Origin of the sequence: Pseudomonas sp. IPO3774 (genome assembly GCF_013386835.1) — a bacterium.
Classification (GTDB): Bacteria; Pseudomonadota; Gammaproteobacteria; order Pseudomonadales; family Pseudomonadaceae; genus Aquipseudomonas.
The window spans coordinates 97,732-154,499 of sequence record NZ_JACAQY010000014.1; the positions used below are offsets into that span (position 1 = coordinate 97,732).

Sequence of the window (56,768 nt, forward strand, 5' to 3'; positions counted from 1 at the left end):
GCCATAAGGCAGCGCCACTTGCAGCGGGCCGTGGCCGTTGGGCAGGCCGGGAATGTTCACCAGGATCAGTTCGTCATCACGGCGCCGGGCGAGTTTTTCCGGGTTGAGGATCTCGGTGTGAGAGCGCATCAGGTTCAACAGGATCGGCAGAAGACTCAGGCGTTCGCCGTTGACGATGATCCCCAGCTCCAAGTCGAACCAGTCGCGCTCCGGCATCTCGTCGACGCTGGCGTACCAGTCGTCGACGGCGCTCAGGTCAAAACCGAAATCTTCGTCGATCTGTAGTTCCCAACCCTGGGCGCGCAGGTTCGGCGAGGCATTCAGGGTGAAGTTCAGCCACGCGCTGTCATTGACCATCTCGAACAGCTCGCCGGCGCTTTCCGGCAGGGCCTTGCTCTGGCGGGTGGCGATCTTGAAGCCCAGCAGGCGCAGCTGTTCGCGAAACTGCTGCTCCACCTCGGGGTGGCGCTTGATCCGCAGGCTCTGCTGTTCCTGGCGCACGATAATGTCGGCGTTCTTCTGGCCGCTGACGTAGTTGCCCAAATAGTTGAAGGACAACGCCGCGCGATGCTGGATATAACGCTGCATCTTGCCGTTGCGCGGTTCGAAGGCACTGAACTCGATACTCGCCAGCCACAGGCGCGGCACCGGTTGCACGTCTTCCATCACCACTTGCGGCAACACCACGCGGTTATCCAGCACCGCCTGGAGCTTCTCCAGCAACTCGGCATCCTGGGCCGCCGCCGGGTAGGCCAGGGTTTCCTGGACCTTGAGCAGCACGGCGGCGATGTGTTTGCAGTTGGTGTGCACGGGGCACGTGCAGCGGCTGTCCACCAGGATCAACGTGCCCTTGGCGGATTCGCGCAGCGAAATGGTCTGGCGGTAGACATTGCCACCCGAGCCTTCGCAGCTGGCAATGATGGTGCTGTCGCCGGACTCGACGATACGCACACGGTTTTCCAGGGCGTAGCGCCGGCCACGCTCGAGGCTTTGCTCTTTAAAGCGATTGGCCCACGAAGGGGCCAGGGGTTTGGTCAACGACGACGTCAGGGGCATGGTGCTGGATCAGTCCTGGACATCGGGCGGTGGAGCGCTGGGCGGCTTGGCGGTCAGCGAAGTGATCTTGATCAGCAGGGCGAGGTGGCCGCCGTCCAGGTAGTTGAGCTGGTTGTTCTTTGTGCGCACGTCTTGCTGGCTGAGGTGTTCGCTGGCGATGACGCTGCCGTTGGCGTCGAACTGGTTGACCCAGAAGTCTGCGTCGATATCGGTAAAGCGCCCAAGCTGCAGGTTCAGGGTACCTTCGATGGGGAACTGGCCGAACTGTTCCTGGCCATCGCTGATGGCCAGCTTCACCGGTTGCTCACCGAGATTCTGTTCCCAGGACTTGTGCAGCAATACGGTGTAGTCGCTGCTGGCTTGCAGCTTCTCGACAATATTGCCCAATCGTGGCGGGCTCATTTTGTCAGTCCCCAGGCGTGGTGCGCCGGCGTCCCAGTTTTCCGGCGCCGCACGGCTGTTGATCACCGGCTCGGCGTTCTGGCGCACCAGGATCATCTCCACCAGGTACGGGCTGTCGGCGAACGCCGAAGGGGCAACGACCACCAACAACAAGCTCAAAATGCGGAACAGGCGCATTGGGGCGTCCTTCAAGCAGATTTCGGGATGAGGCGCTCAAACAGCGCCTCCAGTGTATTAAAGCGTTCTTCGGCGCGTTCCATCGGCACCATGAATTTGAACAGCGTAGCCCCTTCGAACTTGTAGCGATTGGGCTGGCCCTGAATCAGCTTGATCAGCACCAGTGGGTCCACCGGCGTCTGCGCTTCGAATTCGATACGCCCACCTTGCGGCCCGGCGTCGACCTTCTTGATGCCCAGTTGCTCGGCCTGCAGTTTGAGCAGGGTCAGGCGCACCAGGTTCTTGGTCGGCTCCGGCAACAGGCCGAAGCGATCGATCATCTCCACTTGAAGGTCCTTGAGACCTTCTTCGTCGGTGGCCGAGGCGATGCGCTTGTACAGGATCAGTCGCGCGTGCACATCCGGCAGGTAGTCTTCGGGGATCAGCGCCGGCAGGCGCAGGTTGATCTCCGGGCCGCCACCCAGCGGTTGGTCGAGGTTCGGTTGTTCGCCCTTGCGGATGGACTTCACCGCGCGCTCGAGCATTTCCATATACAGGGTGAAGCCGACGGCCTGGATCTGCCCGCTCTGGCCGTCGCCCAGCAGTTCGCCGGCGCCGCGGATTTCCAGGTCGTTGGTGGCCAGCACAAAGCCGGCGCCGAGGTCCTGGGTGTTGGCGATCGCTTCCAGGCGCTTCTCGGCGTCGGAAGTGATCTGCTGGCGCGGCGGCGTCAGCAGATAGGCATACGCCTGGTGGTGGCTGCGCCCGACCCGGCCGCGCAACTGATGCAGCTGCGCCAGGCCGAACTTGTCGGCGCGCTCGATGATGATGGTGTTGGCGCTCGGCACGTCGATGCCGGTCTCGATGATGGTCGAGGCGATCAGCACGTTGAAGCGCTTGTGATAGAAGTCGCTCATCACCTGTTCGAGTTCGCGCTCGCGCATCTGCCCGTGGCCGATGGCGATCCGTGCTTCCGGCACCAGTTCGGCGAGGTCGGCGGCGCATTTCTCGATGGTTTTTACATCGTTGTGCAGGTAGTACACCTGGCCGCCGCGCAGCAACTCGCGCAGCAGGGCTTCCTTGACCGTGCTTTTGTTCTGCTCCATGACGAAGGTGCGCACCGACAACCGGCGCGCCGGCGGCGTGGCGATGATCGACAGGTCGCGCATGCCCGACACCGCCATGTTCAGCGTGCGCGGAATCGGCGTGGCGGTGAGCGTCAGGATGTCGACTTCACTGCGCAGGGCCTTGAGCTGTTCTTTCTGGCGAACCCCGAAGCGGTGCTCTTCGTCGATGATCACCAGCCCGAGGTTCTTGATCTTCACGTCATCCGACAGCAGCTTGTGAGTGCCGATGACAATGTCGATCTTGCCTTCCGCCAGGTCGGCGATGGCCGCATTCACTTCCTTGGCTGATTTGAAGCGGCTCATCACTTCCACGGTCACTGGCCAGTCGGCAAAGCGGTCGCGGAAGCTGTTGTAGTGCTGCTGGGCGAGCAGGGTGGTGGGGACGAGGATCGCCACTTGGCGGCCGCCGTGCACCGCAATAAACGCTGCGCGCATTGCCACTTCGGTCTTGCCGAAGCCCACGTCGCCGCACACCAGGCGGTCCATCGGCTTGGGCGCCAGCATGTCGGCGCGCACGGCGTCGATGGTGGTTTGCTGGTCCGGGGTTTCTTCGAAGGCGAAGCCGGCGCTGAAGGTGGCGTAGTCGGCTTTTGGGTCGGCAAACGCATAACCTTCGCGGGCGGCGCGGCGGGCATAGATGTCGAGCAACTCGGCGGCCACATCGCGTACCTGTTCGGCGGCCTTGCGCTTGGCTTTCTGCCAGGTCTCGGAGCCCAGGCGGTGCAATGGCGCGAGGGCGTCGTCGCTGCCGGTGTAGCGGGCGATCAGGTGCAGGTTGGCCACGGGCACGTAGAGCTTGGCGCCCTCGGCGTATTCCATGGTGAGGAATTCGGCCACCTGGTTGTCGATCTCCAGGGTCTGCAGGCCCAGGTAACGGCCCACGCCGTGGTCGATATGCACCACCGGCGCGCCTTCGCGCAGCTCGGTGAGGTTCTTGATCACCGCATCGTTGTTGGCATCGGCGCGCTTTTCCCGGCGGCGGCGCTGCATCACCCGCTGACCGAACAGCGGGCTCTCGGCAATCAGTGCCAGGGCCGGGTCGTCCAGCAGCAGCCCTTCGTCCAGCGGTGCGATGGTGATCGCCAGGCGATCCTTGCTCGCGACAAAGTCCGGCCAGCTGTCGACGGTTTTCGGCCGCAGCTTCAGGCGTTCCAACAGCTCCAGCAGCACCTCGCGGCGCCCGGCGGACTCGGCGGTAAACAGCACGCGGCCGGGGAAGTCACCGAGGAAATTCGACAGCGCTTCCAGCGGCTGGTTAGCCTTGGCTTCAATCGCCAGGTTCGGCAGCGCTTGCGCCGGAAAGCGCTCGCGGCCGGCGCCTGCATCCACGTCCTGCTGGCTGGCGACTACTCGCGGCCAGTTTTTCAGGCGAGCGAAACAGTCTTCCACCGGCAGGAACAGCTCGGCCGGTGGCAATAAAGGACGGGACGGGTCGACGCGGCGTTCTTCATAACGGTTGCGCACGTCATTCCAGAAATTCTCCGCCGCCTGTTCGATGCCTGGCAGCGAGAACACCTGGGTGTCCTGAGGCAGGTAATCGAAGAGCGTGGAGGTTTCGTCGAAGAACAGCGGCAGGTAGTACTCGATACCGGCGGGGGTAATCCCGCTGCTCAAGTCCTGGAAGATCGGGCAGCGACGGAAATCCACGTCGAAGCGCTCGCGGAAACGTGCCTTGAAGCGCGTGACCGCGTCTTTTTGCAGCGGGAACTCCCGGGCCGGCAGCAGCTTGATCGACTGCACCTTGTCGATGGAGCGCTGGTTTTCCGGATCGAAGGTGCGCAGGGTTTCGATTTCGTCGTCGAACAGGTCGATCCGGTAGGGCAGTTTGCTGCCCATCGGGAACAGGTCGATCAACGCGCCACGCACGGCGAACTCACCGTGCTCGTACACCGTGTCGACGCAGCGATAGCCGCTGGCCTCAAGCCGGGTGCGCATTTGCTCCACATCGAGCTTCTGGCCGATATCCAGCACCAGGCTGCTGCCCAGCAGGAACTTGGTCGGTGCCAGGCGGTGCAGGGCCGTGGTGATCGGCACCACCAGCACGCCGTGGGCCAGTTCCGGCAAGCGGTACAGGCTGGCGATGCGCTGGGAAATGATGTCCTGGTGCGGCGAGAACAGATCGTAGGGCAGGGTTTCCCAGTCCGGGAAATGCAGTACCGGCAAATCGGGGGCGAAGAAACTCAGCTCCTGTTCCAGCCGCTCGGCACTTTGGCTGTCGGCGGTGAGCAGCAGGGTAAAGCGCTTGGCAGCGCTGGCAGCCTCGGCGATGGCCAGGCTCAGGGCGGCACCGGGCAGATTGCCCCAGTGCTGTTTACCTGCCGCGGCAGGGAGAAGCGGTAGACGCAGAACGGGCACGGAAGGTTGAGCTCCAAGCGTTGCGACAAAGTCGGTAATTGTAACGGCCCGGAGTGCCGCCTGTCAGTTGCTGACTGAGCCTATTACGGTTTGTAGGAAATGTAGTGGCTAAGACAAACAAAGGTGCCTTTTGACTCATTATGTAGTGCCGAAATCGGTGTATGTTTCGGAGGGTTACGGACACTTTGTCACATTGGTCCAACAGGGGGTGCGCTGGAAGCCGCGTATTTACTGGGCTGCAGAGGGGCGATATTTTTTTGCAAGGGGTTTTGTTGCGGGCCGCGCATTGCTCCGAGGGCGGTCGGGCGGCATAATGTAGCCCCTTTTTTCTGCCCCTACATGTGGAAGGTTCCCGTGACTCAGAAGCCCGACCAGTGTCTTGGTGAATGGATCGACCGTGAAGCACTCGCTGAAGCGATGATTCCGCTTATCGGTCAGCTATACCGCAATAACAACGTGGTGAGCTCGATCTATGGCCGCAGCCTGATCAACCAATCAGTCATCGCGATTCTCAAGGCTCATCGCTTTGCTCGCCATCGTTCTGCCGACGATAGCGAACTCTCCGTCCACGAAACATTCCCTCTGCTTAAAGCCATGAGCGAGCTCAAGCTCGGCGCGGCTTCGGTAGACCTGGGCAAGCTGGCCTATAAATTCCGCAAGGAAGGCGCTGGCCGCACCGCCGAGCAGTTCGTACGTGAAGAAATGGCCGACGTGGTTGGCCAGCAAAACGCCGCAGCCCGCAAAGGCACCGACGTTGTGCTGTACGGTTTCGGTCGTATCGGCCGCCTGCTGGCGCGCATCCTGATCGAAAAAACCGGTGGCGGCGACGGCCTGCGCCTGCGTGCCATCGTGGTGCGTAAAGGTGCTGAAAACGACCTGACCAAGCGCGCCAGCCTGCTGCGTCGTGACTCGGTCCACGGTCCGTTCAACGGCACCATAGTCATCGACGAAGAAAACAACACCATCACCGCCAACGGTAACCTGATCCAGGTGATCTACGCGAAGAACCCGTCTGAGGTGGATTACACCCAGTACGGCATCAAGGACGCACTGCTGGTGGACAACACCGGTGTGTGGCGTGATGCCGAGGGCCTGGGCCAGCACCTGGCGTGCCCGGGTATCGACCGCGTTGTCCTGACTGCGCCTGGCAAGGGCAAGCTGAAGAACATCGTGCACGGCATCAACCACGGTGAAATCACCGCTGACGACAAGATCGTGTCCGCCGCTTCCTGCACCACCAACGCCATCGTGCCGGTGCTGAAGGCTGTGAATGACAAGTTCGGCATCGTTAACGGTCACGTTGAAACGGTTCACTCGTACACCAACGACCAGAACCTGATCGACAACTTCCACAAGGGCGATCGCCGTGGCCGTAGCGCCGCGCTGAACATGGTGATCACCGAGACCGGTGCTGCCACCGCTGCTGCCAAGGCCCTGCCTGAGCTGGCCGGCAAGCTGACCGGTAACGCGATCCGTGTTCCGACGCCGAACGTGTCGATGGCCATTCTCAACCTGAACCTTGAGAAAGCCGCCACCCGTGAAGAGATGAACGAGTACCTGCGCTACATGGCGCTGCACTCCGATCTGCACAAGCAAATCGACTTCGTCAATTCGCAGGAAGTGGTTTCCACCGACTTCGTGGGCTCGCGCCACGCCGGTGTGGTGGACGCTGAAGCGACCATCACTCAAGACAACCGCGTTGTTCTGTACGTCTGGTACGACAACGAATTCGGTTACAGCTGCCAGGTGGTTCGCGTGATGGAAGACATGGCCGGGGTTAACCCGCCAGCATTCCCGCGCTAAGCATCAGCGGTAAATGAAAAAGCCCCGACTGGTTCGGGGCTTTTTTATGTCTGTTGTTTTTGTGTTGCTTGTACCGGCCTCATCGCAGGCAAGCCAGCTCCCACATTTTGATTTGTGAATACATTTCAAATGTGGGAGCGGGCTTGCTCGCGAAAGCGACCTATCAAGCGCCGCCGACTACAGAGGCCTGCGCGGTACGCAGTTCATGCCGGTTGCCCTTGAACAGAATCAGCGTGGCGATCAAGCCCAGCACCGCCGCGCCGCTGAGCCAGATGCCCGGTGCTGCCTTGTTGTCCAGCACGTGGATCAGGTAGGTACACGCCGCTGGTGTGAAACCACCAAAGGTCGCCGTTGCCAGGCTATAGGCCAGGGAGAAGCCGGTGGTGCGCACTTCTACCGGCATGATCTCGGTCAGCGCTACAACCATCGCGCCGTTGTACGAGCCATACAGGAACGACAGCCAGAGCAGCACGATCAGCAGATGGCTGAAGCTCGGATTGGCCACCAGCCAGGACAGCGCTGGATAAGCGGTGAGGATCGCCAGAATAGTCGCCCCCAGCAGCAGGGGTTTACGCCCGATCTTGTCGGACACCGCGCCCATCACCGGCAGCCAGATGAAGTTCGAGATGCCCACGCACACAGTGACCAGCAGCGCGTCGAAGTCCGACAGGTGCAGTTCGGCCTTGCCGAAGGTCGGGGTGTAGGCGGTGATCAGGTAGAACGACACGGTGGTCATCACCACCAGCGCCATGCCGGCGATGACGATGCCGAAGTTCTGGCCGATCGAGCGGACGATTTCCTGCAGGGTAGGGCGGTGTTTGCGCGCCTGGAATTCCGGGGTTTCTTCCAGGGAGCGACGAATCACGAAGATCACCGGCACGATCAGGCAGCCGATCAGGAACGGCACGCGCCAGCCCCAGTCACCCATTTCTTCCGGGCTGAGCCAGTGGTTCAGGCCTACGCCCAGCAGGCCGGCGAATACCACGGCGGCTTGCTGGCTGGCGGACTGCCAGCTGACGAAGAAGCCTTTACGGCCCGCAGTGGCGATTTCCGCCAGGTACACCGACACGCCGCCCAGTTCGACACCGGCGGAGAAGCCTTGCAGCAGGCGGCCGAACAGCACCAGCAACGGCGCCGCGACGCCCAGGGTGGCATACCCGGGAACGCAGGCAATCAGGATGGTACCGGCGGCCATCATCGCCAGGGTGATCACCAGGCCCTTTTTACGGCCGTGACGGTCGATATAGGCACCGAGGAAAATCGCGCCCAGCGGACGCATCAGGAACCCGGCACCAAAGGTCGCCAGGGACAGCATCAGGGACGCGAACGCGCTGTCGGTGGGGAAAAATGTCTTGGCAATGGCCGTGGCGTAGAAGCCGTAGACCATGAAGTCGAACATCTCAAGGAAGTTACCGCTGACAACGCGAAAGATCGCCTTGCCCTTGCCCGTTGTAGTGGACATGTCATGCACTCATTTTGGCTATCTTATTAGTAATCCCTGGTCGCAACCGTCCTTGCTGTTGAAGCTCTGGCACGAGGCTGGCGCTGAACAGTTTTGTAACGATATGTGTATAAGCCACCACAGGCAACAAAAAACCGATAGCAAGCTGGCAAATTGCCGCAGGCCTCCCGGTGATGAAAATCCAATGCGGGAGCGGGCTTGTTCGCGAATGCGGTGTGTCAGTCAGCTTATGAGCCACTGACACACCGCATTCGCGAGCAAGCCCGCTCCCACAGGGTTTTTGCGATCAGTTGAGGAGGGTGTTACGCAGGCTGTCGGACAAGCCTTTTGGTGCCAGCCAGATTCCCAGGTAAGCCTTGGCCAGCTCGTCATTGCGACTGCTGAACACCACCGTGCCGTTGATTTCCAGGTTCAGGCCGCGCTGAGGCTGGAAGTCCAGCGCATAACGGTCGCCGCTGCGGATGTTGCGGAAGCTTTTGTGCAATTGATCCAGTTCAGGCTTCAGGCGGGCGAGGGTGGCGGGTGTTTGCTGACGTTCGAGGGTGGCAGTGGCGGCCTTGATCACATCGTTGCGGTCGATATCGCGAAAGTAATACAGCTCCAGGCGCAGGTCTTTTTGCTGATCCAGGGCTTGTTTGGCGCTCAGGTCAGCCTGGGCGAACAATGCCGCCGCATAGACGTCTGCCCACAGGTAGGTCAGGACGGCCTGGTTTTTCAGCACCAGTTGATGAGATTGCGCCGGAAAATCGGCTTGTTTGAGGCGATCAGCCTCATTCGCCAGAACCGGGACCGAAAACATCAGCAATAAACAAATGACGACATGCTTCATAATGGCCAGTCCTGAAAAGGTGCTTGCCTACAGGTTAATTCAATAACGAGCGCCGTGTAGTAAAGGCAAAACTGGCCTACGACGCGACCAAGGGTTAATGTGCGCGACGTTGAGCGTTCTATAGACTGTGCCCCGGCTCACACACTTGAGCCACATTGATCCTTCATGACCGCTGGCCGCGGCATGATTTAGCCAGGCGTCCAACCGTGCGCCCTGGCCTGTTCTGAGGAGTACGCATGGCTGTCTACAACTACGACGTGGTGGTACTGGGTTCCGGCCCAGCTGGAGAAGGTGCGGCGATGAACGCCGCCAAAGCAGGGCGCAAGGTGGCGATGGTCGATAGCCGTCGCCAGGTCGGCGGTAACTGCACCCACCTGGGTACCATCCCGTCCAAGGCCTTGCGTCACTCGGTGCGCCAGATCATGCAGTTCAACACCAACCCGATGTTCCGGGCCATTGGTGAGCCGCGCTGGTTCTCGTTCCCGGACGTGCTCAAGAGCGCTGAAAAAGTCATTTCCAAACAGGTTGCTTCGCGTACCGGCTTCTATGCCCGTAACCGCGTCGACCTGTTCTTCGGCACCGGCAGCTTCGCCGACGAGCAAACCGTCGAAGTGGTCTGCGCCAACGGCGTGGTCGAGAAGCTGGTAGCCAAGCACATCATCATCGCCACCGGCTCGCGTCCGTATCGCCCGGCGGATATCGATTTCCACCACCCGCGTATCTACGATAGCGACACCATCCTCAGCCTGGGCCACACCCCGCGCAAACTGATCATCTACGGCGCCGGCGTGATCGGCTGTGAATACGCCTCGATCTTCAGCGGCCTGGGTGTATTGGTCGAGCTGGTGGATAACCGCGACCAGTTGCTGAGCTTCCTCGACTCGGAAATTTCCCAGGCGTTGAGTTACCACTTCAGCAACAACAACATCACCGTGCGCCACAACGAAGAGTACGAGCGGGTCGAAGGCCTGGACAACGGTGTGATCCTGCACCTGAAATCCGGCAAGAAGATCAAGGCCGACGCCTTGCTGTGGTGCAACGGCCGTACCGGCAACACCGACAAGCTGGGCATGGAAAACATCGGTGTGAAGGTCAACAGCCGTGGCCAGATCGAAGTCGACGAGAACTACCGCACCTGCGTACCGAACATCTACGGTGCCGGTGACGTGATCGGCTGGCCAAGCCTGGCCAGTGCCGCCCATGACCAGGGCCGCTCGGCCGCTGGCAGCATTGTCGACAACGGCAGCTGGCGCTACGTCAACGACGTGCCGACCGGGATCTACACGATTCCCGAGATCAGCTCGATCGGCAAGAACGAGCACGAACTGACCAAGGCCAAGGTGCCTTATGAAGTCGGCAAGGCGTTCTTCAAGAGCATGGCGCGTGCGCAGATCGCCGGTGAGCCCCAGGGCATGCTGAAGATCCTGTTCCACCGCGAGACCCTGGAAGTGCTCGGCGTGCATTGCTTCGGCTATCAGGCGTCGGAGATCGTGCACATCGGCCAGGCGATCATGAACCAGCCGGGTGAACTGAATACCCTCAAGTATTTCGTCAACACCACGTTCAACTACCCGACCATGGCTGAAGCCTATCGGGTAGCGGCCTACGACGGCCTCAACCGGCTTTTTTGAGCGGCTCCGGCCGGTGGCCTGAGCCGGCCGGGGAGACCGATTTCAGTAATTCCCGAGGGTGGCAGTGGCCAAACCGGGAAAGTCTGTAATCAGGCTATCTACGCCGAAGTCGGCGAGCCTGCGCATCAGCGCGGGTTCGTTGACGGTCCACACGGACACGTGCAAACCCTGGCGCTGGGCTTTTTCCAGACGCTCAGGGGTGCACAACGTCCAGTTCAACGCCAGAATCTCACAGCCATAGTTGGCCGCGACCTTCAACGGGTCGAGCCAGGCGTATTCGGCTACCAGCCCGCGGGACAGGTCCGGGGTGAGGTCCAGCGCCGCTTTCAACACTTCCCGCGAGCTTGAGGTCACGGTGACCTTGTCCATCAGCCCGAAACGCTGAGCCATTTCACGGATCGCCAGCACGGTGGTTGCCGCGCGGGTGCGCGATGCGCTTTTGACTTCCAGTTGCCAGTGGTCGAAGTCGCACTGTTCGAACAGCTCTTCCAGGCGCGGGATCGGGCAAGGGTTGACCCAGCCCGGGCCGCCTTTGCGCGCGTCCATCTTCACCAGGTCGGCGGCTGAGTACTCGACGACCTTGCCGCGCCGGTCGGTGGTGCGCTTGAGCGTCGGGTCGTGGATGACCATCAGCTCGCCGTCCATGGACAGGTGCAAATCCAGTTCGCAGCGGCGCACGCCGTGCTTGAGGCATTCCTGGAAGCTGGTCAGGGTGTTTTCCGGTGCTTCGCCTTTGGCACCGCGGTGGCCATAAATCAGGGTCACAGTTGCTCCTTTACGCCAGGGTTCCTGGCTGGATGGATGACGCGACGCGCCATTCAATGATCGTATTCAGGTGTCGGATTCGTCGCTTTTTTCCCGCGCCAGGCGCCGTTCCTGGGCCTGTTTCTGCAGGATATAGCGTGCCAGCAACTGGCGTTGGGCATCGGTCATGGCTTCGAATTCCGTGCCGATTTCAAAGCCACCGGTCTTGGCATCGCAATGGGTAGCCTTGGCTCGCAGCAACAGCCCGAGGGCTTGCGGCATCAGCACCAGCTTGACCGCCAGGTGACTGTCGGGCTGGATCGCCGTGGGGTTCAGAAATTCGATGCCGCCTTCGGAGATGACCACGGGCTGCGGCGTACCGATTTCGCCCAGCAGGCTTTGCGCCATGATCTGGCTGAGCAAATCCATGCGTTTGTTCTGCACTTTGAGGAAGGCGGCCAGGGTGCGGTCCCGCTCGCCGATCTGGCGCAGCAAGTGCTGGGATTCAAATTCACTCAGGTGCAACTCGCTGAGCAGATTGAACAGCGGCGAATCATCCAGCAACACTTCCTTGCTCAGCGCTTCCGGGCCCGACAGTGGGGTAATTTCCAGTGCGATCATGTCCTCGATACGGTAGTATTCGCGGCGATCTTCTTCATCTAATGTCGACATGGCGAACCCAAGGCAGCGGTGATGGTCTGAGTGTAAAGCTGCTTACCTGACCCCGCCACAAGGACGTCTTCTTTTCCTCCGAACAAGCCCCGACATGTTCAGACCTCTCTTCGTATTTATTGGCACGCGTTATACCCGTGCAAAACGTCGCAATCATTTTGTGTCGTTCATTTCCCTGACCTCGATGATCGGGCTCGCCCTTGGCGTTGTCGTGATGATTGTGGTGCTGTCGGTGATGAACGGCTTCGATCATGAGATGCGTACCCGCGTGCTGGGCATGGTGCCCCACGCGACCATCGAGTCGGGTGAGCCCATCAGCGACTGGCAAAGCCTGGCCGCGAAGGTCAAGCAGAACCCCAAAGTGCTGGCGGTTGCGCCCTTCACCCAGATGCAGGGCCTGTTGACCAACGACGGCAAGGTGCAGAAAGTCCTGCTCAATGCCATCGACCCGGCGCAGGAACGCAATGTCTCGATCATCGATAACTTCATGCAACAGGGCAAACTGGACGACTTGTCGCCCGGCAGCTTTGGCATCGCTATCGGTGACAAGGCGGCGGCCAAGCTCGGCGTGGGCATCGGCGACAAGCTGACCTTCGTCGCGCCGGAAGTCACCGTGACTCCGGCGGGCATGTTCCCGCGCATGAAGCGCTTTACCGTGGTCGGCATCTTCCATGTCGGCGCCGGTGAGATCGACGGCTACCTGGGCCTGACCAACCTGACCGACCTGGCCCGCCTGCATCGCTGGAAGCCGGACCAGGTCCAGGGCTTGCGCCTGAAATTCAACGACCTGTTCGACGCGCCGCGTACCTCGTGGGAAATCGCCCAGCACCTGGGTGAAAACCAGTACTACGCCCGCGACTGGACCCGTACCCACGGCAACCTGTACCAGGCCATCCGCATGGAAAAAGCCATGATCGGCCTGCTGTTGCTGCTGATCGTCGCCGTCGCCGCCTTCAACATCATCTCCACGCTGGTGATGGTGGTGAACGACAAGAAGGGCGACATCGCGATCCTGCGCACCCTTGGCGCCACGCCGGGGCAGATCATGGCGATCTTCATGGTCCAGGGCACGGTGATCGGCGTCGTCGGCACCTTGATCGGCACCGTGGTGGGGATTCTCGCCGCGCTGAACGTCAGCGCGGCTATCGCCGGGCTGGAAGTGTTGATCGGCCACAAATTCTTGAACTCCGACGTCTACTTCATCGACTACTTGCCGTCCCAGGTGCAGAGCCAGGACGTATTGATGGTCGGCGGCGCCGCGTTGGTCCTGAGTTTCCTTGCCACCCTGTATCCAGCCTGGCGCGCGGCACGTACCCAGCCGGCGCAGGCTTTACGTTATGAGTGAATCGGGCATGAGTGAAAAAGCAATCCTGAGCTGCCGCAACCTGGGCAAATCCTACGAGGAAGGCCCGGAGTCCGTGGTGGTGCTGTCCAACCTGCAGCTGGAACTGCACCCGGGCGAACGCGTGGCGATCGTCGGCAGTTCCGGTTCCGGTAAAAGTACCTTGCTCAACCTGTTGGGCGGCCTTGATACGCCGTCCCAGGGCAGCGTCTGGCTGGCCGGCGAAGAGTTGTCGGCCCTGGGCGAGAAGGCCCGTGGCCAGTTGCGCAACCGTTCGCTGGGTTTTGTGTACCAGTTCCACCACTTGCTGCCCGAGTTCACCGCCCTGGAAAACGTCTGCATGCCGCTGTTGATCGGCAAGACCGCGATCCCGGAAGCACGCCAGCGTGCCCAGGCGTTGCTGGAGCGCGTCGGCCTGGGTCATCGCCTGGAGCACAAACCGGCTGAGTTGTCCGGCGGCGAGCGCCAGCGTGTGGCGATTGCCCGTGCCCTGGTCAACAACCCGGGCCTGGTGATGCTCGACGAGCCGACCGGCAACCTCGACTCCCATACCGCCCAGGGCATCAAGGACTTGATGCTGGAGTTGAGCACCCAGATGCGCACTGCGTTCCTGGTGGTGACCCATGACATGAGCATGGCCCGCCAGATGGACCGTGTGTTGCACCTGCAGGAAGGTCATCTGGTCGCCATCTGACCTGTTTCAAGCCCGGCGCCCGGCGCCGGGTTTTCTATTTTTTCAACGGTGCCCGCGAATGTTCAGACCGTTATCGATTTTCATCGGCACGCGCTATACCCGCGCCAAGCGCCGCAACCGTTTTGTTTCGTTTATCTCGATGACCTCGATGATCGGCCTCGCCCTGGGCGTGCTGGCGATGATCGTGGTGTTGTCGGTAATGAACGGTTTCCAACGGGAAATGAGCTCACGCATCCTCGGCATGGTGCCCCACGCGACCATCGTTGGCGTGAAGCCCATCAGCGACTGGCAGCCGGTGGCAGATGCCGCGATGAAGAATCCGGAAGTCACCGCTGCCGTACCGTTCACACAGATGGACGGCATGCTCTCCTACAAGGGCGCGATGCAGCCGATCGAGATCAGTGGCGTTGATCCGGCCCAGGAAGGCAAGGTGTCGATCGTGGCCCAACATATTGTCCAGGGCCATCTGGAAGACCTGAAACCGGGCGAGTTCGGTGTGGTGATCGGCGAAATCACCGCCCGGCGTTTCCGCCTGAACGTCGGCGACAAGCTGACCCTGATCGTGCCGGAAATCAGCAGTGCGCCCGGTGGCATCACCCCGCGTATGCAGCGTTTGAACGTGGTGGGTGTGTTCAAGGTGGGCGCGGAGCTGGATGGCTCCATGGCCCTGATCCACATGGCCGACGCCGCCGAGATACAGCATTGGGAGCCGAACCAGGTGCAAAGCGTGCGCCTGGCGGTGAAAGACTTGTATGCCGCACCCAAGGTCTCGGCGGATATCGCCGCCAGCCTCGGCGCCGACTACAAGGCCGACGACTGGACCCACACCCAGGGCAGCCTGTTCAGCGCGATGAAGATGGAAAAAACCATGATCGGCCTGCTGTTGCTGATGATCGTCGCGGTGGCGGCGTTCAACATCATCGCGACCTTGATCATGGTGGTGAACGACAAGGGCGCCGACATTGCGATACTGCGTACCATTGGCGCCACGCCGCGGCAGATCATGGCGATCTTCATGGTGCAGGGGACGGTGATCGGGATCGTCGGCACGTTGATCGGTGGCATCCTCGGCGTGATTGCGGCGCTGAACGTCAGTGAACTGGTGGGTTGGCTGGAACGGGTGACCGGGCAGCATATCTTCAGTTCGGACGTGTATTTCGTCAGCAACCTGCCTTCGCAGTTGCAGGGTGGGGATGTGTTGCTGATTTGCTCGGCGGGGTTTGTGTTGAGCTTTTTGGCGACCATCTATCCGGCGTATCGGGCGGCGAAGATTGAGCCGGCGCATGCCCTCAGGTATTCGTAATTCTTAAGACCGCCTTCGCGAGCAAGCCCGCTCCCACATTTTGACCGCGTTCTTCCTGAATGCACCCGGTCAAAATGTGGGAGCGGGCTTGCTCGCGAAAGGGCCGCTACAGCTTGCATCAATATCCCTGCGGCAACTCCATCACAAACCTCGCCCATCCCGCCCCCGACTCACAGAAAATCCGCCCCCCATGGGCCCGCACAATCGACTGGGTAATCGCCAAACCCAGCCCCGCATGCTCGCTGCTCCCTTCATGACGCGCCGGATCTGCCCGGTAAAAGCGGTCAAACAACCGTGGCAACAATGCCTCGGGAATGCCTTCCCCGGTGTTTTCCACACTCAGCGTCACGCCTTGCATCCCTTCGACAATCCGCACGCTGACTTCGCCACCCGGCGGGGTGAACCGCAACGCGTTATCCAGCAGGTTGGAAATCGCCCGGCGCAACATGCTGCGGTCACCTGAAGTGCTGGCGCTGCCTTCCCGAACCAGCCGCACCTGGACGTCCTCCGCCAGCGGTGCGAAAAACTCCAGCAATGCCTCCACCTCGTCCGCCAGCACCAGGGTTTCGCGCTTGGGCACCAGCAGCCCATGGTCCGCCTTGGCCAGGTACAGCATGTCGTTGACCAACTGCGCCATCCATTGCAGTTCTTCCAGGTTGCTGTGCAGGGCTTCGCGGTAGTCCTCCAGCGCCCGTGGCTGCGTGAGGATGACTTGGGTCTGTGTCAGCAAATTCGACAGTGGCGTGCGCAGTTCATGGGCGATGTCGGCAGAAAACGCCGAAAGGCGCTGGAAGGCATCGTCCAGGCGGCCAAGCATCGCGTTGAAGGACTGGGCGAGTTCCGCCAGTTCGGCGGGCATTTGTTCCTGGGGCAGGCGCTGGGTCAGGGAGTGGGCAGAGACGCCGCTGGCGACTTCGCTCATGCGCCTCAGCGGTCGCAACCCGCTGCGGGCGGCCCAAGCGCCGAGCAGGGCGGTGGCCAGGGCGGAAAGGCCGACGGTCAGCCAGATCAGATGCTGCATGCGTTGCAGGAAGTGTTGGTGATGGGTGATGTCGAGCATCAGCGTCAGGCGTGGCGAGTCAGCGTTTCCAGGAATCAGCGGCGCGTTGTACACGCGGTAATCGGTGCCGGCGTTCTGCACGCTGTGCAGGCCAGGCGCCTGGGGCAGGGTGATGCCGGGAGCGCCGTCGAACCAGCGCTGATCGCCGGCGGTGATGCGTAGGGCCAGGTCGGGCTGGCGATTGAGTTCTTCTCGCAGCGTTGTTTCTCGTAAGGCAAATCGTTCTGGCGTGTCGGCACCTTGCAATGTGCTGCGCAGCGCTATCAGCTTGCCGTCGAGCAACTGCTGGTCCAGCTCGATAAAGTGCGCCTCGCTGGCATGGTTGAACAGCACGCCGGCCAGCAATGAAACCACGGCGGTACAGCCAGCAAACAGCAGTGCCAGGCGGCTGGCCAGGGAAATCCGTTTCATCAACTGAACCGCTCCTCAAGCACGTAGCCCATGCCGCGTACCGTATGGATCAGCTTGTTGGGAAAGTTGTCGTCGACCTTCAGGCGCAGGCGGCGGATCGCGACTTCGATGATGTTGGTATCGCTGTCGAAGTTCATGTCCCACACCTGGGAGGCGATCAGCGACTTGGGCAAGACTTCGCCCTGACGCCGCAGCAGCAGTTCCAGCAGGGAAAACTCCTTGGCCGTCAGGTCGATGCGCTGGCCGTCGCGCTCTACCCGGCGGCGGATCAGGTCCATGCGCAGGTCGGCCAGTTGCAGGCTGGTTTCCTGGGGTGGGCTGCTGCCACGGCGTAACAGGCTGCGCACCCGGGCCAGCAGTTCGGAGAAGGCGAAGGGCTTGACCAGGTAATCGTCGGCGCCCAGTTCCAGGCCATGCACCCGGTCTTCCACGGCGTCCCGCGCGGTGAGGAACAGCACCGGCATGTCGAGCCCGGCGTTGCGTACGGCCTGGAGGATCTGCCAGCCATCGCGACCCGGCAGCATCACATCGAGGATCAACAGGTCGTAGTCACCGGTCAGCGCCAGGTGCTGGCCGCTGGTGCCGTCGGCCACCAGTTCGGTGTTGAACCCGGCCTCGGCCAGCCCCTGGCGCAAGTAGTGGCCGGTTTTCGGTTGGTCTTCGACGATCAGCAGTTTCATGGGCGGCTCATGGTTTTACGGGAACACAGACGTTATACCGCGCACATCCGGCAGCAGGCTCAAGCTGACAAAGTTGTAATCTGGCCGTCAGCTGGCTGGCAGCGGCGCGTTCGTAAAGTGTCCCACAGACTGATTCCGAACCTTTGGAGTGTGACCATGTTTTTACGTAAATCCTGGTTGTTGGCGGGCTGCCTGATGGCGCTGAGTCTTCCGGCGCTGGCTTCCCCGGCTGAAACCTTCGCCTTCGGTGAGGCTGCGCCCGCCGCCAAGGCCACGCGCACGGTGGAAGTGGTGCTGCAGGACATTTCCTTTTCGCCCAAGGCCATCGATGTAAAAGCCGGTGAGACCGTGCGCTTTGTGCTGGTCAACAAAGGCCAGTTGCTCCACGAGTTCAATATTGGCGACGCTGCGATGCACGCCGCGCATCAGCAAGAAATGCTCAAGATGCAGGCCAGCGGCATGCTGACGGCGACCGGCATGGGCAAAATGGACCACAGTGCGATGGGGCATGGTGATATGGCAGGCATGAAGCACGACGACCCCAACAGCGTGTTGGTAGAGCCAGGCAAGACCGCCGAGCTGACCTGGACCTTCACCAAGGCCACCGGCTTGGAGTTTGCCTGCAACATTCCGGGGCATTACCAGGCGGGCATGGTCGGCAAGCTGACCGTCAGCCAGTAAGCCATTGACGGGCAAAGGCGGGTAGAATGGCGGCGTTTATTTAGCCAGGTTTCCGCCATGCATCCCGCAGCCGAACATTCGCCGCTGGGCAAGTCCAGTGAATACATCTCCACCTACACCCCGTCGTTGCTGTTCCCGATTCCTCGCGCCGCCAAGTGGGCCGAGCTGGGCCTGAGTGCCGAGACCCTGCCGTATAAAGGCGTGGATTTCTGGAACTGCTTCGAACTGTCCTGGCTGCTGCCATCCGGCAAACCCGTGGTGGCCATCGGTGAATTCAGTATCCCGGCCGACTCGCCGAACATCATCGAGTCGAAGTCGTTCAAGTTGTACCTCAACTCGCTGAACCAAACCGCGTTTGCCGATGTGCAAAGCCTTGAAGCGACTTTGCGCACCGACCTGAGTGCAGCGGCCGGCAAGCCGGTTGGCGTGCGCATCCGCAGCCTGGGCGAGGTTGAAGCCGAAGGCGTGGTCGCGTTGCCGGGTGTGTGCATTGATGACCTGGACATTACCGTCAGCAACTACGAGCACCCGCGCCCGGAACTGTTGCGTTGCGACGATTCGCGCGTGGTGGAGGAGAGCGTCCACAGTCATCTGCTCAAGTCCAACTGCCCGGTGACCAGCCAGCCTGACTGGGGCAGTGTGGCGGTGGAGTACCGCGGCGCGGCGCTGGATCATGCCAGCCTGCTGGAATACCTAGTGAGCTTCCGCCAGCACTCGGACTTCCATGAACAGTGCGTGGAGCGGATCTTTCTCGACCTGCAGCGCTTGCTCAAGCCGGAGAAACTGACGGTTTATGCGCGCTATGTGCGGCGTGGCGGGCTCGATATCAACCCGTACCGCAGTACGGAAGAACTGCAGTTCCAGAACCTGCGGCTGGCTCGACAGTAGCCTTCACCCAAAATAAATGTGGGAGCGGGCTTGCTCGCGAAAGCGGTGTATCAGCCAGCCTATTTATCAGCTGACGGACCGCATTCGCGAGCAAGCCCGCTCCCACATTTGATAGGTGTCGGGCTATTAAATCCCGATGTTACCCAGGGTCACCACAATATTGCGCAAGGTCCCGGCAATGCCCGGGTGGTCCAGTTCGAAGCGTTCTACCGCCAGGTTCACACCGTCGGCGATACTTGGGTCCTGAATAGCACCTTCCAGCGGCTCCTGAACTTCCAGTTCAGCGATCAATGTTTGCAGCTCTTCGCGCTTTTCGAGGGGCATTTCTGGATTCTGATCCAATTGCTCGCGCAAAATTTTGACCTGTTCTTGCAGTTGTTCGCGGGCAGGCATGGCGTTCTTCCTTTTATCGATAGGCACTGGCATAGACCGCGGCACGCCGGGAAAGGTCTATGGGCTGACCTGTAGATTAATCCACTGGCGCCGACTGTGCATGATCTCGATCAGGGCTTCTCGCCCTTAAGCTGGCGCAGACTGATGTCGGCCAGGCAGGTCTGCAGTTCGCCCAGGTGGTCAATCACCGAATGCACGCCCAGGCCATAGAGCGCGACAGTGGCTTTGGCGCGCTTATGCTCGCGTTCCTTCTCGCTGAGTGCTTGCCATTGCTGCGGCGAAAGCCCGCACAGTGAGCCACAGGACGCCAGGCCGATGGTCCACAGCCCGGCATTGAGCCCCGATTGCAGCAGGCGTGGCTCGCCGCTGACCAGGACGCAGCCTTCCAGGCGTTCGATATTCAGTTCCATCAGGGCCTGCCAGCAGGCGTGAGGCGCCGGCCAGCGGGTGGAGGAGGGCTTGGCAGCCTTGATCCAGCGGGGTAGCCCGGCGGCCAGCGGTGTGGAAACCGACGCCGGCAACTCGTCCAGCCATGCACAAGGGACGCGCTGTTCTTCGAGGCTGCGCAGGATCTTCAGAGCGCCGACAGTGGCATGGGTATCGCTGGAAGGCGCGGAATCGGCGCGGGCCTGGGAACCAAAGTCCACCAGGCAGCCACTAAGCCCGAACAGTACGGCCGTCAAGGACGGGGTGCTGGCACTAACAATCTCGGCGTGTGGCATTTCGACGTCCCTGAAATAGCAGTGACGCTACCGGACTTGGGTGACAAGCAAGTTACACCCGCAGCAATTGTAGGAATTTTGTGCATTTGCTGAATGACATTTCTGCAAGGCTGCCTAATCTGACACTTCCGTCATATACTGACGGCCTCATTCAGGGCATAGCGCCCATGACAGACCATTCAAGGAGTTCAAGCTATGCGCTGGAGCCAATGTCTAGCTCAGCTGTCCGTATGTGCGAGTATTTTGCTGGTTCCTTTCGTAGCCCAGGCGGCCTCGGAAGATGATCCATGGGAAAGCGTCAACCGCCCGATCTTCACCTTCAACGATACCGTTGATACCTATGCCCTCAAGCCATTGGCTCAAGGCTATCAGTTCGTGACCCCGCAGTTCGTGCAGGACGGGATCCACAACTTCTTCCGCAACATCGGCGACGTCGGCAACTTTGCCAACGACGTGCTGCAACTCAAGCCCCACGCTGCAGGCGTCGACACTGCCCGTTTGCTGATGAACACCACGTTCGGCGTGCTGGGTTTCGTTGATGTCGGCACCAAAATGGGGCTGCAACGCAACGACGAAGACTTCGGCCAGACTCTCGGCTACTGGGGCGTCGACAGCGGTCCTTACGTGATGCTGCCACTGCTGGGCCCAAGCACCCTGCGTGACGCGCCGTCCAAATACGTGGACAGCTACACCCAGCCATACCGCTACATGAACGATATCGGCTGGCGCAACAGCACCTTCGGCCTGAATATCGTCGACACGCGTGCCAGCCTGCTGTCCTCAGAGAAGCTGATCAGCGGCGACAAATACACCTTCATCCGCAACGCCTACTTGCAGAACCGCGAGTTCAAGGTCAAGGATGGCAAGGTTGTAGACGACTTTTAAGCCCCAGGCTTGAAAGAAGAAGGCGGCCCTCGGGTCGCCTTTTTTGTGGGCGGCATTCGAGGTTTATCCGTGGGTTACGTGCTTACTTTAAGTCGCGGTTTTATGCGTTCTTATAACTACTGGTGATTTGCGATGTAAAGACGCCCGGCGACCATCGCCGTGAGCTTGAAACCCCTGGCGGATGGGAGTACCGTCTGCGCCTTAGAAGGGCACCTCTGCTTTACCTTTGTGCGTCGGCAATAACTCGGCGTTTTGTAGGACAGAGAGGCTAGAAAGCGAATCCAGTAGTAAGCCCGGCCATTGTCGAGCTGCCTACGCCAACCTAATTCTGGCGCCGTTTGCCCACATGCAGAAAACCAGTGCCACGCTGCTGATAATCGATGACGACGAAGTAGTGCGCGCGAGTCTTGCGGCCTATTTGGAAGACAGTGGCTTCAGCGTCCTGCAGGCCAGCAACGGCCTCCAGGGTCTCCAGGTATTCGAGCGCGACAAGCCCGACCTTGTGATCTGCGACCTGCGCATGCCCCAGGTGGGCGGCCTTGAGCTGATCCGCCAGGTGACCGACATCGCCCCGCAGACGCCGGTGATTGTCGTGTCCGGTGCCGGCGTGATGAACGATGCCGTCGAGGCCTTGCGCCTCGGCGCTGCCGACTACCTGATCAAGCCCCTGGAAGACCTGGCTGTGCTGGAGCACTCGGTGCGTCGTGCCCTGGATCGTGCACGGCTGCTGCTGGAAAACCAGCGTTACCGTGAAAAGCTCGAAACCGCCAACCGCGAACTCGAAGCCAGCCTGAACCTGCTCCAGGAAGACCAGAACGCCGGTCGCCAGGTGCAGATGAACATGCTGCCGGTGAGCCCGTGGAGCATCGACGAGTTCAAGTTTGCCCACCAGATCATCCCGTCGCTGTACCTGTCGGGTGATTTCGTCGACTACTTCCGCGTTGATGAGCGGCGTGTCGCGTTCTACCTGGCCGACGTTTCCGGCCACGGCGCCTCCTCTGCATTCGTGACCGTGTTGTTGAAGTTCATGACTACACGGCTGTTGTTCGAGTCCAAGCGCAATGGCACCTTGCCGGAGTTCACCCCTTCGCAAGTGCTGGGCCACATCAACCGGGGCCTGATCAGCTGCAAGCTGGGCAAGCACGTGACGATGGTCGGCGGCGTGATTGATGAAGAAACAGGTCTTTTGACCTACAGCATTGGCGGTCACCTGCCATTGCCGGTTTTATACACTCCAGACAGTGTGCGCTACCTGGAAGGGCGTGGTTTGCCGGTTGGCTTGTTCAATGAAGCCACCTACGAAGACCACATCCTGGAATTGCCGCCGACGTTCAGCCTGACGCTGATGTCCGACGGTATCCTGGACCTTTTGCCAGAGCCTACACTCAAAGAGAAAGAAGCCGCCTTGCCCCAACGGGTCAGGTCGGCGGGCGGCAGCCTGGATGGCCTGCGGCAGGTTTTTGGATTGGCCACGCTAGGGGAGATGCCGGATGATATCGCCCTATTGGTGTTGAGCAGGAATCTTTGATGAGTACCGGAAGAATCCAATTCGCCGAGCAAGACGGGACTTTTGTCCTGAAGTTTGTCGGTGAAGTGCGCCTGACCTTGTGTTCGGCGCTGGATGCGACGATTGAGCGGATCTTCACAGCCTTGAATTTCTCGGCGATCGTGATCGATCTGACCGAAACCCGCAGCATCGATAGCACCACCCTTGGGCTGTTGGCCAAGTTGTCCATTCTGTCTCGGCAGAAGGTCGGACTGCTGCCGACCGTCGTCACCACCCACGAAGACATCACCCGTCTGTTGCAGTCCATGGGCTTCGATCAAGTGTTCAACATCGTTGACCGCCCGATCCCGTGCCCGGAATGCCTGACCGACCTGCCGTCCCAGGACCAGTCCGAGGAAGTGGTACGGGTCAAGGTACTGGAAGCCCACAAGATCCTGATGGGCTTGAACGACTCCAACCGCGAGGCGTTCCACGACCTGGTGAATGCGCTGGAGCGGCACTAATTTCCAGCTGAAACACTGTCAAAGTGTGGGAGGGGGCTTGCTCCCGAAAGCGGCGGGTCAGTAGTGAATGTAGCGACTGACGCCTGTATTCGAGAGCAAGCCCCCTCCCACATTTTTAACTGAGTTCGGCTCGAAATCGGCTAATACAAAAAAAGGGCGGCACCCTCACAGGTGCCGCCCTTTTTGTCGCCGCCGTTTTTAGAGCTTGGCGGTCAACAGCGCTTCGAGTTTTTCCTGGTCGCGGGCGAACTGACGAATGCCCTCGGCCAGTTTCTCGGTGGCCATCGCATCTTCGTTGGATTCCCAACGGAACTGCGCTTCGGTCAAGTGCACCCGAGCTTCGCCCGCATGGCCTGGCGACAATTTACGTTCCAGCTTGCCGTTGTCGGCTGCGAGTTTTTCCAGCAGGTCCGGGCTGATGGTCAGGCGGTCACAACCAGCCAGCTCTTCGATCTGGCTCAGGTTACGGAAGCTTGCACCCATTACCACGGTCTTGTAGCCATTGGCCTTGTAGTAGTTGTAGATGCGCGTCACCGACTGCACGCCCGGATCCTCGGAGCCGGTGTAATCGTTACCGTTGGCCTTCTTGTACCAGTCGTAGATACGGCCCACGAACGGCGAAATCAGGAACACGCCGGCTTCGGCGCAAGCCACGGCCTGGGCGAAGGAGAACAGCAGCGTCAGGTTGGTCTGGATGCCTTCTTTTTCCAGCTGCTCGGCGGCGCGGATACCTTCCCAGGTGGAAGCGATCTTGATCAGCACGCGGTCACGGCCAATGCCGGCCTTGTCGTACAGGTCGATCAGGCGATGGGCGCGCTTGAGGACGGCGTCAGTGTCGAACGACAGACGGGCATCCACCTCGGTGGAAATGCGGCCGGGCACCACTTTCAGGATTTCCTGGCCGACGGCTACCGCAAAACGGTCGCTGGCCAGGCCTACATCGCCGTTGCAGTCGGCAACAGCCTCATCCAGCAGCTTGGCATAGCCTGGGATCGACGCGGCCTTGAGCAGCAGGGAAGGGTTGGTAGTGGCGTCTTGCGGCTTGAGCTTGGCGAGGGTAGAAAAATCGCCGGTATCGGCTACTACAGTGGTGAATTGCTTGAGTTGTTCCAGCTTGGAAGTCATGGGCGTGCTCTGTCCTGTGGGTCTGATGACATTACCCGAGCGCTGACAGCCGCTCAAGGGCGCAAATGCATTCGATCGTTTGCGAGGGCAACAACCTGAAAACAGCCGTTTGAATCACCGGCCAATGCTCAATAGGAGGCCAAAACAGCCAGCAGGTTCAACCCAACTGCCCGATGACCACCCCGATCAAACGGTGGGAGCAGTCTTGCCCCATCTTCCTGACATCCCCCCCCTCCAAATGTGGGAGCGGGCTTGCTCGCGAAGGCGTCGTGTCAGCCACCCAATAAACCCACTGACACCCAAATCACCGCCCCTCCAACAACTCCCCGGCCTTATCCAGCAACGCCAGCGGATCACTGGCCTTATGAATATCCACCGACAACAATTGCCGAAACTTCCGCGCCCCCGGGAAACCCGTCCCCAGCCCCAGTGCGTGGCGCGTGATGTGATGCATCGCGCCACCTGTCGCCAGGTGTTCGGCTATATAGGGACGCAACTGCGCCAACGCCTCGGCGCGGGTGATCACAGGTGTCGTGCTGCCAAACAGCTGCTGATCCACCTCGGCCAGCAAATACGGATTGTGATAAGCCTCGCGGCCCAGCATCACGCCGTCGAAGGTCTGCAAATGCTCCTGGCACTGTTCGAGGGTCTTGATGCCGCCGTTGAGGATGATCTCCAGTTCAGGGAAATCCTGCTTCAACTGGGCGGCAACGTCGTAGCGCAAGGGCGGGATGTCCCGATTTTCCTTCGGTGACAGCCCTTCCAGAATGGCGATTCGCGCATGCACGGTAAAACTGGTGCAGCCCGCGTCCTTCACCTGGCCAACGAAATCGCACAGCTCGGCGTAACTGTCCCGGCCGTTGATGCCGATGCGGTGCTTAACCGTTACCGGGATCGAGACCGCGTCCTGCATCGCCTTTACGCAATCCGCCACCAACGCAGGGTGTGCCATCAGGATCGCGCCAATCATGTTGTTTTGCACCCGGTCGCTGGGGCAGCCGACGTTGAGGTTCACCTCGTCGTAGCCGGCGTCCTGGGCCATGCGGGCGCAGGCGGCCAGGTCAGCGGGGACGCTACCACCCAACTGCAAGGCGAGTGGATGCTCGGCCTCGTTGTGGCGCAGGAAACGTTCGTGGTCGCCGTGGAGGATTGCGCCGGTGGTGACCATCTCGGTGTAGAGGAGGGCGTTTTTGGACAGCAGGCGCAGGAAGAAGCGGCAGTGTCTGTCTGTCCAATCCATCATGGGTGCAACGCTGAAGCGCCGAGACAGTGCGGGGCTTGATTCTGCTGGGCTAAAGCTCTGTTTATCTAGCATTTTACTCAACGTGTTCTTGGCGTGTTCTAGGGCGTTTTCAGGCGTTTTTGAAGGCTCGGTGGTACGATGTACCACTTCAAAACTGACGTGTACCACTTTCGATATGGCGACTATCAGGGCAAGAAAACTGGCGGATGGGACTGTGAGCTACACGGCTCAAATCCGCATCAAACGCGACGGAGTGCAAGTCTACCAAGAGAGCCAGACCTTCGCCCGAAAACAGGCTGCCCAGGCGTGGACGCGCAAGCGTGAATCGGAGCTGGACCAGCCTGGAGCAATCGAGCGTGCGAGCCGCAAGGGCGTCACCGTTCAGGACATGATCAAGCAGTACCTGGATGAAATGGAGAAAGTCCGGCCGTTGGGTAAAACCAAGGAAGCCACTCTAAATGCTATTGCGGCGACGGAGTTTGGCCAGACCGTTGATTCGGCTATCAACAGTCAGCGCTTGGTGGATTTTGCACTCTGGCGTATGAGCAAAGAGGGTGGCGGTGTCCAGCCGTAGACGGCCGGCAACGATCTGGCGCACCTTGGGGCTGTCATATCGATTGCACGGCCAGCTTGGGGGTATTGGGGGTATGAGGTCGATATCCACGCGATGGCAGATGCTCGAAAGGTGTTGAGAAAGCTGGGTTACAACATGAAAAGCCGCGAGCGGGATCGGCGGCCGACCAAGGACGAGCTGGATAAGGTGCTGGAGCACTTTGTAGGTATTCAGTAAGTTAAATGGCTCGGCGGTGTGCGTTGAGCTGGTTGAATTCTTTAACCGCAGCTTCCCGTTGCAGATCAAGGTAAGCCGCAAGATCAGTGATGTGGATACCTTTAGCGCTTTTCTGGCTCGACTCCAGCCTAGTGATCGGTATTTTGATCTGTCCAGCCATGACCTTGCGCTGGAACATATCGGTAGTTAGGTGTGTGAAGTAATCCTTGCAAACCCGTTCCAGTGGGATGATGGCCTGGCCATTGTACTGAACCATCAGGATTAAAGCTGTGTTCATGCTACCTACTGGGTGGCCGCTGAATTTAGGTGCGAGTTGCAGATTATGTATTCGCTTGAGCAGTCCGTCGCGTCCATGCTAACCACAAGGTCGTACGGAATTTCTCTGCTAGGTGTTTTCGCATTGTCGATCTGCCAGATGCTGGCAAACAGGCAGAATGCATTTTGTGCGATGGCATCGCGTAATGTCGGAGTGCTATCTTTCCCGCCGCTTATGACGTTATGAGTAGCCATAGCTTTCCGTCTAAGCGCCGTTGCAACTCCGAGAGGAGAGGGCAGCAATTTAACCAGAGAGAATTTCAGATGTTGCCCGAAAAAGTTACGTTTAATCCGCGGAAAGCCGTCGCACAGATTTTTTCCTCCCCCTTCGGAGCGTTGATTGGCTTCGGTCTGGTTTGGGTGAGCATCGAGTATCTGACCAAGGATAATGCCCCGGCATGGGTGCAAGCTGTAGGTGCAGTAGGTGCCATTTGGGCCACGGCGAGCGCTGCTAGAAGGCAACAAAGAGAGCAGATTAGAAACAAAGAAGAAAAAGATCGGGTGATTATCGTTTCGATTGCTGAAATTGCCCGATCTACGAGCATGGCTGTTGACCGTCTTTTTGAGTTGGCCTCCACAGGACAAGTCAGAGACAAAATGAGCGAGTTTGTTAGCTGGATTGAGTATGTCGAGCGACAAACGATGACCATCAAAGGAATTGAGCTGGTAAGTCTTCCAAAAGCGGAGATGATCCAACCATTTCTTTTGTTGATCCACAACATGGAAAGTGCGGCTCGACATTCGCGAGCATACATTGCTGGAGCTAAAGGCGAAGAACTGAGGAGCATTGGAATCAGCATGAGGTTCAACAAAGAAATTATCCGCTCCTCTGCCACAACATTCGCCGAGTACTAGTGATATGTGAGGGTTCACATCGCAGTTCAGGGCGGAACCAGCGTTCATATCTTTTACGAACTCAGCGAGGTCGTCGATCCGCCCCTCCTTGATGTTTAGCTCAGAAAAGTTGACGGGGTGCGTGTACTCCACAACAGGCTGCACGGGCGGGCGATCCTGAGCGATTAGCGTTACATTGGGTGGGTTGCCTCGCGCAGCTTTTCGTGGGGTATAAGCGCCTCACTGATGGTGCTGGAAGGAGCAATAATGCCTGCTGCTGCGCAGCAGAGATTGTTTTTTATAGGCGTGTCGATCCCACTGTCATCGCGAAGCAAAGCGGTCTGTACCTGAGTGGTGTCCTTTGAATGCGTCATGCCGCTTTCCTCCGATGTTCGATAGCAAATTGATCCATCAGGCGCTGGTGAAAAGTGAGCCGTGCTTCGGTGGCGGACCATGGATGAATCGTTTCATTCATGGGCTCGATGCCGATCAGGCAATCCCGGATGGCTGTATCGGTGGGCATGAGATCTCGGTACTCGGTGGCCATTGCAACGATGCTGGCCTGGTAAACGCAGTCAGGGGGCTCTAGGGGTAGGTCAAACTCCTCGCAATTACGTTGCCAGATAAGCTCTTCAAAATGCTGGTAAACGAACATCCGAACCTTGGGATGTTCGTCAATGAGCGCCACATACGCGTCGGCGGCGGTATAAAGTAGGGCTGCGAGTTTGTGTTCTTCTGGCACCAGCTCGGCAACGATGCAGCTGTGTTGAGCAGCACTGTAGAACTCTCGGGCACGGCCGTTGAAGTTGCACAGATGAGCGAGCGAGCGCGTGCGAGATGTTGTGTGGGTCAATCCTGATGGTCTCGGGCTTGAACAGCTCGAAGCGTTTGCCGGTAGAGTTCAGAATTTCATTCATGCGGCGCTCTCCTGATCTGCTGTCTCCAGTAGCGCAGCGATGGCGAGCGCTTCATCGCGTAGATTACGAGCTCATCGCCGACTTTATGCGGCGCTGCAAAGGAAAGGTGATGGTCAGCATCAACGATCATCCGGACATTCGGCGGGTGTTTGAGGATTTCCATTTTGTAACCGTGGACATCCGATATAGCACGAGCAATCATCGCCAGGGCACGATTGATGTGAGCGGTGAGCTAGCAATCATGAATTGCGTGCCCGAACTGTTGGGCGGTTTGTTCTAATCGGGCTGAAACAAGTCTAAAGGGCAGCGTGAGCCGCAGTGGTGCGGCTCTTGTTCGTGGGGCGGCTCGTTAAAGTCGAAAGCACACGATACTTTCTTGGCACATTAGTCGGGCACTTCTCGACTTTGAATTTCCACCTAAGGTGCTAAAATCAGAACTAACCTCATACTGCTCAATAGATGAATACCGGTTCTTGCCCATTTCTATGAAGTCTTGTGCAGATAGGCCATTGCTCGCACTGCCGGATGGGAAGGTTAGAACAAGGCCTAGTTTTTTATTAAAGCATGTCTCAATAAGATCCGATGCTGCGAACTTTGACTGTGCTTTGAGACTAAAGCGGGAACTTGGCCTTTCGGTGATATTAGGATACCGGCCACGGCCTGTGACTTCTATTTCTACGCCTCTGACAAGAGTTTCCAGGACGTGATAAAAGCGACTATAGTGTACATCTGAATAAGGTGGATCTGCGAAAACCAGATCTCCCTCCTCAAGCGAGTTTATAGTAGTCATGAAGTCGCCAGTAATGGCTCTGCCTACCAAAGTTGCGTGTTTTAAGGATATTGAGGTTGTGGCCTCTATAAGGAGACGGTCTACAGGCCTCTGCCAAGCTTCGAGAATATACTTCGCTGAGGTAGTAGTTGGTTGAAAAGGTTGAGCGGTATGTCCCGGTGAAGCGGCGCAACGACTTGCAGTTTCGATCAATGCGGCCAGAGCGACAGAGCGTTCTTGTTCATCTATTGGGAGCGTTGATCTAAGGGAATCTAGCAATAAAGCTTGCAATGGAGAAAAATAATGACCGCCATATGCCTTGGTCATAGGAAACTGTCGTTTTAGACCTTTCAAAATGTCAGGTAGCACAGTTTCGCAAAATACCCGAGAACGGAGTACTAAGCGTATGATGTTGTCAGTTTTGTTAGGGTCCGGCTCTACTGAACTTTCAGCGTTGGGAAACTTTTCCGTTATTTTAGATAGTAGTCGGTGTGCCCGCTTTAACCAAGGCTTGTAAATTTTAATAGCATCTATCGGGGTTGTTCGCTGTGTTACTGCTGCTGCTCTGCAAATGGCAAACTCTTGCAGGTCTCCGGAAATTATCGATTTTTGAGTGTTCTCTGCGAGAAACCATGAAACAGCCCCTGATCCACAAAACGGGTCCGCTATAGAACTGGAGTTTTTAGACTCTTCTATCAGTATGTCGCCAAGAAAGTTTAATAGCTTTCCCTTGTGCCCCATGTATTTCATTGTATTACATTCCAAACCATGCAGGCATCAGGACGAGTAAGTTTAACAGTGTTGGCTAGGTTTGTACCCAGCCATATATCTGAAGGTTGTGTAGGGCTAGTTTTAAAGTGGTCCAGCGCATCACCGTAGTCGATTGAGATGTCGTATGGGTCTACAGCTAAGTTACGATCCCATAGGCCGGCATGTTCAAACCAGTTTGAAAGCCATTCAGAGGTAGAACTGTTTGTTGCAAGCGAAACGCTGGATTTTGCTGCTAGCATTGATAATCTTAATAAAAAGAACGCCCGGCACAGTACATTTTTCGGTTCTGTATCTATCGAGGAGGCTAATTCGAATGGCAGCGTGTCATATTGGCTGGGGTCTAACTTTCGAGTTATGTGATCTACATCCAGTCCGGTATTTGTGCTGATCTCATTGGTTATGATTTCCATCACGTCTGCTGCGGTGTTTGGGTCAGGTGCAACGTTAGCTGCTCCCATACTCGCAATCATGCCCGGGAGTGCTTGTTTAACAAAAAATGATATTAGTGATCCATCAAAAGCTAAGCCGGTTTCTTCTGGCAGTAATAGTTTCCATAGCATCAGGACTAGGTCGAGATCCTCTTTTTTCATTTTGGATAAAGGCGCTCTCATCCAGTACGCTTCATAACTTGAGATGTTACGTGCGTTGTGATCATCCTTGATTTTTGCTAAATCCAGCCCCCAACCCTGAATGGTTTGAGTTGGTTTTATATACTGAAGAGCAGATACCACCTGCGAAAGCGGAACACCTGTTGTTAGTCTGATATGATCGTTAAATAGAGTTTGGGCGTCACTTCTGTTAACCCAGTGCTGCCACAATCCCCACACTGCCGTATGCGTAGGAGAATGGTCCACAGGCTTTTTAACGCCAGTATTGTCTAAGTAATAATTCCCTCGCTGTTTCACTCTTATCCCACTCCAGCTAAGTAGCGATAAGGCGGCTCGAAGCTCTGCGTAATAAGCGAAATGCAATGAGGCTTGCTGAGAGTGATTGAGAAAAGCCGTAGTTGCAGCCAAGGCATATCTCCATCCTTCAATCATATGGAAGACTTGCTCAGAAGCTAGTTCGGTTGGCCCAGTCAACTTTCCTGGAGGACAAAGCAAGTCCTCAAATTTTGTAATAGGACCGAGTCTGTCAAACGCTTGTTGTACTGTGAGTCCGCTCGCATTTCTACATATGGCGGAGTAGTCTACCTTTTTCTTGGAGCTTGCGTTGGATCTGTTGTTGTTCTGCCGGGGAGCCATCACGAGTTTCCTTGCAAAAAGATGGCCTGTTTAGCTTTTTCCGAAACGAGTTTGACATCGGAGGCAGCTAAATGCTTGAAACATTCTCTTTGCAACAAGGAATATCCGCTACTGCCGCGATAGGCAGCTTGCATCTGGCTCTGCTCCGGAGTAAGACTTTTTGCGCCACTTGTACGCCAATCCATTCCACAGTTGACAAGTGTATGTACAATATTTTTTAAGAAAAGATTCGGCTTAGTAAGCTTTTCAAATTCGGAAAGTGCGATTGATACATCAGTATCGTTAGGCTTGTCAGAGACTTCGTCCGACTCCCACTCTTCTAGTTCTAACTCAGAGTACGCAAGTTGGCTCATAGCATTAAACACTATAAAAATAACTCGGCACCCTTGGTCAGTCGATAGGAGGGTATTCGCACCAGAGAATGCGGCGTTTTTCTCGAACTCACTTTGTTCAAGTAACGGTTCGTTTTTGGCTCTTTCATTACGTAGGGCTGTCACCCAAGGCGCGTCAGATTTTTTAACAGCGTTGTGTAGATGTGTCCAGCTAGCTATCAAAAACGCGGCTTGTTGAGAGCGCTTCCAAGGAAGTACTTTTTCTACGCCATTGCCATCAATAGATCCAAATAATCCGCCGATCTTGTTATCTTTCCCCCAGCGCCTTACAAAGCTAACCATTAGTGAGCGAATAAACGCAGCATTTGAAACGTGTCCTTCTTTTCTACCACCATGGAGCTCAATGCGATCTTTCCAAGGGCTGCTGACGTGGCGCCACAGAACTTCGGTAAGTTCCTGTGCCCTGTGTTCTTGGTATACTTTTACGCCCTCTCCGCTCTCCAGCCATGTTTGGCTTCGTAGCTCTGGGTATAAGTCGAATGCCAAGCTAGTATTGATTTTTCTCGGTTCAACGTTAATTACCCAAAACAAATACGCTTGCCATGACTCTGTTAAGCCATTGAAAAATACGACAGGGACTTCGTAGTCGTCGTTGTATAGATCTCTTCCCAGTTCATCGACGGCGAACAGACGATGTTGCCCGTCAATAATCTCGATAGGTTCGAGATTTGCACCCCGATTCTTTGCTCGTGATGACTCAAGGGTGAGGGGGATATCAAGTGAGTAAAAAGCACCTTGGTTAGAGATTTTAATTGCTTGAGCGTCATCTAGCAGAGCGTCTTTTCCCGCGCGCCGACGTGTTTCACCAGGTTGGATGATGTTTACGAGAATTGAAGTGGGTAGCCACCCCGGATGAACAAGTTTTTTATGCTCTTCAGGGTCTAAGTTTTTTTGATTTGAAAGCGGGTATCCATATTGTATGTAGCGTGCAATATTCTTTGAGCGGCTAATTTGATGTGCTCGTTGGTATCCCGCATGTTTATCTACTGACTTTCGATCTTCAATAGTTCGCCGACTAACACCGGCAAGGCTTCGGAGCAAGCGTAAGGGAACAGAAGCAATATAAAATTCATGTGGCGGTTCTGGAAGATCTGGAGCCCAGTCACTTAGCTCCCATGATTTCAACCATTGATTAACTTTGAGGAGGGGGATTTGTTTAACAGTCGACATTAATAGTCCCTTATTTTAGCCTTTTGACCGTTTCCTCGTGAGGGGAAGCGGGTGCTGTCGGACGGAAATCAGCCAATTCTATCAGGTTAGGCTACCTGAAAATCGTTGCGTTCCTACATTATCGTACCCTATAAAATTTTTTTCGTCTGGCGTATTGCTATCACGCGTGCCCTGGCTTGGAAGAAGCGTCGAGGTGGACTGGGACGATCCATATCACGGTAGTGCGCTCGATCCTGATGCCCTGATTCGATTGGTGACACGTGGAGACGAATGGAGCTTTTTTGTGGCTGGCTTTGAGATGTTTGTAGGGAAACGCGGCAAGGTTCTCGATCATGGGGCTGGGTTGGATGATCAGTCGAGCTTTAGCTTGCAGAAAGCGGTGTTTTACGAATTTGGTGGGTCGGGGTCATTGAGTTGAGCGCATTGTTATGTTGGTTTCGGGTTGAAAAGAATCTCCTCAACTTTAGTTGCTAGCTCATCTGAGTTTTTGAATGAGGTAGGGAATTTTCTATATAAGGTCAAGAGACTTTTCATCTCAAGTATGATCGTTTTAGTAGGGTCGTTAGTGCCATAAATCAAAGTGTTTATGTGTGCCTCCGCTTCAACGGTGTTCATTCTGAAAAACTCTCGGTCTTTAGCTACCCGACAAAACGCAAGTCGAGCATGTATACGTGCTTCGCATTGCGAAGGGTTTTCAACGAGCCAGGAGCCTTCGATTATAAATGGCAAGGGTATCGACGTGCTTGAAGAAAGTTCTTCAGCTCTTATGCTAACATCGGCTCTTTTTGTATGCCCGATTTTGATTATTCCCGCAAGCACGGGATTGGATAACAAATAAACATAACCGATAGGTACTATCATGTTCGATGCTTGCCTAAATTTCTCATAAGAGGGCTCGAAGAAGTAATATAGAGAGGCTTGACCACAAGGACAATGAGTTAGGTGTCGCGATTTAGATACGACCAATCCGTTGGTGGATATAGATTGAGATCGATACAACGAAAAGAAGCCAAGTGTTGATGAAGTCTCTCCACAATCTCTTCGGCCTGCTCTACAGTCTCTTGTAGCTTTTCAAACTCAATGATCTTGGAGTCGTCAGAGTTGGAGGCAATGGCTTCGCGGAATGGAGTTTCCGTTTCCTCTTGGAAGAGTACAAGTGCCAAGGGGCTGTGGGCAATGATATTTCTGATCTCGACCAGGTGCTTAGTCTTTCGCAAGTTCACTTTGAACGCTTCTTTCTCTTTGTCTGGATAGGTCTGTTCAGTCAATAGTTCAATTGCAAAATCGATCCTTCGTGAGAGTGGTATCCCTTTGACGTACTTGTAGACGACGGAACTCGACCACTTGCGAACACAATCGTGTGTGAGGTTTTCGATCGATCCAAACGAGATGAACAACCGTCCTATAAGAGGTGCCCACCGATTTTTATCTACCAGGCTGACCATCACTTCCCTCACTATTCCATAGGTTCAGCCTGACGCTAATGCTTTGCGATCAGTTTGTCCACTATCTGCTTTTGGCTGATAGTAGTATATCCAGAAATATTTATATTGCCAATCATCAGGCTTTAATGGCGGGACCGTGAATCAGGGAGGTGGGGCTGGCGAGGTTGGGGCAAAAATGGGGCAAACCGAACGCCAATCAATGCCAATCATGCGTTCGTGCATGCAGTGGTGATAAGCGCTGAGCCTCAATACACACGTAGGGTTGGGGCTTAACGACCGAAACACTCCAGCAAAATCGCCATGTGGTCACTTAGTGACTTTGGGAGCAGGTTGAAACTGGATGTGCTCCGAGCGGAAGACTGTAATCTCAATTAGTCTTAAGTGACAGTTTATTCACAAACCTCCAGGCGACTAAACTCGCTACTGACGGGGCTTCGTTGTAGTAGACGAATTCACAGGTGTGTCGCAGTAAATTTGGCGACACCCCTTTGACCTTTTGAACGGCTCTGTTCAGGGCTTTAGCCAGTCCTTGTCTGGTTTTGCCAGCAAACGAGCATTGTTGTATGCCATGTCTAGAGTCAAACATGTTGCAGCTCTATAAAACAAACCATGATCTTCGACAATGATTGCCAAGTCCGCTTGTGTTGGGGATGAAATGCAGAGAGGGAGCATTAGCTGCACACGTCCTGAATAATATTGCGGAACTGCAGTTTTATAATTTCTTTTAACTCTTTCTTTCGCATTGTCAATTGCCCCTTTTAGAAAGGTTTGCAGCGCAAAGTCGTCCATGCCGTTAAATGGTGCGGGGAAACGAGTTTTGTTGTCGCTGACAATATGTTCCACATTGACCCTCAGCTCTTTGTTGCAGTCGAGTACGAGGGAAGATGGGTTTGTGAAATAGCTGGCTAGCTCGGGTAGTTCTGAGAAGGCAGTGAGAATCTGCTCTCCACGGCGTACAAACCTTAAGAAGTGCCATGGCTGACGATCAGGAATAGTGTTTCTATCGAATAGAGCGTAGATCGGCTCTTGCGATGGCGTTACTAGGCCGGTGTTAAAAGTTGAATATTCATCGTTGTCAGATCTCGCTATTTTTCCTTCTTCAGTTAGTCTTTTATAGGTATGCTTAAGGTAGTTTGATAGTACGGGTTTGTATTGGCTCGTTGGATTGTTTTGATAGTCCCAGATTTCATGCTCACTTAGGTTTGATAAGCTGTCAAGCATTTGTTGTGTGTTGGGGATGTAGGCGAGTTCGTAAAGATCTTCCGGCCATACTGCTGTCATCGTATTTCCCTATATTTGTGTTAGAGTTTTTAGTGCAGGTTCGTTTAGGTGATTCAAAGTATCGGATTTTATTTTTGGTCTTTTCAGAAATTCAATATGGTCGGTTAGGGCCGTTGTCTGAGATCCAATCCCTTAAGAAGAGCCAAGCCTTGTTTGATATGGCCTGCGTTTTCACCGATTGTGCATAGCGTCGCCCGCATGTTCTCGCCCACTTCGCCAGCATTTTGCCGCTCAGCCCAAAAAGTCGCCTCCATCACTGCCCCTGCCAAGGCCAATTGATTGTGATAGATCCTTTCCAGCACATCCGACAGTGAGTACTCGCTTGCGATTGGTTACCGACTCAATTCGAACGAACTCAAGCATAGCAGCGATAGTGCTCCCGATTGGAGCCGAAACTGGTTGCTTAAAATTTGCTACGGCTGGTGAGGGAGGGCCTAGATCTAACGATACGTGATGAGTTACCGGTACGGAATTGATATGGGGCTTTTAGAATAGGCCTAGAGGCCTTCATTTACGAGCGCTGTGCTAAGAGTTGGTCAAATCCATCATGGGGGCCACGGAGAAGCTGCGGGGCAGGTCTTGCGTGAGGGTATTGGGATCTGGCATGGAGATTTCCAGGGTGATCTGTTTGTCGGCAATGCGTTAGGAGCGGCGGGGTTTTGATCGTTAGAGTTCTATCTTGGAGGTACTTATAGTGATTAGCCGGTAGGTCAGTTGTCGGTATTGCGTTGACTGGCACAGTGCTATTATATACGTTCCTTGACGTTTTATCAGGGAGCGATAGCAGTGGCAGACTCAAGAATTGTCGGGTTTTTCAGATCGTTTGCGATTTGGCTGCTGTTTGCGGTTTTCTTAATTATTGCCCTAGGCGCTATGTTCACCAGCTTCCTTTCTGGTTTGATCATGCTTCTCGCAGCCGGCATGTTCGTACCAAAGATCAACAGACTGATCAAAGATAAAACCAATATCACCATCACACCAGGTGGCCGTGCTGTCGTTGCCTTGGTTTGCTTTGGTCTTTTCTTCTACACGAGCAACAAGGCTTTGGATGCTGATCGCGCCGAGCGATCTGCTCAGCAAGCGTTAGTGAGCCAGCAAAAGGCGGAGCAGGCCTTGAAGGAAAAGCGCGATTATGTTTCCGCTAACAAAGATGCAATCCTAGCGGAGATGAATGTCTTGACCGACAAGCAGGATTACGCCGGGGCCACCGCCTTGGGCTCTAAGTACAGTGATGCTGGCAGCTTTGAGATTGACCAAGCGCTATCGAAGGTCGCGGGGCAAAAGGCTGAGGTTGAAAAGCAGCAAAAGAAATCGACTCTCCTCACGTCCATTGCGAGCATCCAGCAGGGCGATTACAAAAGTCTTGCAGGCACCTACGCCCAACTAGCCGCTATCGACCAGACCTACCAGGCCAATGCTGATAAATTCTCGAGGCTCGCTACTCAGCAGAACAGAGAAGCGGAAGCTCGAGAAAAAGCTGCAGCAGAAAAGGCTCTTCGGCGAAGCATGGGGTTAACCTGGAACTACTCTGATGGCGAGGACAACATGTCCGGAAAACCAGTGCGGCGGGCGTACGTTTCGTCGTTGAATACCGTGGATTTCAAATTTCCGTACAGCGGCGTGCAAAGAGCCACACTCACTATCCGTAAGCATCCACGGTGGGGCACGTCGGTGTATGTAGCTATCGAGAAAGGTCAGTTTGTTTGTGGATACGATGACTGCGATGTACGCGTCAGATTTTCTAAGGGCAATGCTCTGCGCATGTCAGCCAGCGAGCCTGATGACCACAGCTCCAATTTACTTTTCATCAGCAGTGCGTCGTCGTTCGTTGCCCAAGCTCGGAAGTCCGAAAAAATCTACATCGAGGCCGATTTTTACCAAGAAGGCAGCAGGGTCTTCGAATTCGATAGCTCAGACCTTGAGTGGAAATGATTAGAGTCAAATAAACCCGTCGAATTAATTTCTTCCTTGGTGGGAAAATGCTCGGGCAGGGGATCGACCAATAGATGCACTCGGAGACGGTGCAGTATGCAAGCTGCCCTTTGTCCGCTAGCAGCGACATTTATGTCACGGGGGATCACACGCTCGGTTTTGCTGCCGTTTTTCGCAATCAGCGGACCGAACTGGAGGATCTGTACGACGTCTTTCATGGTGGTCATGCAGGGGCAGACCATGGAACTCTCCAATTTTCCTTGAGAAATTTCCCACGCTTTTCTCAGCTTGTCCCTCAGACCTCGCATCGCTAACCTTTTCAAACCGCTGGAAAACCAGTGGCCGGATGTGGAAGTCCGTACCAGCTAAGACGCAATCGCCTATAAACACCAGCCGGCGTTTTTTTACGCCTGTATCATGTGTTATGGCGGCTGTGCGCGGGGCACTTCGGTGCGCCGGGTCCTTAGCCCTGGTCTTCCACACCTGCGTACAGCTGCCACCCTCATGTGGAAGTGAGATTGGCAGTTCCTGAATAGTTAAGGAGCTTCGCCATGTACAAAGTCACACCGAACCCGCCTCATGCTTCAAACGCTGCCCCCACTGATGCCAAGCTTCAAGCTGCGGCTCAGCGTGCTATCCATCATTACTTGCCGTCATCCGATAACGACGTTTCCGCCGAGCAACCGAGCAGCAACCTATTCCGCGTCAGCCCCGACATAGATACTGAAACCCTTCTAGCCAACGCAGCCGAAAACCTGGAATCCGCCAACCAAATGGCTGCAACCCTGGCTTTCGACCTCGATGAACCCCATCGCGCCATCGTCCTGGGCATCCAGCAGCTAATCGACCTGAGTGCTCTACTCGTTGACCGAGCCCTGGAGCAAGTCGCGCCTGTAGCTAGCACGGCCACCGCCTGACGCCGAACCCTGCCGCCTTACCTCAAGGCGGCAACCTGAACCCATCCTGTCATCCAGCAAAGTTTCATAATTCCCTGCGCTTTTGAGGTCTAGGATCCTCCTTAAGAGAGGACCCATACGCCTCCAGTCCAAAGGGAACTGAAAAATGATCTCCAATCTCGTCAAAGTCGTTATGGTCGCAGGCACGTTGCTCTTGGCCGCTTGTTCGTCGGGTTCATCGGGCATGAGTAGCGACCTGAGTAGCGACCCTTGTTATTCAGGGGGATGCCAAGCCTTTGGCGACCACAGCCCCAGCAAGGCCGCCAAGATGAATTTTGGCGGCAACGCGCTGGGGAGCAGTTACGGGGAGTATGGTTCGGGGTTGATGCATGATGACTGACTGAGCGGGTGGGGCAGTCATTTACTCAGTGACTGACCCACCGCTTTCGCGAGCAAGCCCGCTCCCACATTGGATCGTGGGAGGGCTTTAGTGACCGCCTTTCATACGTCGGGCGATCAGGTAGATGCCCAAGCCTACCAGCGCCGTAGCCGCGCCAATGTAGCCCGTGCTGGTCCACCCATACCCCGCCGTAATCGCCATCCCACCGAACCACGGCCCCAGCGCATTCGCCAGGTTGAACGCCGCGTGGTTGGACGCCGCCGCCAGGCTCGGTGCCTCATGCGCAATGTCCATCAAGCGGATTTGCAGCGGCGCGGCCATGGCGATCATGGTGCCGACCAGGCCAATACCCAGCAGTACGCCCCACAGCGAACTCGCGGCGAAGGTGAAGAAGATCAGCACGGCCATCGACCACACCATAATCCAGCCCACTGCGCGAAATTGCAGGCGATCAAACAGCTTGCCGCCGGCGAAGTTGCCGATGATGCCGCCTACGCCAAACGCGGCCAGACCGAATGGGATCCACTGCGGCGAGACTTTGGTCACTTCGAGCATGGTCGGCGCCAGGTAGCTGAACACGCAAAACATCCCGGCAAAACCAATAGCGCCAATGGACAGCGCCATCCACACCTGCGGTTTGGTGAAGGCGCGCAGTTCTTTGCGCGGGTCGCTGCGGGGTTCGTCGTGGCGATCCGGCACGAATTGCCAGACCAGCGCGATGGTGCACAGGGCGATAGCACTGACCAGCGCGAACGCCGAGCGCCAGCCAAAGTGTTGACCGAGGAAGGTCGCGATGGGGTTGCCGAGCAGCATGGCCAGGGTCAGGCCCATCATCACGCGGGCGACGGCGCCAGCGCGTTTGTCGTTGGGCACCATGCTGGAGGCGACCACGGCGGCGATGCCGAAGTAGGCGCCGTGGGGCAGGCCGCTGATAAAGCGGAAGGCCACCAGCGAACCGAAGGTCGGGGTAAACGCCGTGGCGAGGTTGCCCAGGGCATAAAGGCCCATCAGCAATAGCAGCATGTGTTTACGCAGCAACTTGGCGCCGAGGATCGCCAGCAGCGGGGCGCCGACCATCACGCCCAGCGCATAGGCGCTGATGGCGTGGCCCACTTGCGGTTCGCTGAGATTGAGGTTGTGGGCGATGTCGGGCATCAGGCCCATGATGGCGAATTCGCCGGTGCCGATCGCAAAGGCGCCCACGGCCATGGCCGCTTCCATTTTGGCGGCGCTGCGCGCGGGCAGCACGTGCCCGGGTGTTTGCTGGATAGTCATGGGTAACTCTGTTTGATGAAGTGCACGAAGGACAGCCGCCGATGCTACGCAAGCAGCGACGAAGGTGTCTAGAACAGCGTGTTGCGCGAGAGTTCCATCGGCGCAAGCAGTGCGGGGCTTTGAGATCCGTCTTATTCAACTACCCTCTCGCCACGCTTACTCTTTTGGCGATGAAGCTCAAACATTTCCTGCAACCACTCGACTCTTCTTTTTCGACGCCCAAGGCCGCGCGCAAGTTGTTGCGGCTGTTTGCCCTGGCATTGGTGCTCGGCGTGTATGTGGGTGCCTACAGCTACTTGCGTGCGGCGTTGAATGAGGAAATTTCGCTACGGCGCAGTTATATGAATGAGGCGATTTCCGATGCGCAGAGTTTTTTTGTCAGCCGCCAGACGCTGCTCAAAAGCCTCGGCCTGTCGACGGTTCGTCATGTCACGCCACCCGTGGGCAACCTCAATAATGTGCCGGCCGAAGAGTTGCACATCACCTTGGGCGAGGCGGGCAATATCTGGAGCCTTTGGCTGACTAGGCGCCTGCTTGATTACCTGCAGGTCAACCAGGTCAACCTGATCTACGTCGCGCAGCGCGCCGAGCCGGTGGTGGAGCGCCTGTTTACCGTTGGGGCGGCCCCGGAGAATGTGCCGCAGCCGGTATTGCAGCGGTTGATGGCGGTGGACACCGGCAAGGTCTCGGTCAGCGATGAGTTGTGGCTGACTGAGCAGAGCCGCCTGGATTCACCGCTATACATCTTCACCCGCCTCGACGACCGTAGCCCCACGTCGGGTTGGCTCGGGCTGGAGGTGGACGGCCCGGACCTGATCAACGCCCTGCAGCATGAAAAAGCCGGGGACTTCATGTTGCTTGACGGCGCCGGGCAGCTGATTTTCAGCAGCACGCCTCATCAACCGTCGGCTGCGCAGGTGCTGCGCCAGTATCACGCCACGGCCAGCTTTGGTTGGGAAGGCAGCCGCTGGCTGCCGGATCGCTTGGCCATTCGCAAGCACCTGGGTTACTCCCAGTGGCAGATCGTCTACAGCCTGGAGCTGAGTTCACTGTTGCCCAGCCTGGCCATGCCGTTGTTGCTGTGCCTGCTGTTGTGCGCAGCGGCCAGCTTGTTGATGGTGCGGTTGGTGCGGCGCATCGATCAGCGTTTGATTATCCCGGCAGCCAATCGCATCGAAGCGCTGGTGGAGAGTGAGGCATTCAGCAGTGCGGTGATTCGCATCGCGCCAGTGGCCTTGTGCGTGCTGCGCCGCAGCGACGGCGAGGTAGTGCTGGAAAACCCCCTGTCCCGGCAATGGCTGGGCAACGGCCACGAGCGCCAGCAACTGTGTCACGGCTGGATTCGCCGCGCGTTCGATGAGTCGGAACAAAGCAGCACCGACGAGCTGCAAATGGCCGACGGTCGTCACCTGTACCTGAGTTTCGCGCCAACCCGTTACCAGCGTGAGGAGGTGCTGATCTGCGCCTTCAGCGACATCACCGAACGCAAGCAGGTGGAGTTGGCCCTGCAGCAGGCGCGCACGCTGGCGGACGCGGCGAATGAGGCCAAGACCCTGTTCCTGGCAACCATGAGCCATGAAATCCGCACGCCATTGTATGGCGTGCTGGGCACCCTGGAATTGCTTGCGCGCACCGACCTTAACAGCCAGCAGCGTGGCTACCTGAATGCCATCGAGGGCTCGTCGGCGAACTTGCTGCAAATGATCTGCGATGTGCTGGACGTGTCGAAAATCGAAGCGGGACAACTGTCCCTAGAGTTCAGCACGTTCTCACCGATCGAGTTGGTGCAGGAAGTGATCCAGGGCTACGCAGGCGCCGCCCAAAGCAAGGGCCTGCAGTTGTTCGCCTGCCTCGACCCGCAGTTGCCCGACCACGTGAGCGGGGATGTCACACGCATCCGCCAGATCCTGAATAACCTGCTGAACAACGCGCTGAAATTCACCGAAAGCGGCCGGATTGTCTTGCGTCTGCGCCTGGAAAGCCGTGAAGGCGAGCGCACGATGTTGCAGTGGCAGGTAGTCGACACCGGCAAGGGCATCGCCGAGGAAGACCAGCGGTACCTGTTCGAGCCGTTCTTCCAGGTCAGCGGCAATGCGAATGTGGTCGCCGGCAGCGGCCTGGGCTTGTCGATCTGCAAGCGCCTGATGCACTTGATGAACGGCACCTTGCGGGTGGTCAGCGAACCGGGCCTGGGCAGCAGCTTTTCCTTCACCTTGCCGCTGGAGCAAGTCAACGACGACGACCAGGCTCCCTGGGCGCAGCCGCTGCTCGGCGAGCGGGTGTATGTGGTGTCGCCGGTGCGTGAGCTGGCGGAAAGTGTTGGCGGCTGGTTGCGTCGCTGGGGCGCGCGCGCGCAACTCGGTGCGCCGGAGTCCGCCGAGGCCGACCCCGGCGCGGTATTGGTCGAGCTGTATCCCGGCCCGACCGAGCCCGACCAGTTGCTGCATTGGTCCGGGCCGCGGGTGATGGCCGCGGTCGACGAGCATGGCGCTTATCCCTGGCAGATCGGCCTGAACAACCTGCAGGCGCTCAACCGCGCGGTCAGCCGCGCCCAGGGCAGCGAAGAGTTGTTGTCGCCGAGGATCAGCGAGAAGCCCACCGAGTTCAGCCTCAACCTGCGCCTGCTGGTGGCCGAAGACAACCTGATCAACCAGTTGATCCTGCGCGACCAGTTGGAAGAGCTCGGCTGCAGCGTGGTGCTGGCCGGCGACGGCATTGAAGCGCTGTCATTGTGGGGTGATACCGCGTTCGACATGATTCTCACCGACGTCAACATGCCACGCATGAACGGCTATGAACTCACCGAACAACTGCGTCGCCTGGGTTGCTCACTGCCGATCATCGGGGCCACCGCCAACGCGATGCTCGACGAAGCCGAGCGCTGCCTGAACGCTGGCATGGATCATTGCCTGGTCAAGCCGTTCACCCTGCGCGCCCTCTACCAGTGCCTGCATCGCTATCAGAGGAGGGTGCTTTGAGCGCCTATCGCGTACTCATCGTGGAAGACCATCCTTTCCAGCATGAGTACTTGATCAACGTCTTCCAGGCCATCGGCGGGTTTGACGTCGATGTGGTCTGGGATGGCGCCACCGCGCTGCAACGCCTGGCCCGACAGCGCTACGATCTGCTGCTCAGCGACTTGATGATGCCGGGGATGGACGGTGTGCAACTGATCCAGCACTTGGCCCGCATGCACGCGCCGCCTGCGCTGGCGCTGATGAGCGTGGCGTCGCGGCGCATGCTGGTGGGCGCCGGGCAGGTGGCCGGGAACCTCGGCCTGACCGTCGCCGGGCTAATCTCCAAGCCGGTGCGCGAACGCGAGGTGCGCACCCTGCGCGATTGCCTCGACAAACTCGCCGAGCAGGCGCGCACGCCGTGTTGCCACCGGGGTGTCAGCCATGCCCGGGAGAACCTTGAGCGCGCCTTGGCCAATGGTGAAATCCAGGCGTGGTTCCAGCCGAAAAAATCCCTGCATGACGGGCGCATCGTGGGCGCCGAAGCCCTGGCACGCTGGGTGCACCCGGTGGAAGGGTTATTGATGCCCGGCGCGTTTCTTGACGAGATCGAGCGCCTTGACCTGGAAACCCGCTTGCTCACCTGCATTCTCGGCCAAACCCTCATCGCCCAGGCCCGGTGGGCGCAACTCGGTTACCGGCTGCCGGTGTCGATCAACCTGCCCACGCATTTGCTCGACCAGAGCGACCTGGTCGACCGCCTGCTTGCCCAGGTGCAAAGCCGCGACGCCGAACCCCGGCAAATTACCTTCGAATTGATGGAAAGCTCCACCACACGGCTGCCCAGTAACTACTACGCTGGAGCATGTCGCTTGCGCATGATGGGCTTTGGGTTGGCGCAGGATGACTTCGGCAAGGGGTTCAGTTCCTACTTCAACCTGGTGTCGACGCCGTTCAACGAGGTCAAGATCGACCGGTCACTGGTGCATGGCTGTGCCGAGAACGAAAGCCTGGCGTCGGCCTTGCAAAGCATTGTCGAGCTGGGCCGCAAACTCGGGCTGACCACCATCGCCGAGGGCGCCGAGACCCAGGCGGAGCTGGCGGTGTTGCGGCGTATCCGCTGCGATCAGGTGCAGGGTTTCCTGATCTCCCATGCCGTGGCGGCGGAAAAATTCAGCGCCCTGTTAATCGAGGATGGCCCTGCGCCAGCACTTATGTGAGTGGCCAGGGTCACACAGTCAAGAAGCCCGAAGGAAGGGTCGCCCGGTCAGCCGGGCGTTATTGGCCAATGCCGGGATCAAGCATAGGCCCCATATCCTGATTCAGGCTTCTGCGGTACTGACGATGAAACATGCAAGTCTGCGCCTGGACAAGCTGGCGCAAAGCTCTCAACGCTTGAACAAAGCCCTGTTATTGCTCACGGGGCTCGCCTTGTTGCTGTCCAGCAGTTGCTATTGGGCGGTGTCGCGGTTGCTCGACGCTGAACAGGAAAAGGTCGAGTTCCACTTCGCCCGCGTGGTGGAGATCATCCATGAGCACGAGGCGTTCCTGCGCAACGTGGCCAGTGGCTACAGCCGCAGCAACGCGCCGCCGCTGCCGGCCGTGCAGTCGACCTCGGTGGTGGAGTTGCAGCACGAAGGCGGGCAGGTGGTGTTGCAGGCCAAGGGGTTTGCGATGTCGCTACCCTTCACCTTGTCCCACGCCGAGACGTTCTCGGCGGATGACACGCGCCGGGCACTGGCGTTTGGCGTGCAACTGACTGACTACTACGGCGGCTACTGGGCCAGCTCGTTTTACGCCTCGCCGCAGCTGTTCGTGTTCACCCCCAATGCCGTCGCCAGCCTGGCCGTGCCCGGCGTGGGCGGCTTGCGCCAGCACCAGCCATTGTTGCGCGAGCAGTACCGCGACGTGGTGAGCCGCTTGCAGCAACTGCAACAGAGCCAAAGCCTCCTGCTGACCGACAGCCGCGTGCGCTGGATGCGTGCGCCGCCGCAGTTGTACCAGAACAGCCGCAGCGTGGTCGCGATGATCGGCCTCGACGCGCCTGCCGCCGTATTGCCGGCCAATCAGCCTCAGGGCCTGCTCACGCTGGCGGCGGTGGTGGACACCTCGCAGGTCGACGAAATCGAGAGAGTACTGCAACTGTCGGTCTACAACCAGTTCACCCTGATCTCGCCCCAGGGCGACGTGTTGCTCGGCAGCCTCGGCGATGAACACATGGCGCCCCTGGGCCTGAGCTTCAACAGCCAGGGTTTGCGCTTCAAGATGCTCAGCGAGGGTGGCGAGCACTGGACCGGCCTGTACGCCATCAGCTATCAGGATTTCCTGCGCTACGCCAAATGGCCGCTGCTGGGCCTTGGCCTGACGTTTCTGGCGGCCGTGCTGCTGGGCTGGTGGATCAACCATTGGTACAAGACCCGCATCGTCAGCCCGGCGCAACGCGCGCAGGAGCGTCTGTTCGAGAGCGAGGCATTCAACCGCATCATGCTGCACAACGCCCCGGTGGGATTGTGCGTAGTGCGCCGCAGCGATCACCAGTTACTCCTGGAAAACCAGCGCGCGCTGCAATTGCAGGGCACCGCACCGCTGCTCGACGTGCTCAAGGCCAACGATGGCCCGGATACCCCCGGCGAGATGTGCCTGGCGGTGGAGGGGCGGTACTTGCAGGTCGTGGTGGTGGCGGCGCGGTACGAAGGTGAGGACGTGTTCCTCTGCGGCTGCAACGACATCACCCGACACGTGGACGAGGCCCAGTTGCTGACCCAGGCGCGCCAGGAAGCCACCGAAGCCAACGAGGCCAAAACCGTGTTCCTGGCAACCATGAGCCATGAAATCCGCACCCCGCTGTACGGCGTGCTCGGCAACCTGGAACTGATGGCCCTGACCGACATGAGCGAGCGCCAGCGCCACTACCTGGAAATTATCCAGGGTTCGTCCACTGTGCTGTTCCAGTTGATCAGCAACGTACTGGATGTATCGAAAATCGAATCCGGGCAAATGGCCGTGGAAGCGGCGCCGTTCAGCCCGGGCCAGTTGGTGGCGGAATCGGTGTTGGCGTTCAGCGCGACCGCGCGCAATAAAGGCTTGCAGATCGATGCCGAGATCGACCCGCTGCTACCGCCGCAACTGCTTGGCGATGCTGGCCGCATCCGGCAGGTCCTGCATAACCTGCTGGGCAACGCGATCAAGTTCACCGACTCCGGGCGCGTGCGTTTGCGCCTGATGGTGCAGCAACTACTTGACGATAAAGTGACCCTGCAATGGCAGGTCACTGACACCGGCGTGGGCATTCCGGAAAAGGCGCTGGACCAGTTGTTCAAGCCGTTTTATCAGGTAGCGGGCGACCAGGACGGCAATGGCGCCGGCCTGGGCCTGTCTATCTGCTCGCGCTTGAGTGAGTTGATGGGCGGCAGCATGCGCGTGGTCAGCGAGCCAGGGTTGGGCAGCAGTTTTTCGCTGTTCATCACCTTGCCGGTGCTTCAGGAAACCCTGCCCTCTGCGGAACAACCGCCGATGCCGCCGTGCCTGGACGCACCGTGCCTGAACGTGCGCGTGCTGGTCGCCGAAGACAACCCGGTCAGCCAGGCCGTGCTGCAAGAACAGCTCGAGGCCCTTGGCGCCCACCCCACCGTAGCGCGTGACGGCGAGCATGCGCTGCAAATCTGGGGTTCGCAGCCGTTCGACCTGGTGATCACCGACATCAATATGCCGCGCCTCAACGGCTACGACCTGGCCCGCGCGTTGCGTGAACAAGGCGTCCAGGTGCCGATCATCGGCGTCACCGCCAATGCCCTGCGCGAGGAGGGCGAGCGTTGCCTGGCGGTGGGCATGAACGCGTGGGTGGTCAAACCGCTGAGCCTGAGCATGCTGCGCCAGGCGTTAATGGCGCACTGCCGGCGAGCCACGGCCTTGCCGGTGGTGCAGGTGGACCGGGACCGCGAAGGCTGGATCGAGCTTTCCCCGGCCATGCGCCAACTGATGGCCGACACGTTGCTGGTGGATGTGCAGCAGATCGAACAAGGCCTGACGGCCGGCGATGCCACCCTCGTACGTGAGCGTTTGCACAGCCTCAACGGCGCGCTGGCCAGTGTGCGTGCCGGGGAACTGTCCAGCGCTTGTCAGGCATGGGAGAACACCCTGTACGACGCACCGCTGGATACATACGCCACCACGCAGATTCGAGGCGTGTGCGCACGGCTTACAGCGGTTGCGCAGTGCTTGCTGGCAGAGTCGCAAACTTGATGAAAGCCCATTACAAGGAAGATAAAGAATGCGAGAAATGAACGTTGTGATCGCCGATGACCACCCGATCGTACTGGTGGGCGTGCGCGAAATTGTGCAGCGTGATTCACGCTACAGCCTGGTGGGCGAGGCGGTCAGTTCCAGTCAACTGATCGAGCAGTTGCGCAAGCACCGGCCGCAAGTCCTGATCACCGATTTCAACATGCCGGGTGACGACACCTATGGCGATGGGTTGAAGCTGATCGAGTACATCCTGCGTCACTTTCCCGCGACCCAGGTGCTGGTGCTGACCATGATTTCCAACAGCCTGATTCTCACCCGCTTGCAGGAATTGGGTGTGGCCGGGGTGATCCAGAAGAACCACCTGCACGGCGAGATCGAAAAGGCCCTCGGCGCGATCAGTGCCCAGCGCAGTTACCGCGCACCGGAGCCCGCCGCGACTTCGGTCTTGGCCAATGTGACCCAGGTGCAGGCGCGCTTCCAGAGCCTGTCGCCACGGGAGATGGAAGTGCTGCGTTTATTCGTGACGGGCATGAGCGTGAGCGATATCGCGCGGCAGTTGAGCCGCAGCAACAAGACCGTCAGCGCGCAGAAGATTTCGGCCATGCGCAAGCTGGAGGTGGACAGTGACCAGGCGCTGCTGACCTATTGCATCGAAGCCCGGCAGTTTCAGTAATCAGCGGTACGTCATCTGCATCAACAGGGTGGCTTTGTAGCTACCCGCCTCGGGCAGCTCGCCCAGGGACACGGGCTTGACGCGCAGGGTCAGCGCCAACGGTTCGTCTTCTACCGGCCAGGTGCCGGTTTGGCCCAGGCCGATCCCCGGCTTGTCGGTCTTGTCACGCAATTGCACCTGCAACCCCAGGGATGGGAGATTGGTGAGCAGCACCGGGCTGACGGTGAGGGCCCGGGCCATGCCCGCCGACAAACTCAGCTCGACCTGAGCGCCCGCCTGACAGTCGAAGACCAGCGGCACATCGGTGGCGACGGTGCTGCCGTCGGCCAACTGGTTGAGGTTGACCTTGCCCAGGTCCACCTGTTGCGTACTCGGAAACCTTGCGGTGCACGGCGGTGCGGTCAGCTTGCCGCTGACGTCGATCTGCGCTTCTTCCGCCGCTTGCGCAAGGGCGGTGCTGGCTACGGCCAGCAGCATCCAGGCGAGCGCTTTCATAGGTAATTGAGGGTCATGACCATCGACGAGGTGAACGCGCCCGGCGCCAGCGTGCCGCGTTCGACCAGTTGCGCCTTGAGGCTGATATCCACGTCGCCGCTGAGGTTGGTGTATTTCTTGACGGTGCCATTGAGGTTTGCCGCCGTGTTGTCCGCCCACAGCAACGACACACCGAGGTTATCCGCCGTGGTCTTGGCCACGGTGGAGGTGTAGGTGCCGTTATTGGACGTGAAGCTGACATTTAGCGAAGAACCCGACGAGCACTTCAAGCGCACCGGCACTTCCACAGTGCCGGTGGTCGCCACCTGGTCAGTACGCACGTCGCCAAATGCGGCGGTCAGGGTTGTGCCGGTACTCAATACGCACGGTGGGCGGGTGAGGGTGCCGCTGACGGTGATATTCACCACGTCGGCAGCGTGAGCGGTGCTGCCGAGCAGCATCAGGGCGAGCAGTGGAGTTTTCATGGCAAGGCCCTCATTGATAGTCGATGTTCAGCGTGTATTGGCTCTGAAACGCACCCGTCGGTGATTGCCCGGCCGCCAGTTGTGGCTTGAAGCTCAGGTTTACGTCATTGCTGCCCACGCGTAACTGCATAAAGCGCGGGGTAGTGAAGTTCACCGGGTTCAGGGTGTCGGTCCACAGCGCCTGCATGTTCAAACCTGCCAGCGAGGTGCGCGTCACACCGGTAGTAGGGCTGACTACCGTCTGGTTTGGAAGCAGGTAGACGTTGGCTCGCATCTGCGCCGAGCATTTAATTGACACTGTGGTCGACTGCATCTGGTTATTGAGGTCGCTGTTGCTGATAGAGCCGAAGCGCAGGTTGACGCTGCCGGGTGAACTCAGGCTGCAGGCAGGCGGGACTACGGTGTATGAAAACCCTGTGTTAAGAAACCACTCGCCATAACCCAGCCAGTTTTCCGAGGTAACGCCCAGCAACACCCCTATCCAACGTGTGCCTGCAGTTTGGGGTGCTGTGCCCACCAGAATGTAGCGGTAAGGCACCACAGTATTAAGGGGTAAAGGCCGGCAGTAGCCGCCCAGGCAATTGCGGCTGTATTGGCCGATATTCAGATCGTATAAATAGATGTTGTTATACGGGTCGGACCATCTCAACGGGGCTTGATTCGGGCCGCTCATGTAGTTGATTCGCGTATTTAAACCGGCTGAATAGGGGAATGCGCGGCGAACGGTGCACGTGCCCTCGAAGACGATCCTGATCGCCTGGCCCGGTGTAAACGTGTAGCCGCCGCTCGGAACGCCTGGCACTGTGCAGTTGAGATTCCCTTCGACCAACGCTTGCGCCTGTTGTGAAAGGCAGCTCAATACTGCGCACAACAGCGCAAGCATCAGCCGTCCACGCACCTTATGTGTTGCTTTAACGATCATGTCAGGAATCCTTGGCACCCGACCCACCGGCCGCGCGCTCACATTGAATATTCATTTGGGTGATGCCGCCGTCGGCAGGCGATGTTTCGTCCAGCTTCAATTCACGGCTGCACCACGGCTGGCCGTCGACGCTGACCAACAACCGCGCCTCGGGCGGCACGCCGGTCAGGAACGCGCGGCCTTTGTCGGCCACCAGGGTGTTGCCGAGGGCGCGGCCATCCGGGGCAAACAATTCGGCGCGGGCGGCAAACGGCGCTGCTTCGCCAAGGGGGTCGCTGATGCGAAACAGGATGCGTTGGCCGCGCCGGGTGTCGAAGTCGGCCAGTACAAACGCGCCGCGGTTTGGCGTGACTTCCTGCACCGGCTCGGCGATGTCGACGTCAGACGGCATCGACTGGGTGTCCAGCGACACGCGGTTTTTGCGATAGGGCAGGGCCTGCGGCACCACGGTGTAGCCATTGCTGTTGGTGCGCACACCGCGCTTGTTGCTGATGCCCACGTCGGCGGCGCCCGGTGTGGCGACGATCACATTGGTTTCGCCCAATGGCTGGCTGAACATAAGGTTGCTGCCATACGCCACCACCGAACCTTCGACGCCCATGTCCAGTTGGCGGCTGCCGGTGGTCTCGTTATAGGCACCGCGCACAATTGCGTTGGGCGCGTCGTATTGCGCGGCGAAGGTGCCGCCGGTCTGGCGTTGCGCGCCGCTGACTTGCTGCGACACACCCGCGCTGTAGGCCAGCGTATCGTCCTCGAACGCGTTGCCGCTCAGGGTCGCGGTGCGTGATGCCGAGCCCCGCGCGCTCTGGTTCATGTTGGCCGTAACGCGCTGGCTGCGCGTGCCGCCCAGGGGCATGCTGATGCTCAGGGACAGGCTGCGGTCGTCGCTGTTGGCGCCTTTGTTCAGGCCCAGCCCAAGGGAGTAGGAAATGTCCCCGACGCTCGCGCTGTATCCCAATTGGATCGAGGTGTCGGCCTTGCTCTTGTCCCAGTAGGCGGTTTTCGACACGTTGGCATAGACCCCGCCGTAGCCGCCCAATTGCTGCGACACGTTGGCGGTGAAGTTGCTTTTCATGTGGCCGCTGCGGTACGTGTCCAGGGTTTGCTCGGTGCTGCGGCTGTTCAGCGCTTCGTTGAACGAGTAGTAGCCGCCGGTGGAGTAGCGGTAGCCGATCAGGCTGAAGTTGGTGTCGGTGGCCGCCAGGGACTTGGAATAGCGAAAGCGAAACGACTGGCCGCTGGACGTGGTTTTCTCCCGGCCCACGGCGTCGCTGCGGGCGTGGGTCACGTCCACCGAGATCGCGCCAAAGCCGGCAAAGTCGTGGGCAAAACCCAGCAGGCCGGCGTTGTATTGATTACTCAGCAGGCTGCCGCCAAACAGCGTGGTGCTGCCGCTCAAACCGCGTCGTAGGGAGGCCTGGATAAATGTTGGGGTTTGCTGCACAAAGGACGATTGCGCCGGGCGGTATTGGCCGGCGAATACCGAATAGCTTTGCTGGCCTTCGCGCAGCATGTAGGGCACCGACGAGAACGACTGGGTGTAGACCTGGCGCTGGCCGTCCGGGCCTTCCACGGTGACTTCGATGTCGCCATTGCTGGCGGTGGGGTACAGGTCGGTCAAGGCGAACGGCCCCGACGGCACCCATTGCTCATGGATCACATAGCCGCGCTGGCGGATGATCACCCGCGAGCGGCCATTGGCAATGCCGCGAATCACCGGGGCGAATTCGCGGGCCTGGTCGGGCAGCATGTCCAGATCAGAGGCGATGCCCAGCCCCCGATAGGGGATCGCGTCAAACAGGTCGCCTTCGGTGGTGGAATCGCCCAGGGTGGCGATCGCCATCATATTGCCCATGTCGCGCTGGGCGTAGGTTTCCAGCGACTCCCAGCGCCCGGGCGTGGTGCTGCCTTTTTGCCAGGTCGAAAAATTGCGCAGGCGCCAGGCCCCGGCATTCACGCCGCTCCTCAGGCTGCCGAACTGGTCCTGGCGGCGGCCGGTATCGGACTCCACGGTGCTGCCGGTGAAGCTGTAGTTGGTGAAGGCCACCTGTTCGCCGTTACTCCATTGCCGACGGCGCACTTCAAAAGGGATGCTGCCCAGGTAGGCCTGTGGGATTTCAATCGACAGGATCTGGCGGTTGAAGTCGTAGTCGTAGCTCACGCCGGCCAGGCCCTGATCGAACGCAATGCAGGTGGGGTCGGCGTCGGTGCGGTTTTGCAGGGCCGTGTCGGCCACGCCCTGGGCGCGGAAGAACTCGACATCCAGGCAGGGGAACAGGCCGGTGCTCGAGCGTTCCTGGGTGCCGGTGGCGCGGATGAAACGCACATCACGCTGTTCGATCGAGCGCTGGTTGAGCTGGATATCCACCCGGTAAATCCCCGGCAACTGGCCGTCGCTCATGGCGCTGACCTGTTGTTTCACAGCGGCCGAACTCTGCCCGCCGCCGATTTCGAGAAACGACGCATCGAACTCGTAGCCGGCGTGTGCGGGGGCCAGGTGCAAGGCGGCGGCGGCCACGAGCGGGCAGCCGAAAGCCTTCACGGCGCAACGGCGCATGACTGGGAATGAACGGAGCATGGTCGTTCCTGAAAAGGCGTTCCGGGGTTGTCGCGTGGGTATCAGTGAATGCGGATGACGGGGGCGGTCACGATGCTGCCGTAGTCATCGATGTAGCTCAGTTGCACTTCATCGCCGGCCTTTGCCTGGATCGGCAGCTCACGCGCTTCGCCTGGGCGCAGCACATCCGGCGCCTGGGTGATCGGCAGGCCGTTGAGCTTCAGTTCGCTGACCACCACGTGCAGCTTGGAGGCGTTATTGACGGCCAATGCACCCGCTTGGGCCTTCCAGTTCACTTGCGCCACCGCGTCCTTGAGCGAACCTTTGAGGCCGGCCGGGCGGTAGAACAGTTTGATCGTGGTCTTGAGCGCGATCTGCAGCACGTTCTTGCCTTTTTGATCGTCGCTCATGGCCGGGATTGCCTTGACGTTCATCAGGAACAGGCTTTCGCGGTCCTGGGGCACTTCTGGGCCACCGGTAAAAATGATGCGCAGGATATTTTCCTTGTCGGCATCCAGCCGGAACAGCGGCGGCGTGACGATAAAGTTATCGACGCTTTCCTCGTTGCCACTGCCGAAGTGGCTGACCCAGGACTGCACGAGGTAAGGCGAGGTGTCGTCGCGGTTGCTGACGCTCAGGTTGGCTTCGTTGGAAGCGCCGTCGTAGATCAGTCGCGTGGCGCCGACGGTGACGGCGGCGTTGGCGGCGCTGTGCCAGAGCGGCAGCAGGGCGAGCAGAAGATAGACTTTCAAACGCATGACAGGGGGACCTCCGGAAGCCCGCGGGCCGGCGCGCGAACGCCTGGCCCACGGTGTTGACGAGCAATTACTTGTAGGTAACGTCGAAGCTGGCCAGCGCGTGCACCTGACCGGTGCTGATGCCGGAGGTGGTCACCGCGTCGTCGCCTTCACCGGTGGTGGTGTCGGCGACGGTGCGCACGTAGGCAGCGGTAAAGTCGAAGGTATTGGACTGTGCACGCAGGTCGTAATCGGCGGTCGGCGTGTTCAGTGGCAGTTTGTTGCCGTTACGGGAGTCGGTGATCTGGATCGCGATGCCGCGCACCTGGTTTTCACCGGTCAGGCCCAGTAATGTCGGGTCGCTGGCGTCTTGCTGGCCGCTGAAGGTGATCGCGACGTTTTTACGGGTCGCGGTGCTGCAGTTGTCCAGGCTGATGGAAAACGGCTTAGCTTTATCGGTGAGCACCGAACCCACGGTGGGCGCGAAGTCAGCGATGCGCACCGGGTCCAGAGTCACCGACTTGTTCACGTCGCCGGTGGTGATGGTGCAGGCGTTATCGGTGACGGAACCGGTGAATTCGATCTGCCCGTCCGCCGCCTGAGCGGTGCCGGCCAGCAACCAGCAAGCGCCGCAGGCGAGGGTGAGTTGGCTCAGTTTGTTCAGCATTGCAGTGCCTCTTTTAAGAGAAGGAAGGTTGTCTGCCTACCCGTCAGGTAAGCCAATCCATAGTGCAATGCTGTGATTTAGAGGCACATGAGACGGATCTTAAAAACTGGCGAACTGATGGCCGCCCGACCGCTGAGTCCATATAAGGCGCCGAGCGTGATATTCTGCGCGCCATCTTGGTCTAGCCTCTATCGAGTACGTACACCCGTATACGTCCCGGTGGTTAGCTGGCGCCCAGGTAGCTGAAGCCAATAATGATAAGAAGTCAGCGCAGAAGGGACATAAAAGTGAGGTCGATACGTCGGCCTTGTGTGCCCACCCTGCGGTCCCCGAATGAATGTGCACACCCCGCGGTGCGTTGCCTGGCGCAGCGTGATTGAGGGTTGCCCATGATCAGGGGCAGTGGGGCGGATGGCGTTTTATCATAGGTGCTACTGATGTTTAAAAAAGTAAACACTGCCCTGCTGGGGCTGGCTTTGTCGATGGGGATCACTTCCGTTCACGCGGAAGAGGCAAAGAAAGTCGATGTGCTGCTGATCGGCGGCGGCATCATGAGTGCAACCCTGGGTGTGTGGCTCAATGAGCTGCAACCGGACTGGTCGATGGAGATGGTCGAGCGCCTCGATGGCGTGGCCGAAGAAAGCTCCAACGGCTGGAACAACGCCGGTACCGGTCACTCGGCTTTGGCTGAGCTGAACTACACCCCGGAAGACAAGAACGGCAACGTTGAGATCCCGAAAGCGGTCGAGATCAACGAAGCGTTCCAGATCTCCCGTCAGTTCTGGTCCTGGCAGGTTCAGCAGGGCGTCCTGAAGAACCCGCGTTCGTTCATCAACTCCACTCCGCACATGAGCTTCGTGTGGGGCGATGACAACATCAAGTTCCTGAAGAAGCGTTACGAAGCGCTGCAGGCGAGCCCGCTGTTCGCCGGCATGCAGTACTCCGAGGACCCGGCGCAAATCGCCAAATGGGTTCCGCTGATGATGGAAGGGCGTGACCCGAACCAGAAAATCGCGGCCACCTGGACCCCGATCGGTACGGACGTGAACTTCGGCGAGATCACGCGCCAGTTCGTCGCTCACCTGCAAACTACGCCGAAGTTCGACCTGAAACTGTCGAGCGAAGTGCAGGACATCACCAAGAACGCCGATGGCACCTGGCGTGTCAGCTACAAGAACCTGAAAGACGGCACCAAGACGGAAACCGACGCCAAGTTCGTGTTCATCGGCGCGGGCGGCGGTGCACTGCACCTGCTGCAGAAGTCGGGCATTCCTGAAGCCAAGGAATACGCGGGCTTCCCTGTTGGCGGTTCGTTCCTGGTCACCGATAACCCAACGATTGCCGAGCAGCACCTGGCCAAGGCCTACGGTAAAGCTTCCGTTGGCACACCGCCGATGTCGGTTCCGCACCTGGACACCCGCGTGCTGGATGGCAAGCGCGTGATTCTGTTTGGCCCATTCGCTACCTTCTCGACCAAGTTCCTGAAAGAAGGCTCGTACCTGGACCTGCTGACCAGCACCACCACCCACAACATCTGGCCAATGACCAAAGTCGGTATCCGCGAATACCCACTGGTCGAGTACCTCGCCGGCCAACTGATGCTGTCGGATGACGACCGCTTCAAGGCGCTGCAAGAGTACTTCCCGAACGCCAAGAAAGAAGACTGGCGCCTGTGGCAAGCCGGTCAGCGTGTGCAGATCATCAAGCGTGACGAAGAGCAGGGCGGCGTCCTGAAACTCGGTACCGAAGTGGTCAGCTCCGCCGACAACACCATCGCCGGCCTGCTGGGTGCATCGCCAGGCGCGTCCACCGCGGCTCCGATCATGCTGACCGTGCTGCAGAAAGTGTTCAAGGAACAGGTTGCTTCCCCGGCCTGGCAGGAAAAGCTGCACCAGATCGTGCCTAGCTACGGCACCAAGCTGAACGACAGCCCTGAAGCTGTGGCTAAAGAATGGGCCTACACCGCCAACATTCTGCAGCTGACGCCTCCACCTGCGATTCCGCAGCTGACTGCTCCGAAAGCCACCGAGGCTGCAAAGCCTGCGGCTGAGCCGAGCAAGCCAGCTTCTGACCTCGCGCTGTAAGACGTTGGTGAGGTCCTGATTCAGGGCCTGCGCAACGTAAAAAGCCCGCTGAACCGGTGACGGTCAGCGGGCTTTTTTGCAGGTGTCACCAATGAGCGGGTACTTCGACCTGCCGCTCTGCAGCTGCCAACGCTGCCTTCAGTCCCTCTTTATCCAGAGGTATGCAGTACGCCGGCTTGGCGCGTTCAAACCGCCAGCTCTCATCCAGCCCACCGGCATCTACGGCGTCGAAGCCGATCTCGTCCAGCAGGGCGATGACTTGCGCCTTGGCTGCCGGGTCATCCGCCGCGACCGGGAGCGCGCGCCGGTCGGGTGCGCCGCGGCTGCGAGCATCCTGGGTCAGGTCCGGCGCCAGGATAGCGTTGAACACTTTCACCACATTTGATTGCGACAGGTGCTCGGCCACCAACCGACTGGTGGTGGTTTCAAAGCGGTCGAGCACGGGAATATGGCCGTCGCGGTTCGGGTAGTAGTTGTTGGCATCCATCACGGTTTTGCCTTCCAGCCACTGCGCCGGCACGCTGCGGTAATGTTCGAACGGAATCGCCAGCAGGACCAGTTCGCCAAATTGCGCGGCGTCTTGCGCAGTACCCACTTGAACCCCACGAATGCCACTCAGCACGCTGCTCATCGACTGCGGGCCGCGGGAGTTGCTCAACATCACTTCATGGCCGGCCGCCAACGCCAACTGCGCAACGGCGCGTCCGATAAAGCCTGCTCCGATAATGCCAATTTTCATGTCGGTGCTCCTGAGTTGAGAGAGACGTTATGATGATTGGCTACTGGATGAGGATAAATGGCCGTTCTGGTCTTGGTGTTGTTACTGGGAGTGGTGAATGATGGACCGCCTTTCAAGCATGAGTGC

Annotated in this window: 52 protein-coding genes and 2 pseudogenes (2 of these 54 only partly in view); 23 read left to right on the top strand and 31 right to left on the bottom strand. The window is 58.3% G+C overall.

The genetic code is table 11. The features are described from left to right. The 3 genes in view from HYE77_RS08920 to mfd are tightly spaced (at most 11 nt apart) and all read right to left on the bottom strand, a layout consistent with a single transcriptional unit that may run on beyond the window. Positions 1-1,056: the 5' portion of a DEAD/DEAH box helicase gene (locus tag HYE77_RS08920; RefSeq protein ID WP_134325961.1), read on the bottom strand. It extends 1,635 nt beyond the left edge of the window; the window shows 1,056 of its 2,691 coding nt (coding positions 1-1,056); its start codon is at positions 1,054-1,056; its stop codon lies off the left edge, out of view. Between the two features lie 9 nt (positions 1,057-1,065). Further along, positions 1,066-1,635, bottom strand: coding sequence for a CsiV family protein (locus tag HYE77_RS08925; protein WP_003218957.1), 570 nt, complete (start codon positions 1,633-1,635; stop codon positions 1,066-1,068). Positions 1,636-1,646: 11 nt separating this feature from the next. Next, positions 1,647-5,096, bottom strand: coding sequence for a transcription-repair coupling factor (gene mfd / locus HYE77_RS08930; protein WP_003218956.1), 3,450 nt, complete (start codon positions 5,094-5,096; stop codon positions 1,647-1,649). A 339-nt stretch (positions 5,097-5,435) separates the two neighbouring features. Between mfd and HYE77_RS08935 the strand changes: the two genes are divergently transcribed. After that, positions 5,436-6,899, top strand: coding sequence for a glyceraldehyde-3-phosphate dehydrogenase (locus HYE77_RS08935; RefSeq protein WP_023659083.1), 1,464 nt, complete (start codon positions 5,436-5,438; stop codon positions 6,897-6,899). Between the two features lie 163 nt (positions 6,900-7,062). Here HYE77_RS08935 and HYE77_RS08940 read toward each other — a convergent pair whose 3' ends face one another. Next, the gene (locus tag HYE77_RS08940; RefSeq protein WP_177068683.1) at positions 7,063-8,361 is read right to left on the bottom strand and encodes an MFS transporter; all 1,299 of its coding nucleotides are present in this window, start codon (positions 8,359-8,361) and stop codon (positions 7,063-7,065) included. A gap of 286 nt (positions 8,362-8,647) precedes the next feature. Next, positions 8,648-9,190 (bottom strand): chalcone isomerase family protein, encoded by a 543-nt coding sequence (locus HYE77_RS08945; protein WP_177068684.1) that lies wholly within the window; start codon positions 9,188-9,190, stop codon positions 8,648-8,650. Positions 9,191-9,426: 236 nt separating this feature from the next. Here HYE77_RS08945 and sthA point away from each other — a divergent pair, with 236 nt between their 5' ends. Then, complete coding sequence (gene sthA, locus HYE77_RS08950) at positions 9,427-10,821, top strand: Si-specific NAD(P)(+) transhydrogenase (protein WP_003218947.1); 1,395 nt, start codon at positions 9,427-9,429, stop codon at positions 10,819-10,821. A 42-nt stretch (positions 10,822-10,863) separates the two neighbouring features. Here sthA and HYE77_RS08955 read toward each other — a convergent pair whose 3' ends face one another. Continuing rightward, positions 10,864-11,586, bottom strand: a complete 723-nt coding sequence (locus HYE77_RS08955) for a glycerophosphodiester phosphodiesterase family protein (RefSeq protein ID WP_003218946.1) — start codon at positions 11,584-11,586, stop codon at positions 10,864-10,866. A 66-nt stretch (positions 11,587-11,652) separates the two neighbouring features. Further along, the gene (locus tag HYE77_RS08960) at positions 11,653-12,237 is read right to left on the bottom strand and encodes a PilZ domain-containing protein (RefSeq protein ID WP_177068685.1); all 585 of its coding nucleotides are present in this window, start codon (positions 12,235-12,237) and stop codon (positions 11,653-11,655) included. A 94-nt stretch (positions 12,238-12,331) separates the two neighbouring features. Here HYE77_RS08960 and HYE77_RS08965 point away from each other — a divergent pair, with 94 nt between their 5' ends. Genes HYE77_RS08965 through HYE77_RS08975 form a run of 3 tightly spaced genes read left to right on the top strand, consistent with a single transcriptional unit; the run spans position 12,332 to position 15,576 of the window. Beyond that, positions 12,332-13,582, top strand: a complete 1,251-nt coding sequence (locus tag HYE77_RS08965) for a lipoprotein-releasing ABC transporter permease subunit (RefSeq protein WP_003218943.1) — start codon at positions 12,332-12,334, stop codon at positions 13,580-13,582. 7 nt (positions 13,583-13,589) lie between these two features. Further along, entirely contained in the window at positions 13,590-14,273 is a 684-nt protein-coding gene (gene lolD, locus HYE77_RS08970) for a lipoprotein-releasing ABC transporter ATP-binding protein LolD (protein ID WP_003218941.1), read from the top strand. Positions 14,274-14,331: 58 nt separating this feature from the next. Then, complete coding sequence (locus HYE77_RS08975; RefSeq protein WP_003218940.1) at positions 14,332-15,576, top strand: lipoprotein-releasing ABC transporter permease subunit; 1,245 nt, start codon at positions 14,332-14,334, stop codon at positions 15,574-15,576. Between the two features lie 118 nt (positions 15,577-15,694). Here HYE77_RS08975 and HYE77_RS08980 read toward each other — a convergent pair whose 3' ends face one another. Next, positions 15,695-17,047, bottom strand: a complete 1,353-nt coding sequence (locus HYE77_RS08980) for a heavy metal sensor histidine kinase (RefSeq protein ID WP_177068686.1) — start codon at positions 17,045-17,047, stop codon at positions 15,695-15,697. After that, the gene (locus HYE77_RS08985; RefSeq protein WP_003218936.1) at positions 17,047-17,727 is read right to left on the bottom strand and encodes a heavy metal response regulator transcription factor; all 681 of its coding nucleotides are present in this window, start codon (positions 17,725-17,727) and stop codon (positions 17,047-17,049) included. The genes HYE77_RS08980 and HYE77_RS08985 overlap by 1 nt, the downstream gene beginning before the upstream one ends. A 156-nt stretch (positions 17,728-17,883) precedes the next feature. Here HYE77_RS08985 and HYE77_RS08990 point away from each other — a divergent pair, with 156 nt between their 5' ends. Both HYE77_RS08990 and queF read left to right on the top strand, forming a co-directional pair. Further along, a complete protein-coding gene (locus tag HYE77_RS08990) occupies positions 17,884-18,408 on the top strand; it encodes a plastocyanin/azurin family copper-binding protein (RefSeq protein ID WP_177068687.1) in 525 nt (174 codons plus the stop codon). A 57-nt stretch (positions 18,409-18,465) separates the two neighbouring features. After that, positions 18,466-19,296, top strand: coding sequence for an NADPH-dependent 7-cyano-7-deazaguanine reductase QueF (queF, locus tag HYE77_RS08995; protein ID WP_177068688.1), 831 nt, complete (start codon positions 18,466-18,468; stop codon positions 19,294-19,296). A 126-nt stretch (positions 19,297-19,422) separates the two neighbouring features. On the opposite strand, the gene HYE77_RS09000 is transcribed toward queF, so the two are convergent. Next, on the bottom strand, positions 19,423-19,689 hold the full coding sequence (locus HYE77_RS09000) for a DUF4404 family protein (protein WP_003218929.1): 267 nt from the start codon (positions 19,687-19,689) through the stop codon (positions 19,423-19,425). A gap of 110 nt (positions 19,690-19,799) precedes the next feature. Next, a complete protein-coding gene (locus HYE77_RS09005) occupies positions 19,800-20,411 on the bottom strand; it encodes a hypothetical protein (protein WP_003218927.1) in 612 nt (203 codons plus the stop codon). Between the two features lie 195 nt (positions 20,412-20,606). On the opposite strand from HYE77_RS09005, the gene HYE77_RS09010 reads away from it, so the two are divergent. The 3 genes from HYE77_RS09010 to rssC all read left to right on the top strand — a co-directional run bounded on the left by HYE77_RS09010 (position 20,607) and on the right by rssC (position 23,306). After that, entirely contained in the window at positions 20,607-21,296 is a 690-nt protein-coding gene (locus HYE77_RS09010; RefSeq protein ID WP_008437615.1) for a VacJ family lipoprotein, read from the top strand. Between the two features lie 346 nt (positions 21,297-21,642). Then, positions 21,643-22,824: a two-component system response regulator RssB gene (gene rssB, locus HYE77_RS09015; protein ID WP_003218921.1), complete on the top strand. Its 1,182-nt coding sequence runs from the start codon at positions 21,643-21,645 to the stop codon at positions 22,822-22,824. Beyond that, complete coding sequence (rssC, locus tag HYE77_RS09020) at positions 22,824-23,306, top strand: anti-sigma factor antagonist RssC (protein ID WP_003218919.1); 483 nt, start codon at positions 22,824-22,826, stop codon at positions 23,304-23,306. The genes rssB and rssC overlap by 1 nt, the downstream gene beginning before the upstream one ends. Before the next feature lie 198 nt (positions 23,307-23,504). On the opposite strand, the gene tal is transcribed toward rssC, so the two are convergent. After that, positions 23,505-24,431, bottom strand: a complete 927-nt coding sequence (tal, locus tag HYE77_RS09025) for a transaldolase (protein WP_008437618.1) — start codon at positions 24,429-24,431, stop codon at positions 23,505-23,507. A gap of 304 nt (positions 24,432-24,735) precedes the next feature. Further along, entirely contained in the window at positions 24,736-25,746 is a 1,011-nt protein-coding gene (dusA, locus tag HYE77_RS09030; protein ID WP_177068689.1) for a tRNA dihydrouridine(20/20a) synthase DusA, read from the bottom strand. 103 nt (positions 25,747-25,849) lie between these two features. Here dusA and HYE77_RS09035 point away from each other — a divergent pair. Then, positions 25,850-26,461, top strand: a pseudogene (locus tag HYE77_RS09035) (site-specific integrase); the annotation flags it as partial. A 4-nt stretch (positions 26,462-26,465) separates the two neighbouring features. On the opposite strand, the gene HYE77_RS09040 reads toward HYE77_RS09035, so the two are convergent. Then, the gene (locus HYE77_RS09040; RefSeq protein ID WP_177068690.1) at positions 26,466-26,741 is read right to left on the bottom strand and encodes a pyocin activator PrtN family protein; all 276 of its coding nucleotides are present in this window, start codon (positions 26,739-26,741) and stop codon (positions 26,466-26,468) included. A gap of 302 nt (positions 26,742-27,043) precedes the next feature. On the opposite strand from HYE77_RS09040, the gene HYE77_RS09045 reads away from it, so the two are divergent. Further along, positions 27,044-27,634: a hypothetical protein gene (locus HYE77_RS09045; RefSeq protein WP_177068691.1), complete on the top strand. Its 591-nt coding sequence runs from the start codon at positions 27,044-27,046 to the stop codon at positions 27,632-27,634. 170 nt (positions 27,635-27,804) lie between these two features. On the opposite strand, the gene HYE77_RS09050 is transcribed toward HYE77_RS09045, so the two are convergent. Further along, positions 27,805-27,987, bottom strand: a complete 183-nt coding sequence (locus HYE77_RS09050) for a hypothetical protein (protein ID WP_177068692.1) — start codon at positions 27,985-27,987, stop codon at positions 27,805-27,807. Next, the gene (locus tag HYE77_RS09055) at positions 27,984-28,466 is read right to left on the bottom strand and encodes a phosphohydrolase (RefSeq protein WP_256347154.1); all 483 of its coding nucleotides are present in this window, start codon (positions 28,464-28,466) and stop codon (positions 27,984-27,986) included. The genes HYE77_RS09050 and HYE77_RS09055 overlap by 4 nt, the downstream gene beginning before the upstream one ends. A 125-nt stretch (positions 28,467-28,591) precedes the next feature. Here HYE77_RS09055 and HYE77_RS09060 point away from each other — a divergent pair. Continuing rightward, positions 28,592-28,810: pseudogene (locus tag HYE77_RS09060) on the top strand (DNA adenine methylase); the annotation flags it as partial. Between the two features lie 69 nt (positions 28,811-28,879). Here the strand turns inward: HYE77_RS09060 and HYE77_RS09065 are convergent. From HYE77_RS09065 to HYE77_RS09075, 3 genes are read right to left on the bottom strand one after another with little or no spacing between them, the layout of a single operon-like run. Continuing rightward, entirely contained in the window at positions 28,880-30,049 is a 1,170-nt protein-coding gene (locus tag HYE77_RS09065) for a DNA adenine methylase (protein WP_177068693.1), read from the bottom strand. Next, on the bottom strand, positions 30,046-31,314 hold the full coding sequence (locus HYE77_RS09070) for a hypothetical protein (RefSeq protein ID WP_177068694.1): 1,269 nt from the start codon (positions 31,312-31,314) through the stop codon (positions 30,046-30,048). The genes HYE77_RS09065 and HYE77_RS09070 overlap by 4 nt, the downstream gene beginning before the upstream one ends. Beyond that, positions 31,314-32,876, bottom strand: a complete 1,563-nt coding sequence (locus tag HYE77_RS09075) for a DGQHR domain-containing protein (protein ID WP_177068695.1) — start codon at positions 32,874-32,876, stop codon at positions 31,314-31,316. Before HYE77_RS09075 ends, HYE77_RS09070 begins: the two co-directional genes overlap by 1 nt. 193 nt (positions 32,877-33,069) lie before the next feature. Here HYE77_RS09075 and HYE77_RS09080 point away from each other — a divergent pair, with 193 nt between their 5' ends. After that, positions 33,070-33,294, top strand: coding sequence for a hypothetical protein (locus HYE77_RS09080; protein WP_177068696.1), 225 nt, complete (start codon positions 33,070-33,072; stop codon positions 33,292-33,294). Positions 33,295-33,302: 8 nt separating this feature from the next. On the opposite strand, the gene HYE77_RS32915 is transcribed toward HYE77_RS09080, so the two are convergent. The 4 genes from HYE77_RS32915 to HYE77_RS32565 form a co-directional block, all read right to left on the bottom strand. Beyond that, positions 33,303-33,737, bottom strand: a complete 435-nt coding sequence (locus HYE77_RS32915) for a GIY-YIG nuclease family protein (RefSeq protein WP_177068697.1) — start codon at positions 33,735-33,737, stop codon at positions 33,303-33,305. Between the two features lie 77 nt (positions 33,738-33,814). Beyond that, positions 33,815-34,321 (bottom strand): hypothetical protein, encoded by a 507-nt coding sequence (locus HYE77_RS09090; RefSeq protein WP_177068698.1) that lies wholly within the window; start codon positions 34,319-34,321, stop codon positions 33,815-33,817. A 510-nt stretch (positions 34,322-34,831) separates the two neighbouring features. Beyond that, positions 34,832-35,602: a DUF3825 domain-containing protein gene (locus HYE77_RS09095; RefSeq protein ID WP_177068699.1), complete on the bottom strand. Its 771-nt coding sequence runs from the start codon at positions 35,600-35,602 to the stop codon at positions 34,832-34,834. Positions 35,603-35,706: 104 nt separating this feature from the next. Beyond that, positions 35,707-35,931: a hypothetical protein gene (locus HYE77_RS32565; RefSeq protein WP_301050817.1), complete on the bottom strand. Its 225-nt coding sequence runs from the start codon at positions 35,929-35,931 to the stop codon at positions 35,707-35,709. 457 nt (positions 35,932-36,388) lie between these two features. On the opposite strand from HYE77_RS32565, the gene HYE77_RS09100 reads away from it, so the two are divergent. The 3 genes from HYE77_RS09100 to HYE77_RS09110 all read left to right on the top strand — a co-directional run bounded on the left by HYE77_RS09100 (position 36,389) and on the right by HYE77_RS09110 (position 38,830). Next, the gene (locus HYE77_RS09100; protein WP_177068700.1) at positions 36,389-37,534 is read left to right on the top strand and encodes a hypothetical protein; all 1,146 of its coding nucleotides are present in this window, start codon (positions 36,389-36,391) and stop codon (positions 37,532-37,534) included. A gap of 551 nt (positions 37,535-38,085) precedes the next feature. Continuing rightward, entirely contained in the window at positions 38,086-38,451 is a 366-nt protein-coding gene (locus tag HYE77_RS09105; RefSeq protein WP_177068701.1) for a DUF6124 family protein, read from the top strand. Positions 38,452-38,596: 145 nt separating this feature from the next. Continuing rightward, complete coding sequence (locus tag HYE77_RS09110; RefSeq protein WP_003218911.1) at positions 38,597-38,830, top strand: hypothetical protein; 234 nt, start codon at positions 38,597-38,599, stop codon at positions 38,828-38,830. Positions 38,831-38,917: 87 nt separating this feature from the next. Here the strand turns inward: HYE77_RS09110 and HYE77_RS09115 are convergent, their stop codons facing one another. Beyond that, positions 38,918-40,105: an MFS transporter gene (locus tag HYE77_RS09115; RefSeq protein WP_177068702.1), complete on the bottom strand. Its 1,188-nt coding sequence runs from the start codon at positions 40,103-40,105 to the stop codon at positions 38,918-38,920. A gap of 170 nt (positions 40,106-40,275) precedes the next feature. Between HYE77_RS09115 and HYE77_RS09120 the strand changes: the two genes are divergently transcribed. The 4 genes from HYE77_RS09120 to HYE77_RS09135 all read left to right on the top strand — a co-directional run bounded on the left by HYE77_RS09120 (position 40,276) and on the right by HYE77_RS09135 (position 47,977). After that, positions 40,276-43,083, top strand: a complete 2,808-nt coding sequence (locus HYE77_RS09120; protein WP_134325968.1) for an ATP-binding protein — start codon at positions 40,276-40,278, stop codon at positions 43,081-43,083. Further along, a complete protein-coding gene (locus tag HYE77_RS09125; RefSeq protein WP_177068703.1) occupies positions 43,080-44,279 on the top strand; it encodes an EAL domain-containing protein in 1,200 nt (399 codons plus the stop codon). Before HYE77_RS09120 ends, HYE77_RS09125 begins: the two co-directional genes overlap by 4 nt. Before the next feature lie 124 nt (positions 44,280-44,403). Further along, complete coding sequence (locus tag HYE77_RS09130; RefSeq protein WP_087693699.1) at positions 44,404-47,301, top strand: ATP-binding protein; 2,898 nt, start codon at positions 44,404-44,406, stop codon at positions 47,299-47,301. Between the two features lie 28 nt (positions 47,302-47,329). Then, positions 47,330-47,977 (top strand): response regulator, encoded by a 648-nt coding sequence (locus tag HYE77_RS09135; RefSeq protein ID WP_017477281.1) that lies wholly within the window; start codon positions 47,330-47,332, stop codon positions 47,975-47,977. Here the strand turns inward: HYE77_RS09135 and HYE77_RS09140 are convergent, their stop codons facing one another. The 6 genes from HYE77_RS09140 to HYE77_RS09165 form a co-directional block, all read right to left on the bottom strand. Continuing rightward, positions 47,978-48,472: a fimbrial protein gene (locus tag HYE77_RS09140; RefSeq protein WP_003218900.1), complete on the bottom strand. Its 495-nt coding sequence runs from the start codon at positions 48,470-48,472 to the stop codon at positions 47,978-47,980. Then, entirely contained in the window at positions 48,469-48,936 is a 468-nt protein-coding gene (locus HYE77_RS09145; protein ID WP_177068704.1) for a fimbrial protein, read from the bottom strand. Before HYE77_RS09145 ends, HYE77_RS09140 begins: the two co-directional genes overlap by 4 nt. A gap of 10 nt (positions 48,937-48,946) precedes the next feature. Further along, entirely contained in the window at positions 48,947-49,858 is a 912-nt protein-coding gene (locus tag HYE77_RS09150; protein ID WP_236260813.1) for a fimbrial protein, read from the bottom strand. Position 49,859: 1 nt separating this feature from the next. Beyond that, on the bottom strand, positions 49,860-52,436 hold the full coding sequence (locus tag HYE77_RS09155; protein ID WP_177068705.1) for a fimbria/pilus outer membrane usher protein: 2,577 nt from the start codon (positions 52,434-52,436) through the stop codon (positions 49,860-49,862). A gap of 41 nt (positions 52,437-52,477) precedes the next feature. Continuing rightward, complete coding sequence (locus HYE77_RS09160; RefSeq protein WP_003218892.1) at positions 52,478-53,173, bottom strand: molecular chaperone; 696 nt, start codon at positions 53,171-53,173, stop codon at positions 52,478-52,480. 67 nt (positions 53,174-53,240) lie between these two features. Next, positions 53,241-53,819 (bottom strand): fimbrial protein, encoded by a 579-nt coding sequence (locus HYE77_RS09165; protein ID WP_003218890.1) that lies wholly within the window; start codon positions 53,817-53,819, stop codon positions 53,241-53,243. 437 nt (positions 53,820-54,256) lie between these two features. On the opposite strand from HYE77_RS09165, the gene mqo reads away from it, so the two are divergent. Continuing rightward, the gene (gene mqo, locus HYE77_RS09170) at positions 54,257-55,903 is read left to right on the top strand and encodes a malate dehydrogenase (quinone) (protein WP_177068706.1); all 1,647 of its coding nucleotides are present in this window, start codon (positions 54,257-54,259) and stop codon (positions 55,901-55,903) included. Between the two features lie 85 nt (positions 55,904-55,988). Here mqo and HYE77_RS09175 read toward each other — a convergent pair whose 3' ends face one another. Next, positions 55,989-56,642, bottom strand: coding sequence for an NADPH-dependent F420 reductase (locus HYE77_RS09175; RefSeq protein WP_008437644.1), 654 nt, complete (start codon positions 56,640-56,642; stop codon positions 55,989-55,991). Positions 56,643-56,739: 97 nt separating this feature from the next. On the opposite strand from HYE77_RS09175, the gene HYE77_RS09180 reads away from it, so the two are divergent. Further along, positions 56,740-56,768, top strand: the start of a protein-coding gene (locus HYE77_RS09180) for a LysR family transcriptional regulator (protein ID WP_173883044.1). It continues 868 nt past the right edge of the window; only the first 29 of its 897 coding nucleotides appear in the window; its start codon is at positions 56,740-56,742; its stop codon lies off the right edge, out of view.

Bases quoted from the DNA above. Each gene is read 5' to 3' on its own strand.
- HYE77_RS08940 (WP_177068683.1), bottom strand. From the start codon at position 8,361: ATGTCCACTACAACGGGCAAGGGCAAGGCGATCTTTCGCGTTGTCAGC.
- HYE77_RS09140 (WP_003218900.1), bottom strand. From the start codon at position 48,472: ATGAAAGCGCTCGCCTGGATGCTGCTGGCCGTAGCCAGCACCGCCCTT.
- HYE77_RS09160 (WP_003218892.1), bottom strand. From the start codon at position 53,173: ATGCGTTTGAAAGTCTATCTTCTGCTCGCCCTGCTGCCGCTCTGGCAC.
- rssB (WP_003218921.1), top strand. From the start codon at position 21,643: ATGCAGAAAACCAGTGCCACGCTGCTGATAATCGATGACGACGAAGTA.
- HYE77_RS09050 (WP_177068692.1), bottom strand. From the start codon at position 27,987: ATGACGCATTCAAAGGACACCACTCAGGTACAGACCGCTTTGCTTCGC.
- HYE77_RS08945 (WP_177068684.1), bottom strand. From the start codon at position 9,190: ATGAAGCATGTCGTCATTTGTTTATTGCTGATGTTTTCGGTCCCGGTT.
- HYE77_RS09145 (WP_177068704.1), bottom strand. From the start codon at position 48,936: ATGAAAACTCCACTGCTCGCCCTGATGCTGCTCGGCAGCACCGCTCAC.
- HYE77_RS09065 (WP_177068693.1), bottom strand. From the start codon at position 30,049: ATGAAATACATGGGGCACAAGGGAAAGCTATTAAACTTTCTTGGCGAC.
- HYE77_RS09150 (WP_236260813.1), bottom strand. From the start codon at position 49,858: ATGATCGTTAAAGCAACACATAAGGTGCGTGGACGGCTGATGCTTGCG.
- HYE77_RS09005 (WP_003218927.1), bottom strand. From the start codon at position 20,411: ATGCCACACGCCGAGATTGTTAGTGCCAGCACCCCGTCCTTGACGGCC.
- lolD (WP_003218941.1), top strand. From the start codon at position 13,590: ATGAGTGAAAAAGCAATCCTGAGCTGCCGCAACCTGGGCAAATCCTAC.
- HYE77_RS09155 (WP_177068705.1), bottom strand. From the start codon at position 52,436: ATGCTCCGTTCATTCCCAGTCATGCGCCGTTGCGCCGTGAAGGCTTTC.
- HYE77_RS09000 (WP_003218929.1), bottom strand. From the start codon at position 19,689: ATGCCTGCCCGCGAACAACTGCAAGAACAGGTCAAAATTTTGCGCGAG.
- HYE77_RS08965 (WP_003218943.1), top strand. From the start codon at position 12,332: ATGTTCAGACCTCTCTTCGTATTTATTGGCACGCGTTATACCCGTGCA.
- HYE77_RS09090 (WP_177068698.1), bottom strand. From the start codon at position 34,321: ATGGTCAGCCTGGTAGATAAAAATCGGTGGGCACCTCTTATAGGACGG.
- queF (WP_177068688.1), top strand. From the start codon at position 18,466: ATGCATCCCGCAGCCGAACATTCGCCGCTGGGCAAGTCCAGTGAATAC.
- HYE77_RS08975 (WP_003218940.1), top strand. From the start codon at position 14,332: ATGTTCAGACCGTTATCGATTTTCATCGGCACGCGCTATACCCGCGCC.
- HYE77_RS32915 (WP_177068697.1), bottom strand. From the start codon at position 33,737: ATGATAGTACCTATCGGTTATGTTTATTTGTTATCCAATCCCGTGCTT.
- HYE77_RS09105 (WP_177068701.1), top strand. From the start codon at position 38,086: ATGTACAAAGTCACACCGAACCCGCCTCATGCTTCAAACGCTGCCCCC.
- HYE77_RS08990 (WP_177068687.1), top strand. From the start codon at position 17,884: ATGTTTTTACGTAAATCCTGGTTGTTGGCGGGCTGCCTGATGGCGCTG.
- tal (WP_008437618.1), bottom strand. From the start codon at position 24,431: ATGACTTCCAAGCTGGAACAACTCAAGCAATTCACCACTGTAGTAGCC.
- HYE77_RS09045 (WP_177068691.1), top strand. From the start codon at position 27,044: ATGTTGCCCGAAAAAGTTACGTTTAATCCGCGGAAAGCCGTCGCACAG.
- HYE77_RS08925 (WP_003218957.1), bottom strand. From the start codon at position 1,635: ATGCGCCTGTTCCGCATTTTGAGCTTGTTGTTGGTGGTCGTTGCCCCT.
- HYE77_RS09095 (WP_177068699.1), bottom strand. From the start codon at position 35,602: ATGACAGCAGTATGGCCGGAAGATCTTTACGAACTCGCCTACATCCCC.
- HYE77_RS09070 (WP_177068694.1), bottom strand. From the start codon at position 31,314: ATGGCTCCCCGGCAGAACAACAACAGATCCAACGCAAGCTCCAAGAAA.
- HYE77_RS08960 (WP_177068685.1), bottom strand. From the start codon at position 12,237: ATGTCGACATTAGATGAAGAAGATCGCCGCGAATACTACCGTATCGAG.
- sthA (WP_003218947.1), top strand. From the start codon at position 9,427: ATGGCTGTCTACAACTACGACGTGGTGGTACTGGGTTCCGGCCCAGCT.
- HYE77_RS09165 (WP_003218890.1), bottom strand. From the start codon at position 53,819: ATGCTGAACAAACTGAGCCAACTCACCCTCGCCTGCGGCGCTTGCTGG.
- HYE77_RS08935 (WP_023659083.1), top strand. From the start codon at position 5,436: ATGTGGAAGGTTCCCGTGACTCAGAAGCCCGACCAGTGTCTTGGTGAA.
- HYE77_RS09115 (WP_177068702.1), bottom strand. From the start codon at position 40,105: ATGACTATCCAGCAAACACCCGGGCACGTGCTGCCCGCGCGCAGCGCC.
- HYE77_RS09110 (WP_003218911.1), top strand. From the start codon at position 38,597: ATGATCTCCAATCTCGTCAAAGTCGTTATGGTCGCAGGCACGTTGCTC.
- dusA (WP_177068689.1), bottom strand. From the start codon at position 25,746: ATGCTAGATAAACAGAGCTTTAGCCCAGCAGAATCAAGCCCCGCACTG.
- HYE77_RS09135 (WP_017477281.1), top strand. From the start codon at position 47,330: ATGCGAGAAATGAACGTTGTGATCGCCGATGACCACCCGATCGTACTG.
- HYE77_RS09075 (WP_177068695.1), bottom strand. From the start codon at position 32,876: ATGTCGACTGTTAAACAAATCCCCCTCCTCAAAGTTAATCAATGGTTG.
- HYE77_RS09010 (WP_008437615.1), top strand. From the start codon at position 20,607: ATGCGCTGGAGCCAATGTCTAGCTCAGCTGTCCGTATGTGCGAGTATT.
- HYE77_RS09175 (WP_008437644.1), bottom strand. From the start codon at position 56,642: ATGAAAATTGGCATTATCGGAGCAGGCTTTATCGGACGCGCCGTTGCG.
- HYE77_RS08985 (WP_003218936.1), bottom strand. From the start codon at position 17,727: ATGAAACTGCTGATCGTCGAAGACCAACCGAAAACCGGCCACTACTTG.
- HYE77_RS09040 (WP_177068690.1), bottom strand. From the start codon at position 26,741: ATGAACACAGCTTTAATCCTGATGGTTCAGTACAATGGCCAGGCCATC.
- rssC (WP_003218919.1), top strand. From the start codon at position 22,824: ATGAGTACCGGAAGAATCCAATTCGCCGAGCAAGACGGGACTTTTGTC.
- HYE77_RS08980 (WP_177068686.1), bottom strand. From the start codon at position 17,047: ATGAAACGGATTTCCCTGGCCAGCCGCCTGGCACTGCTGTTTGCTGGC.
- mqo (WP_177068706.1), top strand. From the start codon at position 54,257: ATGTTTAAAAAAGTAAACACTGCCCTGCTGGGGCTGGCTTTGTCGATG.
- HYE77_RS09130 (WP_087693699.1), top strand. From the start codon at position 44,404: ATGAAACATGCAAGTCTGCGCCTGGACAAGCTGGCGCAAAGCTCTCAA.
- HYE77_RS09120 (WP_134325968.1), top strand. From the start codon at position 40,276: ATGAAGCTCAAACATTTCCTGCAACCACTCGACTCTTCTTTTTCGACG.